This window comes from Algoriphagus sp. (assembly GCF_030694375.1).
Lineage (GTDB): Bacteria > Bacteroidota > Bacteroidia > Cytophagales > Cyclobacteriaceae > Algoriphagus.
In genome coordinates, this window is the sequence record NZ_JAUXYL010000040.1 from 173015 (window position 1) to 229679 (window position 56665).

General features: G+C 40.7%; 56 protein-coding genes (2 of these 56 cut by a window edge). 27 read left to right on the forward strand and 29 right to left on the reverse strand.

The window, feature by feature from the left end:
* Positions 1 to 992 carry the 3' portion of a NupC/NupG family nucleoside CNT transporter gene (locus tag Q8M62_RS15180; protein WP_304901591.1) on the forward strand. The gene continues 292 nt to the left of window position 1, outside the view, so 992 of the gene's 1284 nt are visible here — the last part of the coding sequence; its start codon lies off the left edge, out of view; it ends in the stop codon at positions 990 to 992.
* 113 nt (positions 993 to 1105) lie between these two features.
* Here the strand turns inward: Q8M62_RS15180 and Q8M62_RS15185 are convergent, their stop codons facing one another.
* The 4 genes from Q8M62_RS15185 to Q8M62_RS15200 form a co-directional block, all read right to left on the reverse strand.
* The gene (locus Q8M62_RS15185) at positions 1106 to 2617 is read right to left on the reverse strand and encodes a DUF4301 family protein (RefSeq protein ID WP_304901590.1); all 1512 of its coding nucleotides are present in this window, start codon (positions 2615 to 2617) and stop codon (positions 1106 to 1108) included.
* Between the two features lie 110 nt (positions 2618 to 2727).
* The gene (locus tag Q8M62_RS15190; protein ID WP_304901589.1) at positions 2728 to 3483 is read right to left on the reverse strand and encodes a LytTR family DNA-binding domain-containing protein; all 756 of its coding nucleotides are present in this window, start codon (positions 3481 to 3483) and stop codon (positions 2728 to 2730) included.
* Positions 3480 to 5300: a sensor histidine kinase gene (locus Q8M62_RS15195; protein ID WP_304901588.1), complete on the reverse strand. Its 1821-nt coding sequence runs from the start codon at positions 5298 to 5300 to the stop codon at positions 3480 to 3482. Before Q8M62_RS15195 ends, Q8M62_RS15190 begins: the two co-directional genes overlap by 4 nt.
* A 2-nt stretch (positions 5301 to 5302) precedes the next feature.
* A complete protein-coding gene (locus Q8M62_RS15200; RefSeq protein WP_304901587.1) occupies positions 5303 to 6490 on the reverse strand; it encodes a histidine kinase in 1188 nt (395 codons plus the stop codon).
* A 384-nt stretch (positions 6491 to 6874) separates the two neighbouring features.
* On the opposite strand from Q8M62_RS15200, the gene Q8M62_RS15205 reads away from it, so the two are divergent.
* Positions 6875 to 7834 (forward strand): hypothetical protein, encoded by a 960-nt coding sequence (locus Q8M62_RS15205; RefSeq protein ID WP_304901586.1) that lies wholly within the window; start codon positions 6875 to 6877, stop codon positions 7832 to 7834.
* A gap of 30 nt (positions 7835 to 7864) precedes the next feature.
* On the opposite strand, the gene Q8M62_RS15210 is transcribed toward Q8M62_RS15205, so the two are convergent.
* Genes Q8M62_RS15210 through Q8M62_RS15225 form a run of 4 tightly spaced genes read right to left on the reverse strand, consistent with a single transcriptional unit; the run spans position 7865 to position 10476 of the window.
* The gene (locus Q8M62_RS15210; RefSeq protein WP_304901585.1) at positions 7865 to 8734 is read right to left on the reverse strand and encodes a biotin-dependent carboxyltransferase family protein; all 870 of its coding nucleotides are present in this window, start codon (positions 8732 to 8734) and stop codon (positions 7865 to 7867) included.
* The gene (gene pxpB / locus Q8M62_RS15215; protein ID WP_304901584.1) at positions 8731 to 9426 is read right to left on the reverse strand and encodes a 5-oxoprolinase subunit PxpB; all 696 of its coding nucleotides are present in this window, start codon (positions 9424 to 9426) and stop codon (positions 8731 to 8733) included. Before pxpB ends, Q8M62_RS15210 begins: the two co-directional genes overlap by 4 nt.
* Positions 9417 to 10139: a LamB/YcsF family protein gene (locus Q8M62_RS15220; protein ID WP_304901583.1), complete on the reverse strand. Its 723-nt coding sequence runs from the start codon at positions 10137 to 10139 to the stop codon at positions 9417 to 9419. Before Q8M62_RS15220 ends, pxpB begins: the two co-directional genes overlap by 10 nt.
* A gap of 43 nt (positions 10140 to 10182) precedes the next feature.
* Positions 10183 to 10476 carry a hypothetical protein gene (locus Q8M62_RS15225; RefSeq protein ID WP_304901582.1) on the reverse strand — a complete coding sequence of 98 codons (294 nt, stop codon included), beginning with the start codon at positions 10474 to 10476 and terminating at the stop codon, positions 10183 to 10185.
* A gap of 200 nt (positions 10477 to 10676) precedes the next feature.
* On the opposite strand from Q8M62_RS15225, the gene Q8M62_RS15230 reads away from it, so the two are divergent.
* A complete protein-coding gene (locus Q8M62_RS15230; RefSeq protein WP_304901581.1) occupies positions 10677 to 11849 on the forward strand; it encodes a serine hydrolase in 1173 nt (390 codons plus the stop codon).
* A 53-nt stretch (positions 11850 to 11902) separates the two neighbouring features.
* Here Q8M62_RS15230 and Q8M62_RS15235 read toward each other — a convergent pair whose 3' ends face one another.
* Complete coding sequence (locus tag Q8M62_RS15235; RefSeq protein WP_304901580.1) at positions 11903 to 12409, reverse strand: YdeI/OmpD-associated family protein; 507 nt, start codon at positions 12407 to 12409, stop codon at positions 11903 to 11905.
* 451 nt (positions 12410 to 12860) lie between these two features.
* Between Q8M62_RS15235 and Q8M62_RS15240 the strand changes: the two genes are divergently transcribed.
* Both Q8M62_RS15240 and Q8M62_RS15245 read left to right on the forward strand, forming a co-directional pair.
* On the forward strand, positions 12861 to 13103 hold the full coding sequence (locus Q8M62_RS15240; protein WP_092729805.1) for a hypothetical protein: 243 nt from the start codon (positions 12861 to 12863) through the stop codon (positions 13101 to 13103).
* A gap of 118 nt (positions 13104 to 13221) precedes the next feature.
* Positions 13222 to 14376 carry a methionine aminotransferase gene (locus Q8M62_RS15245; protein WP_304901579.1) on the forward strand — a complete coding sequence of 385 codons (1155 nt, stop codon included), beginning with the start codon at positions 13222 to 13224 and terminating at the stop codon, positions 14374 to 14376.
* On the opposite strand, the gene Q8M62_RS15250 is transcribed toward Q8M62_RS15245, so the two are convergent.
* Complete coding sequence (locus Q8M62_RS15250) at positions 14371 to 15828, reverse strand: hybrid sensor histidine kinase/response regulator (protein ID WP_304901578.1); 1458 nt, start codon at positions 15826 to 15828, stop codon at positions 14371 to 14373. The two genes, Q8M62_RS15245 and Q8M62_RS15250, sit on opposite strands and share 6 nt — an antisense overlap.
* Positions 15829 to 16139: 311 nt before the next feature.
* On the opposite strand from Q8M62_RS15250, the gene Q8M62_RS15255 reads away from it, so the two are divergent.
* From Q8M62_RS15255 to Q8M62_RS15285, 7 genes are all read left to right on the forward strand, one after another.
* Entirely contained in the window at positions 16140 to 16292 is a 153-nt protein-coding gene (locus Q8M62_RS15255) for a lmo0937 family membrane protein (RefSeq protein ID WP_304901577.1), read from the forward strand.
* A 43-nt stretch (positions 16293 to 16335) separates the two neighbouring features.
* Entirely contained in the window at positions 16336 to 16509 is a 174-nt protein-coding gene (locus Q8M62_RS15260) for a hypothetical protein (RefSeq protein ID WP_304901576.1), read from the forward strand.
* Positions 16510 to 16743: 234 nt separating this feature from the next.
* A complete protein-coding gene (locus Q8M62_RS15265) occupies positions 16744 to 17151 on the forward strand; it encodes a response regulator (protein WP_304901575.1) in 408 nt (135 codons plus the stop codon).
* A complete protein-coding gene (locus Q8M62_RS15270) occupies positions 17129 to 18547 on the forward strand; it encodes a sigma-54 dependent transcriptional regulator (RefSeq protein ID WP_304901574.1) in 1419 nt (472 codons plus the stop codon). Before Q8M62_RS15265 ends, Q8M62_RS15270 begins: the two co-directional genes overlap by 23 nt.
* A 227-nt stretch (positions 18548 to 18774) precedes the next feature.
* On the forward strand, positions 18775 to 19269 hold the full coding sequence (locus tag Q8M62_RS15275) for a hypothetical protein (RefSeq protein ID WP_304901573.1): 495 nt from the start codon (positions 18775 to 18777) through the stop codon (positions 19267 to 19269).
* Between the two features lie 162 nt (positions 19270 to 19431).
* Positions 19432 to 20301 carry a sulfite exporter TauE/SafE family protein gene (locus tag Q8M62_RS15280; protein WP_304901572.1) on the forward strand — a complete coding sequence of 290 codons (870 nt, stop codon included), beginning with the start codon at positions 19432 to 19434 and terminating at the stop codon, positions 20299 to 20301.
* A 38-nt stretch (positions 20302 to 20339) separates the two neighbouring features.
* Positions 20340 to 21197, forward strand: coding sequence for a DUF1684 domain-containing protein (locus tag Q8M62_RS15285; protein ID WP_304901643.1), 858 nt, complete (start codon positions 20340 to 20342; stop codon positions 21195 to 21197).
* A 73-nt stretch (positions 21198 to 21270) separates the two neighbouring features.
* Here Q8M62_RS15285 and Q8M62_RS15290 read toward each other — a convergent pair whose 3' ends face one another.
* Complete coding sequence (locus tag Q8M62_RS15290) at positions 21271 to 22299, reverse strand: sugar phosphate isomerase/epimerase (protein WP_304901571.1); 1029 nt, start codon at positions 22297 to 22299, stop codon at positions 21271 to 21273.
* Between the two features lie 241 nt (positions 22300 to 22540).
* Between Q8M62_RS15290 and Q8M62_RS15295 the strand changes: the two genes are divergently transcribed.
* From Q8M62_RS15295 to Q8M62_RS15305, 3 genes are all read left to right on the forward strand, one after another.
* Positions 22541 to 23407: a TraB/GumN family protein gene (locus Q8M62_RS15295; protein ID WP_304901570.1), complete on the forward strand. Its 867-nt coding sequence runs from the start codon at positions 22541 to 22543 to the stop codon at positions 23405 to 23407.
* Positions 23408 to 23634: 227 nt separating this feature from the next.
* Entirely contained in the window at positions 23635 to 24495 is an 861-nt protein-coding gene (locus Q8M62_RS15300; protein ID WP_304901569.1) for a sensor histidine kinase, read from the forward strand.
* A 2-nt stretch (positions 24496 to 24497) separates the two neighbouring features.
* Positions 24498 to 25217: a LytTR family DNA-binding domain-containing protein gene (locus tag Q8M62_RS15305; protein WP_304901568.1), complete on the forward strand. Its 720-nt coding sequence runs from the start codon at positions 24498 to 24500 to the stop codon at positions 25215 to 25217.
* A gap of 112 nt (positions 25218 to 25329) precedes the next feature.
* On the opposite strand, the gene ggt is transcribed toward Q8M62_RS15305, so the two are convergent.
* The 3 genes from ggt to Q8M62_RS15320 are packed head-to-tail and all read right to left on the reverse strand — an operon-like array spanning position 25330 to position 29764.
* Complete coding sequence (gene ggt / locus Q8M62_RS15310; RefSeq protein ID WP_304901567.1) at positions 25330 to 27030, reverse strand: gamma-glutamyltransferase; 1701 nt, start codon at positions 27028 to 27030, stop codon at positions 25330 to 25332.
* Entirely contained in the window at positions 27027 to 29402 is a 2376-nt protein-coding gene (locus Q8M62_RS15315) for a prolyl oligopeptidase family serine peptidase (protein WP_304901566.1), read from the reverse strand. The genes ggt and Q8M62_RS15315 overlap by 4 nt, the downstream gene beginning before the upstream one ends.
* A 26-nt stretch (positions 29403 to 29428) precedes the next feature.
* Positions 29429 to 29764, reverse strand: a complete 336-nt coding sequence (locus tag Q8M62_RS15320; protein ID WP_304901565.1) for an Hpt domain-containing protein — start codon at positions 29762 to 29764, stop codon at positions 29429 to 29431.
* Positions 29765 to 29931: 167 nt separating this feature from the next.
* On the opposite strand from Q8M62_RS15320, the gene Q8M62_RS15325 reads away from it, so the two are divergent.
* From Q8M62_RS15325 to Q8M62_RS15335, 3 genes are read left to right on the forward strand one after another with little or no spacing between them, the layout of a single operon-like run.
* Positions 29932 to 30090, forward strand: coding sequence for a hypothetical protein (locus Q8M62_RS15325; RefSeq protein WP_175454208.1), 159 nt, complete (start codon positions 29932 to 29934; stop codon positions 30088 to 30090).
* Positions 30087 to 30545: a DUF2452 domain-containing protein gene (locus Q8M62_RS15330; RefSeq protein ID WP_304901564.1), complete on the forward strand. Its 459-nt coding sequence runs from the start codon at positions 30087 to 30089 to the stop codon at positions 30543 to 30545. Before Q8M62_RS15325 ends, Q8M62_RS15330 begins: the two co-directional genes overlap by 4 nt.
* A gap of 2 nt (positions 30546 to 30547) precedes the next feature.
* Complete coding sequence (locus Q8M62_RS15335; protein ID WP_304901563.1) at positions 30548 to 31192, forward strand: hypothetical protein; 645 nt, start codon at positions 30548 to 30550, stop codon at positions 31190 to 31192.
* 102 nt (positions 31193 to 31294) lie between these two features.
* On the opposite strand, the gene Q8M62_RS15340 is transcribed toward Q8M62_RS15335, so the two are convergent.
* Positions 31295 to 31912, reverse strand: coding sequence for a deoxynucleoside kinase (locus tag Q8M62_RS15340; RefSeq protein ID WP_304901562.1), 618 nt, complete (start codon positions 31910 to 31912; stop codon positions 31295 to 31297).
* An 18-nt stretch (positions 31913 to 31930) separates the two neighbouring features.
* Positions 31931 to 32821, reverse strand: coding sequence for a 3-hydroxybutyryl-CoA dehydrogenase (locus tag Q8M62_RS15345; protein WP_304901561.1), 891 nt, complete (start codon positions 32819 to 32821; stop codon positions 31931 to 31933).
* 295 nt (positions 32822 to 33116) lie between these two features.
* Between Q8M62_RS15345 and Q8M62_RS15350 the strand changes: the two genes are divergently transcribed.
* A complete protein-coding gene (locus tag Q8M62_RS15350) occupies positions 33117 to 33950 on the forward strand; it encodes a S1 RNA-binding domain-containing protein (protein ID WP_304901560.1) in 834 nt (277 codons plus the stop codon).
* Here the strand turns inward: Q8M62_RS15350 and Q8M62_RS15355 are convergent.
* Positions 33947 to 34306: an arsenate reductase family protein gene (locus Q8M62_RS15355; RefSeq protein WP_092729823.1), complete on the reverse strand. Its 360-nt coding sequence runs from the start codon at positions 34304 to 34306 to the stop codon at positions 33947 to 33949. The genes Q8M62_RS15350 and Q8M62_RS15355 overlap by 4 nt on opposite strands.
* A gap of 70 nt (positions 34307 to 34376) precedes the next feature.
* Here Q8M62_RS15355 and Q8M62_RS15360 point away from each other — a divergent pair, with 70 nt between their 5' ends.
* Together Q8M62_RS15360 and Q8M62_RS15365 are read left to right on the forward strand one after the other, a co-directional pair.
* A complete protein-coding gene (locus Q8M62_RS15360; RefSeq protein WP_304901559.1) occupies positions 34377 to 34871 on the forward strand; it encodes a YkgJ family cysteine cluster protein in 495 nt (164 codons plus the stop codon).
* Positions 34872 to 34915: 44 nt separating this feature from the next.
* The gene (locus Q8M62_RS15365; RefSeq protein ID WP_304901558.1) at positions 34916 to 35848 is read left to right on the forward strand and encodes an ROK family protein; all 933 of its coding nucleotides are present in this window, start codon (positions 34916 to 34918) and stop codon (positions 35846 to 35848) included.
* Here Q8M62_RS15365 and Q8M62_RS15370 read toward each other — a convergent pair.
* Positions 35829 to 36215 (reverse strand): hypothetical protein, encoded by a 387-nt coding sequence (locus tag Q8M62_RS15370; protein WP_304901557.1) that lies wholly within the window; start codon positions 36213 to 36215, stop codon positions 35829 to 35831. The two genes, Q8M62_RS15365 and Q8M62_RS15370, sit on opposite strands and share 20 nt — an antisense overlap.
* Before the next feature lie 227 nt (positions 36216 to 36442).
* Between Q8M62_RS15370 and Q8M62_RS15375 the strand changes: the two genes are divergently transcribed.
* The 4 genes from Q8M62_RS15375 (at position 36443) to Q8M62_RS15390 (ending at position 42279) form a co-directional block, all read left to right on the forward strand.
* A complete protein-coding gene (locus Q8M62_RS15375) occupies positions 36443 to 36940 on the forward strand; it encodes a DNA topoisomerase IV (RefSeq protein WP_092729827.1) in 498 nt (165 codons plus the stop codon).
* Between the two features lie 6 nt (positions 36941 to 36946).
* On the forward strand, positions 36947 to 38857 hold the full coding sequence (locus Q8M62_RS15380; protein WP_304901556.1) for a DNA topoisomerase IV subunit B: 1911 nt from the start codon (positions 36947 to 36949) through the stop codon (positions 38855 to 38857).
* Between the two features lie 65 nt (positions 38858 to 38922).
* The gene (locus tag Q8M62_RS15385; RefSeq protein ID WP_304901555.1) at positions 38923 to 41550 is read left to right on the forward strand and encodes a DNA gyrase/topoisomerase IV subunit A; all 2628 of its coding nucleotides are present in this window, start codon (positions 38923 to 38925) and stop codon (positions 41548 to 41550) included.
* Between the two features lie 18 nt (positions 41551 to 41568).
* Positions 41569 to 42279, forward strand: coding sequence for an RNA methyltransferase (locus Q8M62_RS15390; protein WP_304901554.1), 711 nt, complete (start codon positions 41569 to 41571; stop codon positions 42277 to 42279).
* Between the two features lie 3 nt (positions 42280 to 42282).
* Here Q8M62_RS15390 and Q8M62_RS15395 read toward each other — a convergent pair whose 3' ends face one another.
* Positions 42283 to 42888 carry a hypothetical protein gene (locus Q8M62_RS15395; RefSeq protein ID WP_304901553.1) on the reverse strand — a complete coding sequence of 202 codons (606 nt, stop codon included), beginning with the start codon at positions 42886 to 42888 and terminating at the stop codon, positions 42283 to 42285.
* Positions 42889 to 43028: 140 nt separating this feature from the next.
* Here Q8M62_RS15395 and Q8M62_RS15400 point away from each other — a divergent pair, with 140 nt between their 5' ends.
* Positions 43029 to 44594, forward strand: a complete 1566-nt coding sequence (locus Q8M62_RS15400) for a hypothetical protein (RefSeq protein WP_304901552.1) — start codon at positions 43029 to 43031, stop codon at positions 44592 to 44594.
* Between the two features lie 115 nt (positions 44595 to 44709).
* Here the strand turns inward: Q8M62_RS15400 and Q8M62_RS15405 are convergent, their stop codons facing one another.
* Both Q8M62_RS15405 and pckA read right to left on the reverse strand, forming a co-directional pair.
* Positions 44710 to 45147: a peptidylprolyl isomerase gene (locus Q8M62_RS15405; RefSeq protein ID WP_304901551.1), complete on the reverse strand. Its 438-nt coding sequence runs from the start codon at positions 45145 to 45147 to the stop codon at positions 44710 to 44712.
* A 411-nt stretch (positions 45148 to 45558) separates the two neighbouring features.
* The gene (gene pckA / locus Q8M62_RS15410) at positions 45559 to 47160 is read right to left on the reverse strand and encodes a phosphoenolpyruvate carboxykinase (ATP) (RefSeq protein ID WP_304901550.1); all 1602 of its coding nucleotides are present in this window, start codon (positions 47158 to 47160) and stop codon (positions 45559 to 45561) included.
* Positions 47161 to 47504: 344 nt separating this feature from the next.
* On the opposite strand from pckA, the gene Q8M62_RS15415 reads away from it, so the two are divergent.
* Positions 47505 to 49007, forward strand: coding sequence for a peptide MFS transporter (locus tag Q8M62_RS15415; protein WP_371134673.1), 1503 nt, complete (start codon positions 47505 to 47507; stop codon positions 49005 to 49007).
* Between the two features lie 508 nt (positions 49008 to 49515).
* Here Q8M62_RS15415 and Q8M62_RS15420 read toward each other — a convergent pair.
* The 8 genes from Q8M62_RS15420 to Q8M62_RS15455 all read right to left on the reverse strand — a co-directional run.
* Positions 49516 to 52491 carry a TonB-dependent receptor gene (locus Q8M62_RS15420; RefSeq protein WP_304901548.1) on the reverse strand — a complete coding sequence of 992 codons (2976 nt, stop codon included), beginning with the start codon at positions 52489 to 52491 and terminating at the stop codon, positions 49516 to 49518.
* A 322-nt stretch (positions 52492 to 52813) separates the two neighbouring features.
* A complete protein-coding gene (gene gldC / locus Q8M62_RS15425; RefSeq protein ID WP_304901547.1) occupies positions 52814 to 53155 on the reverse strand; it encodes a gliding motility protein GldC in 342 nt (113 codons plus the stop codon).
* Positions 53156 to 53212: 57 nt separating this feature from the next.
* Positions 53213 to 53872, reverse strand: a complete 660-nt coding sequence (locus Q8M62_RS15430) for a CoA transferase subunit B (protein WP_304901546.1) — start codon at positions 53870 to 53872, stop codon at positions 53213 to 53215.
* A gap of 3 nt (positions 53873 to 53875) precedes the next feature.
* The gene (locus tag Q8M62_RS15435; RefSeq protein ID WP_304901545.1) at positions 53876 to 54571 is read right to left on the reverse strand and encodes a CoA transferase subunit A; all 696 of its coding nucleotides are present in this window, start codon (positions 54569 to 54571) and stop codon (positions 53876 to 53878) included.
* Between the two features lie 13 nt (positions 54572 to 54584).
* Positions 54585 to 55508: a bifunctional riboflavin kinase/FAD synthetase gene (locus Q8M62_RS15440; protein WP_304901544.1), complete on the reverse strand. Its 924-nt coding sequence runs from the start codon at positions 55506 to 55508 to the stop codon at positions 54585 to 54587.
* Positions 55495 to 56178 carry a tRNA pseudouridine(55) synthase TruB gene (gene truB, locus Q8M62_RS15445; RefSeq protein WP_304901543.1) on the reverse strand — a complete coding sequence of 228 codons (684 nt, stop codon included), beginning with the start codon at positions 56176 to 56178 and terminating at the stop codon, positions 55495 to 55497. Before truB ends, Q8M62_RS15440 begins: the two co-directional genes overlap by 14 nt.
* A gap of 48 nt (positions 56179 to 56226) precedes the next feature.
* On the reverse strand, positions 56227 to 56436 hold the full coding sequence (locus tag Q8M62_RS15450) for a DUF3098 domain-containing protein (protein WP_092729841.1): 210 nt from the start codon (positions 56434 to 56436) through the stop codon (positions 56227 to 56229).
* 2 nt (positions 56437 to 56438) lie between these two features.
* Positions 56439 to 56665 carry the final stretch of an ABC transporter permease gene (locus tag Q8M62_RS15455; protein WP_304901542.1) on the reverse strand. The gene runs 664 nt beyond the window's last position, so only the last 227 of its 891 coding nucleotides appear in the window; its start codon lies off the right edge, out of view; the stop codon is at positions 56439 to 56441.

The following is a 56665-nucleotide window of genomic DNA, read 5'->3' on the forward strand; positions in this document are numbered from 1 at the left end:
TCATATTCTTTTCCACGGTTTCTTCAGGATTGTACTACCTCGGAATATTGCAAAAAATTGTTTTCGGTATTGCTTGGGTCATGGCCCGAACCATGAGGCTCTCTGGTCCCGAATCACTTTCAGCTGCCGGTAATATATTTCTCGGACAAACAGAAGCCCCACTTTTAGTGAGGCCATTTATTCCAACTATGAGCAAGTCGGAATTGATGTGTCTCATGACTGGAGGAATGGCAACCATAGCTGGAGGTGTCTTGGCTGGATATGTGGCTTTTCTTGGAGGAGAAAGTCTGGAGGAGCAAAGTAAATTTGCAGCATACCTGCTCGGAGCAAGTATTATGAATGCGCCTGCTGCGATTGTATTATCAAAGATTTTTATTCCTGAAACTGAAAAAGAAATCAAACAGGATAAGCTTGAAGTGAACGAAGAAGCAATGGGGGTCAATTTGATTGATGCAATGTCTATCGGCGCTGCTGAAGGCTTAAAACTTGCTCTAAATGTAGGAGGGATGCTACTTGCATTCATTGCTGTAATTGCGGCTGTCAATTTTGGTCTTAGTGGACTGATTGGGGAGTACACCGGATTAAATTCATTTGTAGAAAGCTCCACGAATGGGCAATTCAAGGGGTTTTCGCTCGAATATATCTTTGGTCAGATGTTCCGGGTTTTCGCTTGGGTAATTGGCGTAGATTGGGTGGATACCTTGCAGGTTGGCAGTCTTTTGGGTCAGAAAACCGTGATCAACGAATTTGTCGCTTACTTGAGTTTGGCAGATATGAAAGAAGCCGGAACCTTAAGCACCAAGTCTGTGGTGATCGCAACATATGCACTTTGTGGTTTTTCAAATTTTAGCTCGATTGCAATCCAATTGGGTGGAATCTCCATTATTGCACCAAATCAGCAGGGCAACCTAAGTCGCTTAGGATTTAAGTCTTTGGCGGCGGCATCCTTGGCATGCCTAATGACTGCAACCATTGCAGGAATGCTATTTTAAAGGCCTTAATAAAAATCAAACAAGCCCGATTTTCATCAAAATCGGGCTTTTTTGTTTAGTGCACTATTGTGACGGTTTTGACCCTAAAACTTGGTGTTAGCTTCTATAGTTTACTATTGGTGCTCGTCCCGCAGCAGGTCATTTACGGTCTTTACAGGATTGAAAGTGATCAATGGAACTTCAACAAAAAGGGTATTCCAGCCCGCCATCGCCCCATTCCAAAGTCCCGGAAGTTCCAGTGCTTTAAGATCTCGACCGCTTTTCGATTTTTCTGTGATAAAGCCCGTCTGCATGTCTCTGAATTTCAAAAGATCGAATGAATGACCTTTGTAATCTTTGGTTCCGCATACCAAATCAACAGGATTGAAATGAGTGGAAGCGCTAAAATGTTTTTTTGAATTAGGGTCATTTAAGTCAATTTGAGCTGTTTCAAGGATTTGAAGTGATAGTGAGCCATCCTCTTCCTCAATCCAAAACGGACCACCTCCGGGTTCTCCTGTGTTTTTCACCATTCCGCATACCCGAATCGGACGGTTAAGTTTTCCTTTCAAAAAGCCTGCAACTTCTTCTAATGATCCGGAGGAGATTGGAGCAGGAATTTTACCCCCCAAATCCGCATTGTACACTTGGGCAGCAAAGCCTACACTTTCGTGATCAATAGCCAAATCCAGTCCCCTTAATGCTTCAAAGACTTTTTCCTGCACTTCCAAAAGTATACCTGCTATCGCCATTTTGAAGGTTTTGGTAGGCTCTTTCAATCGGTCAGGAACCACATTGTCGATGTTTTTGATGAAAATCAGATCGGCATTGATGTCATTTAGATTTTCCAACAAAGCCCCGTGACCGGCAGGCCGGAATAGTAAATTTCTGTCTTCTTCCTCGAATGGTTCATTTTCCATCGTCACAGCAATTGTATCAGTGGACTTCTTTTGCTGAGAATAGGTGACTTCAAACTCCACACCGCTGGAGGCCTTTAATCCGGGAAGTACCTTGCCGATTTCGGTTTTAAATTTCTCCTCATGCTCAGGTGAAACTGTAAAATGAATTTTGACTGTGTTGCCTTTGCCAATTCCGTACTGTAAACCTTCTACTAAATGCTCCTGTGCAGGAGTTCTGTTTTCAGAAGGATACGCATGAAATCGCAATAGTCCTTTTGGTAAATTACCGTAACCCAGGCCTTCATCAGAAAGTAACTCGTTGACGATGCTTTTATAATCTTTGGCATCGAGGCAAGATTGAAGACTGTTTCCTTTTGACTTTAAGGAATCATCCAAATCTGTAAAAAAAGCAAATTTGGAAAGATTCGAAATGAATTTTTGGACAAAACTGCTTTTGGAAAGGTCGCCATCACTTTCAAGAAATGAGAACAAATCCTTAAACATTCTGGATGCCGCACCCGATGCCGGCACAAATTTCACCACATCAATTTTTGAAGCTTTTTCAGGGTAGGTTTGGCTGAAATGAGCCAATTCCGATTCGGAAAGGACTTTGATGCCATCTACCGGGGTGGCTGGAGCAGTTATTTTCAAAAATGGAAATCCGTTTTTGAAATTTTCAATTTGTTGGACGACAATATCAGGATTCATGCCCTGTGCCAGCACTTTATCTTTGAGGCCTGTATTCATGGTTTTATGGGTTATAAAAGTTGCAAATGTAAGATAACAGGCTTCTGGGCTTAGCTCAAATTCGCCTTGCTATTTTTCAAAAAAAACTTAGAGAATCAATCCCCAATTCCTTAAAATCCCATTCTTTTCAAAAACTCCTCCCGTTTTCCGGGAGAAATACTGACCTGCTTGTCGTTGTTCATCAAAATGTAACCACCCTCCGCCCTTACAAATTTTTTCACCTCCCCAAGATTTATCAAAAAGCTATTGTGAACACGCATGAAATTGCTGTCCTGAAGCATGTTTTCGTATTCTTTTAGGTTTTTGCTTACAACCAGTTTTCTTCTATCAGTCAAATGGAAGTCGGTATAAGAGCCATTTGCTTCGCAAAATAATATTTCCTTTGTTGGAATGAATTCAATTCCTTCAGCAGTCGAAAGACAGATTTTTCGATTTTCTTTCGTTCCGTCTTTAATGTTACTTAAAAGATTTTCGAGTAGAATTTTCCGGTTTTCGGATTCCCTTAGTTTTTTGGCTTTTTGAACTGAAATGATCAGCTCTTCCAGATCGATTGGTTTCAGCAAATAGTCGATTGAACTGAACTTGATTGCTTTGATCGCATAGTGCTCAAAAGCTGTAGTAAAAATCAAATGGAAATCAAGATGTTGAACTTTTTGAAGGACCTCAAAACCTGTCCCTGTTTGCAATTCGATATCCATAAAAACCAAGTCTGGGCGCTGTTGGGAGATTTTTTCCACCGCCTCGGTGACATTTGAAGCGGTGTCCAAGACCTCAACTTCAGGGCAATATTCTTGCAAAAAACTCCTCAAAGTTTCCCTGCTGTGATATTCATCTTCAACGATGATTACATTTAGTTTAGGACTCATTGTTTTGGCAGTTTAATGGAGATTTTTGTTCCTTCATCCAGGTCTTCGATAATAATTTGAGGTTGATTACCAATTTCATTTACCATCTTAAGGCGTTCTTCAGTGAGAGTCATCCCCCGTGAAGGTCGATGAATGTTACCCTTTGCAGCAGCAGAAGCATTTCTTCCGATTCCATTGTCTTCTACTTCGCAAAGAATATGGGTCCTTTTGTCAAAAAAACGAATCCAAACCTTACGGTCCCCAAACTGTTTGGGCATCAGACCATGTTTGATTGCATTTTCCACGAAAGGCTGCACAATCAGCATCGGAACTTCCTGGTAGTTTAATTCTGAGTTTTTAGGGAAATCAATTTCATAAGAAAAGCTGTGATCAAATCTTAGCGATTCGAGATCAAGGTAGACTCGAAGAAGTTCGACTTCTTTTTCCAATGTCACATGTATATCAATGGAGTTTTCTAAAATCTGCCTCACAAATTTGCTGAATTTGGAGAGGTAAGAGAGGGCAGCATCTTTTTGGCCGCTGTTGATCAAATGCTGAATTGAACTTAGGCTGTTGAATATAAAATGGGGATTGATTTGTGCACGTAGCGCACCCAATTTGGTCTGAAAAGCATCTTTTTCAGCTGATTGCTTTTCTTGGCTTATGGTTTTGATTTTGTAAGAAAGCCCAAGCGCAAAAATGGTGCTTTCTATGGCCGAACCTGCAATCATGTAATCTAATTTTAGGAAAAACATGGTCATCAATGCACCTGATGTGAAGATCAAGGTACCGGCAATGACAAAGTATTTGAGTTTTGTAGGGTAGAAAAACCAGAGATAGATAACTCCGAATAAAGCAAAACCAGCCATGAAATAGCGTTGTACGTCCATCAATTGAGATTGAAATAGACTGTAAGGATTGAAAAATATGATAATTGAGTTGATCAATACCATCCCCATTAGCATCAGCGCTATTCCTTTGACAAGGTGGTCAAATGTGGGAGTTACTCGGGGAAATTCCAGAAAATATCGGATAAACAACAGATAAAAAAGATTGATCAGCAACTGAGAGACAGTGGTCAGCCAAAAGTAAAACCATGGAAAGTCAAACCCGAAATAATACGCAAGATTTGGGCTGATTCGAGAATAATAGATTAGTTGAAATAATAGAAAGGCCCCATAATAAATGAATTGATACTCCTTGACATAAATGAAGAGGATCAGATTAAATATCATCAAAACGGCTGCTACACCTAAAAAGAAATAGGCCAGTACCTGAACTTTGAAGGAGTTTGGACCTATATAACCCGCCAAAAGATTATGTGCTTCTGGAGTAGAAAAGGCAAAAATCTTTTTATCCAAATCAGGGGTACCTCTTAAGTATCTAGACTTGATAAAGAGCTTAGTGCTGTCAAAAAGATCAGAAACTGATATTGGAACATAATGAAGATTCTGATGTTTGCTTCGCTTCAGGTCATTCTCAGCCATCAGTGTCAGGTTGAGTTCTTTAATTTTTCCTGAAGAGAATAGGTACAATTGACTAATCTCCACACCTCCGGGATAAAAATAGATCGTGTCAGCCTGATTAATAATTTTCGAATGAGCTGAAAAATCGACTTCAAACCAGTATTCATAATTTCGGTGAGCAATACCAGGAGGCTCCTTTTGATTAAATAGTCCATTTGAGGATAGGTCTAAAATGGAATCAATGTTGGCTGGATTTTCTAGCCGTAGAACCCTAGGGACCAGAGTCACCTGGTAACTTGCTGATAAGTCTTGAGCAAATGCAGTTGTCGCCAGGAGGAAAAAATGGAATAGTAAAAAATTAGTGATCTTCATTATTATGCAAGATTTGGAAACCGGATATGAACAGCTTTACACTCATCTATTTCATCAGGACAAGTTTGCAAGCCCACTTTACTTGTAATCTCAAAGGGCCTGATTTCATTCAAAAGTGAAATATAATCTTGCCAAGACGTGATTGATTTGAAGTAATCGGAATCAATGTCTTGTCCTTTTGCCTTTACCTTGTTGTTTATCAGTACCTTAAGATCTACTTTTTCTTTCTCAAGTGAAAATTCAATTTGGATTCCCAGGTTTCCGTCTGAAAGGTGAATTTGCTCTTCCAATAAATTCTCAATGAGACTTTGGACGATAATGGAAGGGATTTTAGCCTGAGGATACTCCATTAGGCCTTTGCTGATTACGTTGTATCGAAGTTTTTCTCCATACCTCAAGCTTTGAAGCTGCAGGTACCAATCGATCATCTGGATCTCCTCTGAAACCAAAACTGAATCTTTCTGAAGTTGTAAAAGAAAATATCTGAGCAGTTTGCCGAAAATGCTCAAGAAGCGCAAAGAGGATCGCTTATCCTCTGTGAGAATGTAATGTTGAATCGCATTAAGTGAGTTAAATACAAAATGAGGACTCAACTGAGCCGAAATTGCCTCAATTTGAAGCCGAGCTGCTTTTTGCTGAATCTTCCATCGCTCAAATTGCTCAGCTTTTGCCTTTTTTTCGGCTCGGATTCGAGCAATTTGTCCAGCGTAGATAGACGCTACAGAAAGCAGGATTCGTACGTGTTGTGTTGTGAAAAAGTCAATTTCGGAGTTTTCACTGTCGATCACACCGATCACCTTCCCTTCCAGAAGAATTGGTACGGTGATTTCTGAAAGTCTAAACTGATCATCTTTAATATAAGCAGGTTCTTTTCTTGTGTCTGGGACAATCAAAGGGAGACCCGTTTGCGCAACTTTCCCAGTTACACCTTTCCCCACCGGGATCTTGATCGCATTCAACAGTTGGTTTCCTTCAGGGTTTTTGGGGCCTAAGGCTGCCTTTTGAACCAAATACTCTCCAGACTCATCCAGGAGATAAACCACTGCATCCTCGAAACCTAAAATTGAAATGCAGTTTCTTACCATATCCCAAAGAATCTCCTCCTCAGATTCCATCGAAAACATGGAGGAGGAAAAGTGAAATAGAATCTCTTCGATTTCATTGGGTTGAATGGTCTTCATCAAATTCATTTTCAGCGAATTTAAGATACAGCTTTTGACGCTTTTTGATTAAGGCAGCGGACTGAATAGTTTGAAAGCTACCAATCAGTAAGTCCTAAATTCCATTCAATTGACAGATTGGGTTTTTCGGTTGATGAAATAAAATTTTGAATAGATAAGTCCAAAAGACATGCGAAAAATCAGTTTACAACGATAATTCAAGCTTTTCTAGTTAGAAAAAATAAAAGTAGAATTCCATCAATTGAAACTGTCCATTGGTGAATTCTTCGCTATCAAGGATGTATAGCTCCGGTAAGTTTGAATCAGTAAAAGGGAAAATCCCTGAAATGAAACAAATTCAAATCTTATTACATCATGAAAAGGAACAGGTTAGTTTTATTATCTGGTATTATAATGCTTATAAATGCATGTGATCCAGTTCTTCAGGAGGATGCAAATCATCTGAACGAAGAATTGACAATAGGGGGAAATGATCTGAATGCAAGGAAAGGATACGATCTGAAAATCAACCAAAAAATGTTTCAGATCTACGGTCTTACTGAGCTTGCCTACGATGATTTGGGTAGTGAGGAGGCAATTCAGGAAGCCAAGCTTTTTGTCAGAAAACAGGGAAGAGAAGAATTTATCGAAGAAATGATCAGAAAATCCGTCAAAAAGTATGATAACATTATCTTAAAACGCGGAGTGTTTTTAAGTCCGGAAGCCAGGAGAAATCATGCAAGAATGGCTGAAGGGGAGCATGAGATTGAATATGATATTCTTGCTGGATTTGATGCCGCTGCTTTTGATGTATTCATCAAAATTCCGGATATACCCGGTGAGTCTGGGGATAAAAAATACGAGTTGGTAAAGACTTTTCGGGGACCGGGAAATTCCGGAAACTGCATTTTTCCGCTCTGCGGTGGTTGGTCCGTGAATAAACCTCAAGTGATGGATATTAGTGATTTCATAGGGACCTTAATTCCAAGGTATGGCCTAGATCCCGTGACATTGGGTGAAGCAGTCAATCAACTGGAGATCAATTCAGGTATTGATCCCGTGGCGATCGGATTGCTTTTGCCTGCTGTTCAAAAATTTAGAGATGAAACTGCGGGAAGTTCACGAAAAGCCGAGGATTTTGCTTTGAAATTATTGCAAACTCTTGATCTGGAAGATCCGGAAAATTGGATTGATTTTCTCCAGGCAGGAGGAATTGGAGCTTTGGATAAATTTATTTTCAGGGCCTTTGATATTGGTGAGGATTTGGACTGGGCGGTAATTCAGCTTAATCGAGCCAAGTATGAAATGGAAATGTTCTACCTATGGGAGACCTTTTGGGAAGAAAACCAAGCCGATCCTACTACTGGCAGATGAAGCCAAGAAAGACTAAAAAAGCTCTGAAAATCAGAGCTTTTTTAGTCTAAATTTAATCCTGTCACCAGCTCTTTTTTGAGCTAAAATCCATTGACTTTCCTCATCCAATTGAAGAATACGCGGATAGCCTCCTGTGACTTGTGCATCTTTCAGAAGGATTATTAATTTTCCTCCTGAGGTGAGCTGAACTGTTCCCGGGAATACTGGATTAGTAGGGAGTTCGGGCAGATCATTTTCCAAAAGCTCCAAAAGCTGCGCACCCATACGGTTAGATTGTTGAGAAATGCGAAAGGTTTGGCCTATGAGTTTTTCCCGGAGGTTTTCTTTGAGCAGGTGGAAATCAGGACCTGGATAGGCAAATACTTCTTCTTCCCTGTACCATTCTGTGGGCCATTTGGCCTTGGCATTGAAGACAGGAGAAGCCTCAGAATCCATAAAATATTGGATTTTGGTTCCTTTATGTAAAATAGAATCTTCTGTCAATCCCTTGTATTGGCTCCTCGAACCCAGGATTTTTGGCGATTTGAATCCGTATTTAATTCCAATATAAACTATTGAGCCACTCAGAAAAGCCCCTATTTCCAGTAGATCCTTGGATTGTATTGCTATCAGATTTGATTTTTCAATTAGTTGATCATTCAGTCTGACAATTGCTTCTGCTCCTGCGATAGCTATGCAGGTTGGAGAATCAAATTGAATCTGAAAACCGGGCTGAGAAACTTCAAGAACAGCGTCATTCACTTCATTTTGAAGAATATGATTAATCCAGGCAAATGACTTCATATCCAGTGCACCGGATAGCGGGATACCGAAATTTGCCTGACCTCTGCGTCCCAAATCTTGGATAGATGAACCCGGACCTGTCTTCAAGACTGTTGCTATGGCCATTTCTTTGCTCATCTTTTTCTTGGGTATGGAGGTGAGGCCAGCATTTTTTCCATATGGTCTGAATCGATGGGTTCAAATTTTAATTGATCCCCCGGGGATGCCCATACTGGAGGGCTCTTTTTGACATCAAATAATTCAACCGGAGTTTGTCCGATGATGTGCCATCCCCCGGGACTTGCCTGCGGATAAATCCCGGTTTGCCTTCCGCCGATAGCCACAGAACCAGGTTCTACTAATCGGTCCGGAACAGATTTTCGAGGTGTATGAAGTTGCTCTGGTAGTCCATTCAAGTATGGAAATCCTGGTAAAAATCCGAAAAAATGTAGCCTGTAAACGGCAGAAGAATGGAGTTCAATGAGTTCATTCACTCTGATTCGATGCGATACCGCCAAGGATCCAAGATCCGGTCCATAATCAAATCCATAACAAACCGGAATTTCCCAAATTTGAGACGAAAGGGTTTTGGGTTTGATTTTGAATTTTTGAAACTGCTTCTGAAAAGTAGATTGAGCTTCGGAGGTTCTCCAAATAATACTGACTGCCGTAAATCCCTGTCGAGCCTCCAATACATGCTCTTTCCATTCTTTTTCCAAGAACTCCATCCATCCCAATTGCTTGGAAAGCAAGAAATCATCCGGTTTTACATCCCATTTAAGTTCTCCTGCAGTAGGACTGATGACAATATAATGAGCGGTTAATTCCAAAATTGTTCGCGGATAAAAGGTAAAAATCCCATAATTCCCGGATTATCTCCGTGAAAGCAGATGGTGTCGGCTTGAACAGGAAGTAATTTACCGGTATAAGTCCGGATTTTTGAATCCTTGAAAAAGGAGATTAGGTGTTGAAATACCTGATTCTGCTGAGTAAGAAGGGAATTATTCAGTGAGCGATTGACCAGTTTGAAATTATCCTGATAAGCTCGATCTCCGAAAATTTCTCTTTTGACGGGTAAGTTTTTTTTTATGGCCATCTTTTCGATTTCTGAATATGGAGGAACAAAAAGGGGTGTTTTTGGAAATTCCTGAATTAAAAAATTAATCAAAACCTTCGCCAAGGCCTTATTTTGAGCAGCATCATTGTATAAAGCACCGTGAAATTTGATATGATCGAGCTCAATATTTTCTTCTTTGGCAACCTCCTGGAATAATGTAATCTGATTTCGAAGACTTTCGATGAGTTCTTCAGGATAAATTGACATTGACTTTCTGCCAAAGTTTTCTTGATCTGGGTAGGAGGGATGAGCACCTGCTTTTTTTCCAAATTTCTTTACCAATTTCAATGTTGCTCTGATTGATTCACGATTTCCGAAATGTCCTCCGCAAGCAATACTTGCCAGATCGATCAGCGGAATAATAGCAGCTTCATTTGGTATTCCCTCTCCAAGGTCACAGTTGATGGTGTAATAGGGTTGGGGCATGAGTTCGGAAAAGGTGAAAGCGTTTGACTTTTAATTTTAGGATTTATGGCCTTGGTAGAATTTCCACCCAAGTTCCTCGCTGGGGATCTACCACAACTTTGACCGGCCCCAGTGCCGAGTCATTAGTTTGAAAAATAACCAAATAGTAGCCATCGACCCAAGCTGCTACCTCGGCATCTTTCCAATCCCCAACCACGGTAGCTTTGACATCCGAAGGCAAGGCATTATATGCAATCTCTCGATATACATCAAGTGGGTCTTCATCACCTTCCAATTTGCAAGAAAATGAAATTGAAAAGAGAACGACTAGTAGTAGAATGGCGGATAGATTTTTCATGTTTTAACTGATTTAATAAAAGGACGCAGCTTGAAGCTGCATGTTACTTATTGCCTCCAATTATTTGCAAACTTTGTTAGTAAGGACATCGAATTTAACTCATTTTGGTTATTCGTCAATTCAAAAACCCAATTTGTCAATTGGTAGGAATAAGTCCATTTTGGTGTACATAGCTTTGATCGTACTTAACTTAAAAAGCTATGAAAATCAATTGTTTGAAGTCGGCCTTCTTGCTGTTTATATCGCTGTCTGTATTGCTTTCAGGATGTGAACTTGCTCCATTTGTTCCACAACCAAACGGTTTGGATAAAATTAATTCTAATGAAAAAAAATTCGATATTGATAAGTTTGAAGCAAACTTAGTTGAAGGATTGGGAAATCAGTGGGTGGGATATTCTTATGTAATTAACCAAAATGGACGCATGGTCCATTCGGGAGTTTTCGGGAGTTGGAAAGTAGGCAGGAGTGTTGCGCCAGCCGACTTAAATTCCTCACTTTATCTGGCTAGCGTCGGCAAGACGATTACGGCTGTGTCTGTAATCATTGCAATGAGAGAGTTTGGTTCAGGGCTTAATTCTATGCTCAATTTCCCAATTGGGCCATACCTTCCTGTTCAATTAAATGCCAGTCCACAAGTCAACAGCCTTCGCTTTAGGGATTTGTTAACGCACCGTTCGGGTTTTGCCCAGAACATGAATTTGAGTTTTGCCAATATGAAAGTCTTGGCTGGTTCTAACACTGTAGCATCAAATAGTCCCTATGTATATTCAAATGTAAATTTTTCACTTTTGAAATACGCGGTATTCAGACTTGCGGGACAAAATCTTAACGGGATTCTAGATGAAACTGAACAGGAAAATAAAGTAAACTCTTTTTTTATGAGTTACCTCAAAACCAGAATTTTTGATCCAGCAGGAATCACAAGTCAGTCAACAGTGAGTGATGATGTCTTGTATTACCTCATGGGAGACGGTGCAGGTGTAGCGGGATGGTCCTTTGGAGACTTGAGAGCTCGGTTAGGAAGTGGAGGAATTTATATGAACACCATGGATTTAGCCAGATTTCAGGCCTTTTTAAACAATTCAGAAACGCTCCTGACTACCCAAGAACGAGCAGCAATGTATGTCAATTATCTAGGCTGGGCCGATGTAAATCCACAAACTAACCCAATTGTAGGCTCACAAGGTACCTATTATAGCAAGCAGGGGAGTTTTCAAAATAATACCGGACAAGGGGTCCGAACAATCATTATAACTTACCCCAAAAATAAAGTTGAGGCTGTATTCATGGCTAATACCCGGGGTGGGAATCTGGACAACACGAATGGACTTAATCTCGTGTTCAGAAATGCCTACGACAATGCTTGGGATTAAAAATTAGGTAATTATAATAGTCCATCAAGCGCTGACTGTCAGTGCTTGATGGATTATAAATTATTATAATACTTGATCAAAGTATTCAGCTGTTTGAAGTCCAGATTCCCTTTAGCAAGTTTTAAGTGATGTATAATGGCTAAAGATTTTTTCATTCTGGATTCCGGATTCTTCACTTTAGTCACAAGGAATATGAGACTTCTTTGTTTGCCTGGAGTAAGCTTTCGGAAGTAGTCATTGCCTTCTTCTTCTTGATCCAAAAGTACTTGTAACTCTTCCGGAACATCGTGACCAAATTCGCTAAGATCCCGCTCAATTCTGACAGGGATTGAATGATACTCGTCCAATTCAAGTTTTTTGCGCAATTCCTGATTAACCAGAACATACCAATATTCCTTTGATTTTAGCAAAGCCATGTGATAAGGACCATTATTTTTGATCCAAATGAGAACTCGTCTATGGCTGACGTCCATCATTTGATCGGCAATTCCAATTGGTACAGGAATGTGAAAATGCCAATGATTAAAATCGAATTTACCCATCTTACCAATGAACTCCATAGCCAATTAAATATCAATCAGTTAAAATAATTTTGAGAAGGAACAGTGCTTTTTGGGAATTTACATCAATCATTTCTTGGGTATTTGTCTTCTTTGTTATAATCTACCCACTTTGGGGTAAAGTGGCAACATGTTTCAACGATTGCTATTTTTTCAATAGCCCAAAATGGAATAGAAACGGCTAAGAGCCCCCTTCAAAAGCATTTTTTCCGGTTTTGTGTTTTACAGGCATGAGCTTTGAACTTGAGTCATGGATAAAGTACTTGGAAAAAAAGTTTAATCGTTTTTATCTTGAAATTTTCGAGAAAAATAAAACCTAAAACATTTGGATCCGTGGACTCAATGAGAGTAATAGATTATGTTTTGAGTCTTTTTACGTAATGAAGCAGGACTTTAAATTTATTTTCTATCAGATCTCAAATAAATTATTTAACCACAAAATACCACTACGATGAAAAAATCAAATGTTTCAATGTCTCTATGGATAGCAGGTTTAGTTTCTGGAGTTGTCGCAGGATACTACCTCTACCAAAACAGAGAAAAATTAGGCCCACAAAAAGATAAAATTGTGAAGCTATTGGGCGATTTGCAGAAAGCAAGTGAGCAAATTGGCAAAAAATTAAAAGAAGCTGGTATTGATGGCCTGGAAAAAGGCAAAAAAGTATTGGACAAGTCTACTGCAGAGTTTAATTAATTTTAAACTGAAGCATTCAAGTCAAAAGCTGTGGAGAAATCCGCAGCTTTTTTCTTTTGTGGCAAATCCCAAAAAATTGTTTTCTTGTCAGTCTGATTCTTACAAGAATAATTTGGCTATGTCACTTCGCTCCAAGCTTCCTCATATCGGTACTACAATTTTTACGGTGATGTCTCAAATGGCATCAGAAGAAAGAGCAATCAACCTTTCTCAGGGTTTTCCGGGATTTGGTGCTGATCCAGTCTTATTGGATTTGGTCGGGAAATATACACGGGAAGGATTCAACCAATATGCTCCTATGGCTGGAATTCCAAGTCTACGGAAAATACTCTCCGAAAAAACGCAACTGACCCAAGGTTATTTCCCTGATCCTGATCGTGAAGTCACTATTGTTTCAGGGGCGACGGAGGCTATTTTTTCGGCGGTCTCTGCTATCGTCAGAGGAGGAGATGAGGTGATCATTCTCGAACCCGCCTACGACAGCTACGAACCTGCAATTCTTCTCAATGGAGGAATTCCAGTTTATGTCCCTTTAAATTCCACGGATTTCTCTGTGGATTGGGAGCAGGTGAAAAATGCTATTTCTTCTAAAACGAGGGCAATTTTAGTTAATTCACCTCATAATCCCAGCGGGTTTGTTTGGGCTGAAAATGATCTGAATACCTTGGCGAATTTGATTCGGGATCGTGAAATTTATGTGGTAAGTGATGAGGTGTATGAGCACATTACTTTTGACGATAAGCGGCATTTTTCTTTGGGAGCCCATCCGGAGCTTAACCAAAAAACATTTGTATGCGGCTCATTTGGGAAGACTTTTCACGTCACCGGCTGGAAAATCGGTTATTGTATAGCACCTCCTACTCTTACCGAGGAGTTCCGGAAAATCCACCAATATGTCACATTTAGTACAGTGACACCGATTCAATATGCCTTTGCTGAATACCTTGAAGTGCCCGATCGCTATTTGTCTATCCCCAGTTTTTATCAAGGAAAACGGGATTTTTTTGCAAAGGGGCTAAAGGAAACTTTATTTGAAGTGATTCCGAGCCATGGAAGTTTTTTTCAGCTTGTATCTTATGGTCATCTCTCCAAAATCTCTGACAGAGAGCTGGCAGAAAAAATGACAAGAAAACTCAAAGTAGCCTGTATTCCTGTATCAGTTTTTTACAGCGATAAAAAAGACGATAAAATCATTCGATTTTGCTTTGCAAAAACTAATGAGGACTTGTCTAAGGGTATAGAAAGGTTACAAAACCTTCGCAGTATTTTATGAAATTGGAGCGTCTTCTGAGAGATTTAGCCTGATTACGAAACAAGTACCTTTGCCAACCTCTGATTTCACCCGAATGGTACCCCCGTGACTGAAAATAATGTTTTGCGTATTGGTTAGTCCCAATCCGGATCCCCCGATTTTATCCGTGAAAAAAGGCTCAAAAATCCGCTCCAGGTTTTCTTGGGCAATTCCAGCACCATTATCCAGTATTTCCACCTGACATTGATGGCCTCTTAGAATAGTCTTAATGATAAGTTTCCCATTTTTATCCTCCATAGATTCAATTGCGTTTACTAAAATATTACTAAAAGCAATTTTTATTTTCTCAGCGTCAAGGGGTAGGAGACAGTCTTCATCCTTGTATTGTTTGATGACTTTAATTCCTTTCAATTCAATCCGGTTGACTTGATCCAAAGCTTCATCCAAGAGGTCTTCGATAGAATGATTTTGAATGTTTAATTCTGAAAAACGGGTACTGTCCAAGAGTTGGGAAACCAAGTGATTGATTCGATCACAATTTCTTCGGATAACCTCGATCAGGTCTCCACTTTCAGCCAATGTTTCTTTCGAAAGTTCTAATTGAAGTTGGTCAGCAGAAAGGACTATGGTGGTTAGCGGGTTTTTGACTTCATGAGCCAAAAGACGGGCAATCCTTCCCGTTGAGGAGAATTTTTTAAGATTAAGTGCTTCTTCAGCTTGAGTTTTGATCGCGCTTAGGTCTTTGATCAAAACCTGAAATTGATTATCGTCTTGTTTGGCTATACTTATTATCGTGTTTATAACAGCGTTATCATCTGTCATGATAACCGTTTCTATTTCAAAGGATTCTGTCTTTTTTTCCAGGTTTTTGAGAAGTTTTTGCTTAGCACTGTCCTCAAAAATCAAATCGCTGAAAAAACATTCTTTTTCGGAAGAATTTTCATGTGGATTTATGCCAAATTTATTAACGAACATGGGGTTTGCTTCGAGGATTTTACTTTTCCCGTCAATTAGGATAAAAGGATCAGCCGCCATTTCAAAAATAGATCGAAACTTTTTGCACGTTTGCTCCAGAGACTCAAATAGTTTTGAGTCACGAATGGCAAACTGCAGTCTCCTCTCGAAGGTATTTGCATCATATTTTCCCCGAACCAAATAATCCGCAACCCCTAGGTTGAGCACTTCCTTGTCGATGGTTTCAGAATCCAATCCTGAAAGCATTATCAGAGGAGCATGCTTTCGTAATGCCTTTATTTCTTTGATCAGATTAAGCTGATCGTCCTTACCTGGATTATATCCTACCAGAAATACAGTGTAGGAGTCTTTAATTTTGACCAGTGCGTCATCGATGGACTGTGCCGTTTCTAGGACGTATTTATTCTTTTTGGCGGTCTTTAATATGGTAGAGACCAGCTTTTGTTCTTCCTGATCATCGTCGACATATAATATCCGAATGACTTCTTTTTCTACCATTGTTTTTGGAATCGAAATTATTTGTAGGGTGTGTAATTGAGATTAATAGTTTGTGTTCTTTAAAACTTTTAAAGTTCAATCAAAAAATACACTCGAGCAGAAAGATCGCATGATAAATCGGTAAATGCAATTTCCCCAAATCGGGCATTATTCTACTCTTTTTTTCTCAGTATTATTAGATAATAGATAAATAATAAAAGTGTAAACGTTTGTTTTATTGGCTCTTGGCAGATTACAATCATTTTATTTTTTAGGCACAGGGATTGGGTTATTTGATTTAAATAAACTTTCAACCAAAACTTAAAATTAAAATGAACAATTTACTGTACATCATTGCCGTAATCTTAGTTATAGGATGGCTTATTGGAGTATTCGCTTACAGTGCTACTGGCATCATCCACGTTCTCTTGGTCATTGCAATCATTGCGATCTTATTCAAGGTAATAGGTGGACGGTCCTTTTAAATTTAACATTTGTTCATAAAGATAAATTTGGAATAAATCGTTCATGAAAATCAAAGGAAATCGCAAAATGGAAACAGGATCGATTTTGGAAGTTATCCTTAAACTTTCAGGGAAATCCAACCAATCTAAAACCCGCGAAATTTACCTTTGGGATAATGCTGAGTCTTTCAAAGGCAATACCAAAGAAGCGATCATGAATGATATAGAGAATTCTTAATTTATTTATTACAAATTTTAAACACTTAATCTGCATATAATTTCTATCCCTGTAGCGGTTTTTTAGGATGAATAATGTTTGATTATTTGATTGTCAATAAAGTAAGTGGTTTGGGGATTTTAAAAAGGTGTAATCTCAGGTTACACCTTTTTCGTAAAATGTATGTTGTCAATATGGGCGCATATTAATCATTAGAGTGCGTTGACTTTTTCAACACATCTAGAATTAACAAATATGAAAAAGCATGTTATCTTGGTAGTTGACGATGAGAAAGAGATTAGAAATTTGTTTTTTCGATATTTGGGAAAGAAGGGATACATCGTTCATTTGGCAGGTTCAATTGAAGAAGAAAAAAGAGTTTTGGAAAAAGTAATTCCAGATCTTATTTTCTTAGATATTAACCTCCCTGATGGCAATGGACTCGATGAATTACGGAGGTTGAAACCCTACAAGGAGGGGTGCAAAGTGATAATGATGAGTGCATTTGATCATATGGAAGAGCAAAAAGATGCCTTTGATTCTTTTGCAATTGATTTCTTGAGTAAGCCATTTAGTCTTTCAAGACTTAATCAAGTCTTAGAATCTCGATTTAACCCTTTAATTATACCCAAAAAAGATAATGGCCCACATATTAGTAATTGATGATAATCTGGATATATGCCAGCTTTTGGACCGTTTTCTGACCAAAAAAGGGCATAACGTTCAGACTACCATATCAGGGAAAACCGGTTTGGATTACATCAAAAAGATGCAGTATGATCTGATCTTTTGTGATTTCAAACTCCGTGAAATGGACGGTAGGGAGATATTGCAGAAAGTTAAAGAAGTATCCCCAAGCACACAGGTGGTAATCATCACCGGTTATGCAGATGTCAAGATTGCTGTTGAAGTAATTAAAAATGGAGCCTTTGATTACATAACCAAGCCTCTAATCCCGGATGAAATTTTATTGCTTATTGACCGATGCATGTTGGCTAAAAAGGAAAGCCATTCTTATTCTGTCAATTTTTTGAAACCGAATGAAATGGGTAATTCTTCGAATTCCTCTACTAATCTTCCAAAGGACAACTACCTCCGCGGAATAGGCAAAGAATCTCGAAAGCTCTATAAGGAAGTTCAACTAGTCGCTCCGACCAATCTAAGTGTGGTGATTTATGGAGAGAGTGGTGCCGGAAAGGAAAATATTGCAAAAATCATCCATGAACAAAGTTCAAGGGCGGGGAAACCTTTTATTGCGATCGATTGTGGTGCTTTAACCAAAGAACTTGCTGGCAGTGAGCTTTGGGGCCATGAAAAAGGAGCTTTTACCGGCGCACATTCTGACAAAGCGGGTCAATTTGAACTGGCAGATGGCGGTACGATATTTTTGGATGAAATTTCAAATTTGTCTTACGAAATTCAAGTGGGGTTGCTTAGACTGGTGCAGGAAAGAAAACTCAGAAGAATTGGAGCGAGTAAAGACAGGTCAATCGATGTTAGAATTTTGGTTGCGTCTAATGAAGACCTCCGCAAATCAGTTCAGGAAGGTAAATTCCGGGAAGACTTATTTTTTCGATTCAATGAATTCAGTATTACTGTTCCTCCTTTAAGGGAGCGGAAAGATGATATTGCTGCTTTTTCCAAGCACTTTCTGGAATTAGCCAATGAGGAATTAAATAAGGATTTGGTGGGTTTTGACCCGGATGTATTAGATGTATTTTTGAATTATGACTGGCCAGGAAATCTCAGGGAAATGAGAAATGTAATCCGAAGGGCAATCTTATTGTCAAATGGCAGAACTATTAGTCTTTCCGGATTGCCACCGGAGGTGGTTTACTTCAGAAAATTCAATTTCAAAGAGTTGGACGAAGAGGATCCTCAGTTGGAAACAGTTAGAAATGATTCGTATTCCAGTCTAAAAAATGCAGCTGCCGGAGCGGAAGCAGCCATCTTGCGGAAAGTGCTTGAAGAAGTTAAGTACAATCGAACCAAAGCCGCACAGCGCTTAGGTATAGATCGAAAAACTCTTTTCAACAAAATGAAGCAATATGATTTATGATATTTTCAGCCTTGAATTTTAGAAGGAACTTACTCCAATTGGGCGATTTTTCCCCAAACTTCTAGAATTGAATTATCCTTTACCGTGCTGTCTTCTGAATTTTAAATTCAAAAAATACTCTTAAAAGGCGTTTAATCGCCTTTTTTTTATGATCTGCCAATCTTTGGCTTCTCTCAGTTCATAGGCACGGGATTTGGAAAGTTTGATGTAATCTAATTTTGTTTGAGATGAATAATAGTACAAAACTTAGTTTAGAACTGATTCCTGCTTCTGAAAAAAACAGGGAAAGGCTAGATACGCCTACTTTTTCGGTTTTGCTTTTTGATTTTAAAATTTTCCAAAAAGAGGTATCACAGTTTTACTCCATTTACCAGGGGCCTGATTACTTTGATTTTTTAAAAAGACTGTCTGAACTTCGGTTTCAGGTCAATTCCATTGTGGAAGAGCTGGAAATTCACTTTAATGATTTGAATAAAATACCATATAAATCCTTGAACAACTCATTTGAATTTACCCTCGAAAAAGGTCATGTAATGGTAAGTACTGATGCTGAAAGAATCTCCAATGTAGTAGCTGGTTTAGGAAATTTGATTCAATCAAGTCGTAAAGCTGCATTGGAGGCTTTTAGAGAAGAAAACTTTATAATAGAATCGATGTTAAGTGGCTTCGCCAAAGAAATGGAAAGAAGCAAATGGATCTTCTATATGTATTCAAAATATTAATGAAAGGGTGATAAAGTTAAAGAACTGTGGAAATTCCACAGTTTTTTTTTGTCGTATTGAAGCCAATTCTCAAATAATACCTATATACCCTACCAAATTGGTAGGTTAATAACTTTTTGTTTTTAATTTTGGAATTCAAACCTATTATCAAATTGACTTCCGATGGAAAAACTCATCCTACGTCTCCGAAATGAGCCTTTTTGGAGTATGTTTTTCGCCTTTGCGGCAATGATTTTTGTATTGATGGTTACCCAGACGCTGACACAATCAATCAAAAGCTGGGAACTGGATACAGAGATGTTTTTATGGTTTTTGCTTGTTGGATTTGTTGCACAGAGCATAGACGGTGCCTTGGGAATGGCGTATGGTGTCAGTTGCAATTCCATTTTGCTAGGAATTGGAATTCCACCTGCCTCCGCCTCCGCTTGGGTTCATTTTGCTCAAGTCTTTACCAGTTTAGCCTCTGGTATTTCTCATTGGAAAATGGGAAATGTAGACTGGAAATTAGCCAAAAGGCTTTTAATTCCGGGAGTGATCGGGTCTGTTATTGGAGCCTTTTTATTATCCAATGTTGACGGAGATTTAGTGAAGCCGATCATTGCTGTTTACCTATTCGTGATGGGTATCGTGATCTTGCGAAAGGTCAGAAAAAAGCACGCCCCAAAATTCAACAGGGAAAGCAGAAGTCTTCCGGTCTTAGCAACAGGAGGAGGATTTGCTGATGCTATCGGCGGCGGCGGCTGGGGACCAATTGTCAACAGTACTTTACTCAGTAAAGGAAAAATCGCCCGCTATGCTATCGGAACTGGGAATTTTGTCGAGTTCTTTGTGTCTCTGGCAAGTGCCTCTACGTTTTTGTTTTTTGTCAAAGAATTAAGTCTTGCTCCGGTTTTGGGCTTGATATTAGGCGGAATTATCGCTGCACCATTTGCCGCCTATATTTGTAAATTGATCAAACCTAAATATCTGATGATTGCAGTGGGGATTTTGATTATTCTATTAAGTATCAGGACATTTTATCTTGCTCTTTGATGATTGCCAAGTATTTCAAATTCTTTGAGTTGAAGCCAGTGCAACTGGTTACCCTATTCCTTTTCCTGAGTTGGAGCGCATCAGCTCAGAATCCTGATTTTGAAGCATGGAAAATTAATCGGGAAAAGGAGCTTCTTGCTGAAGATGGCTGGTTAAATCTTGCTGGATTGTTTTGGATTACTGAAACGAATTCATTTTTGAATCGGCAGGGAAAGGATAGCTTGATTCTTTCCAATCAAGCATCCAATCAAACAATTGGTACATTTCAACTAGTAAACGATTCAATATGGTTTTTTTTCAACCCGAAAGTCATCAAAAGAAATAAGATTCAGCGACCCGGATTCCAGCTTCAATTTCCAGAGAAAGCCTACGGATCCGGCGCAGTTTATTATGACCGTTGGAAATGGACGGTTATCAATAGGGGAGGAGAATATGCTATGCGATTGCGCGACTTGAAACATCCCGCTTTATCCAAATTTCAACCGCTTCTATATTTTGACTATGATTCAGGTTTTGCTGTTGAAGCTTTTTTTATACCAAAATTTAACGAAACGATTAATATACCAAATGTACTGGGTCAAGTCATTGAATGGAAAGTGATGGGTTTGTTGCGATTTGAAATTGAAGGTAAGAGCCATGAATTAACAGCTTTGGATGATGCAGGAAAGCTTTTTGTGATTTTTTCCGATCTGACAAATGAATCGGAAACCTATCCAACAGGAAGGTATCTTTATGTGGATTACCCCGATCAAGGTGGCATTACCCGAGTTGATTTTAATTTCTCGTATAATCCTCCTTGCGCTTTTACGGCATTTGCTACCTGTCCTATTCCTCCTAAAGTGAACCGACTGGAAATCGATATTCAAGCAGGTGAAAAGTATCCGGATAATCACTGATTCAAAAAAGTCTGTTGGGATCAACTCCCAACAGACTTTCCGGAAAAACTTGCTTTTTGCTTATTCTAGGCTTTTAGGCCAAGGCTTTTCGGCAAAACTCCACACATTTCTGAACTTCCTTTACAGCATCTGATCCTTCCGGAACTTGGTATTCCAGTTCGATAGTTGCAGGGAATTTGTACTTGTTTTTTTGCATCAATTTAAGCAGATCACCAATAGGTGTATCGCCTGTACCCCAAGGTAAGTTTCCTTTTCCATTGGCCGGAGTTTGACGGTCTTTGGTATGCATGCTGTAGATGCGGGCATGATGCTTTTCAATCAGGGGAATTAAATCTGTGTGGCCTGCCGCGATGTAATGGCCTGCATCCAAGTTCAAGCCGTTCATTTTGCTTTGCGTCAGCGCTGTATCCCAAAAAGTGAAAGTCTCTTGCTCGTGGCCATGATATCCCACGCCCATTTTGTGTAATTCGCCGAGCTTTCCAAGTCGTAGCGTGTGTGCATCGTCGGACGGATGCTCCAAGGTGACATGTGTTGCTCCTAAGGCTTTGGCAGCTTTCATTCCGTAAGCGATGTCAGCATCCGTATTATTTTGGCCAAAGGCATTTGGCTTGAAAGCATAGATCGAGACTCCTGCGTCCTTGTACATTTTCCGAACCTGCTCGAATTTCTTCATATCGACACTTGATCTCCATGCAGCTACGACTTTGTTGTAATCTTGAGCTTGGACCTGCATTTCTGCCAATTCTTTGGTTTCGTCGGCAGTCAAAGCTTCACCGCGTCGCTGCTTTCCGCCCAATTGGAACATCCGCGCTCTGTTCATTGGGGAAGCTGGCATTCCTGCAAAGCTCTCAGCTGGATCACCCATGAGTTCAATGGAACTCAGACCACTGTCTACCACATATTTCAAGGTGGCTTCAGCACTTTGATCCGGCATGGATCTGAAAGAATAAGTGATGCATCCGATTGTCACCCCGTTTATGACTGAATTCGGCTTGTTGAGGGATTTTATAATTGAGGGAGCGCCTTGTAGCCAAGAAGGGGCCATCGCGAGTCCTGCGATTCCAAGGGCAGATTTTTGGAGGAATTTTCTTCTATTGTTCATGGTTTTATTGGGTTTGATAGAGATTAGAATCAAAGTATGACATTTAATCGGGATTCTTTTTTGTTTTGACTTAAGTCGTTTTACTGAGGTTTATTTGGTAGAAATTCAGTTTGAGCGTTAGTTATTATTTTTAGAATAGGAGTCATCTTCATTTATCGATAAATTCCTGCATTGATGGATTAAGAGCGAGACCCATCGATTTTTCATTTTTATTTTTGATCATCATATTAACCTGTGAGCTATGAAATCTATAATTTTTAAGAAAATCGTCCTTGCCATTTTATTGGTGGTTCATTTTGTAGGAAGTGTGAATGGGCAGGATAGTTCCCTGCTTTGGAAAGTCAGTGGAAATGGGTTGGAGAAGGAATCTTACCTTTTTGGAACTATTCATATCATCTGCAAATCGGATTTTTTGATGGATGATCGGATTATCAAGGCCTTTGAAAGTGCTGAACAGCTTTTTCTGGAACTTGATATGAGTGATCCGCAGCTTCAGCTCAAAATGCAACAAGTTTCTATCAATCCTGGGATGAAAAACATCAAAGCCGAAATGGATGAATCAGCGGCATCTGCTCTTGACGCGTTTCTTTTGAAAAATTACGGAGCAGGTTTAGCGCAACTTGGGATATTAAAACCCTTTGTCTTAAGTTCCATGGTGATGCTAAAAGCCCTTCCTTGTACAGAAATTGAAAGCTATGAAGGTTATTTTACTTCCCGGGCAGGAGAGGCCGAAATGCCAATTGTGGGATTGGAAACGGTCGAGTTTCAGGTGGGAATTTTTGATCAGATTCCTCGGGACTTACAATTGAAAGAACTTATGAAATTGGTTACTGAGGAAGGGTCCCAACAAGAGTTTCAAATCATGATATCAGCCTATCTGGCTGAAGATATCCTTGCACTCGACCAAGCGATGACTAATAGCGGTATGATGGCTGACTATCGCAGTATATTGCTTGAGGAAAGAAATAAAAATTGGGTGCCTCAAATGGAAGAAGCTATGAAAGCCAAATCAATTTTCATGGCTGTGGGAGCAGGCCACTTGGGAGGGGATTTTGGTGTGATTTCCTTACTTCGTAAAGCAGGTTATTCGGTAGAACCAATCCATTAATTAGCCGGGAATTTACCTCCCAAACTTAAATGAATAAGAATAAACCCAATTCCCTTTCCAAATCAAAAATTTACTGGCTGCTCCAAATCATAGGCTGGAGCTCTATTATTTTCATAGAGACCATCAATTATACTTTTTTCATAATTGGTGAATTCAGATGGGAATATTTCCAACAGTTTTTTCTTTATTCTTTTGTAGGTCTCTTAGCTTCCCACCTCTATAAAACTATGTTTATAAAGCTTGAGGTATTTGGCAAGCCTTTATCAAGGATATGGTTTCGAGCATTTTTTGATGTGATGATGATTACTTTGGTGATGGTTGTTTTACTCTATTCGCCCTACTTAGTCGAGGATTTTGGGACTATCAGGAAGAGTGAATTCTGGATCGGGTTCTTTGGACAAATTATGAATTTGGGTAGATACGTCATCGTTTGGATTATAATTTACTACCTCTATCACATTCTGAAAAAGAATTCGGAAATCACAGAACAAAAGCTTCTTCTGGAAAATGTGGCCAAGTCTGCTGAATTGGAATTGCTCAAAAACCAACTTAATCCACACTTCTTGTTTAATGCACTGAACAGCATCAAAGCCTTGGTTTTGATCGATCAGGAGAAAGCCCGCGATGCAATCATCAAGCTCTCAGAGCTTCTTCGCTTCACGCTGAATTATGAAAAAGCCCCACTGATTGCACTCAATGAAGAAATCAATGAGGTGGTCAAATATCTGGAGCTTGAGCAGATCCGTTTTGGGAGGCGATTGGATGTGCACATTTCCCTGCAAGAGGAAACCCTGGATGTCAAAGTGCCTCCCGCAATGGTGTTGACTTTGGCCGAAAATGCAATCAAGCATGGCATCACCCAAATCCCTGATGGGGGTGGAATCTGGATCGAAAGCAAACTAAGAGGAAATACGCTGACCATTGAAATTATTAATTCGGGGCAATTGAAGGATACATTTTATTTGGGTATTGGTCTGAAAAACCTTCAAATGAGATTGCAAAACCTATTTTCTGATAAGGCAACTTTTTACCTTGATGCCTTGTCAGATTCTAAAGTCGTCGCTAGAATTACTTACCCTATTCTTTAAAAATGAAAAAACGTGTCTATTTGGTTGATGATGAGTTGCTCGCCTTGGAGGAATTGAAAGTCTTACTGCTACCTTATGAAGATCTTGAAATAGTGGGATTTTCAGATCGGGTGGAGCAGGCGATTTTGGATTGTAATTCGCTCAAGCCGGACCTTATTTTTCTGGATATCAATATGCCTGGCAAAGACGGTTTTGAGTTTCTCCAAAGCTTGGAAGAAGTCAAAGAGGTAATTTTTGTAACTGCTTACGATCAGTATGCAATCAAAGCTTTTGAGGTTAATGCCCTTGATTACCTTTTAAAGCCGCTTAATCCGAAGCGTCTGACAGAAGCTATCCAAAGGTTTGGCAGCAAATTCCAAGCTGTGGAAAATCAGGTAGAGGAAAGGCTCAGTGCGGATAAGAAGATTTTCATCAAAGACGGTGAAAAGTGCCATTTCGTGCCGATTTCGAAGATTTACCTGCTCGAAAGTGTCGGGAATTATGTCCGGGTTTTCTATGAAAATCAACAGCCATTGCTTCATAAATCCCTGACTTATTTGGAGCAAAAACTACCAGAGGACCTCTTTTTCAGAGCTAATCGCCAATTTATGTTCAATCTCGACTTTATCAGTCAGATCGAACCCTACTTCAACAGTACACTATTAATAGTGATGAAATCAGGTCATAAAATCGACCTCAGTCAACGACAAAGCGCGAAGTTTCGGGAGATTACTGGGGTGTAGGGGCTTGTAAAGTTTTGTAAGTGGTTACTCGTTATCAGTGAGTGGTTAGTTTTAAGTAGAAAAAAAAAACAAAGACCACTTACTTTTCACTTCTTACCACTTCCAAATATCCCTAAAACCCTACCGCTTTATCATCACCTCTCGGATCCGCACCGCCTTCTAGTTTTCCATCAGGTAGGACGAGAATCGCATCTACTTTTCCGATGATAGGGCTGTTGTTTTCATTGATCAAATAACCTCTTGATTTGAGTATTGTGATCAAAGTGGGGTCAAAGGAATCAGGCTCAAAATTTACCAAATCCGGCAGCCACTGATGATGAAAGCGAGGGGCTTCCACAGCTTCCTGCATACCCATTCCAAATTCGGAGACGTTGAGTATTGTCTGAAGCACTGAGGTGATAATGGTCGAACCACCTGGAGTTCCTACCACCATCCAAAGTTTACCGTCTTTTTCAACAATCGTAGGTGTCATGGAGCTCAACATCCGCTTTCCCGGATCGATGCTGTTTGCCTCGGCCCCGATCAGTCCAAACATGTTCGGAGTCCCGGGTTTGGCACTGAAATCATCCATTTCATTGTTCATGAAAAAACCCAATTCGTCGATGTAAACCTTGGATCCGTAGCCTCCATTGAGGGTGGTGGTGACTGAAACAGCGTTTCCTTCCGCATCCACAATGGAGTAATGCGTTGTTTCCATACTTTCCGAAAATACAATTTCTCCCCGTGCAATGTCGGATGACTTGGTGGCTTTTTCCATGCTGAATGACTCCATTCTTGACTTTAAATAGTCGCTGTCAAGTAATTGATCAACAGGTATAGTTACAAAGTCCGGATCGCCCAAATAAAAATTCCGATCCGCATAGGCTCTTCGTTCGGCTTCTACCAATACCTGGATATACTCAGCGGTATTGTGACCAAAGTTTTTTAAATCAAACGGTTCGATCATTCTAAAAATCTGGGCCAAAGTCATTCCACCCGAGCTTGGAGGTGCCATGGAAATGACTTTTATGTTTCGATATGGGAAAACCAAAGGATCTCTCCATTTTGCTTCATAGGATGCTAAATCTTCTTCTGAAATGATTCCTCCTTTAGCTATAATATGTTTTGAAAGTATTTTTGCGGTTTCCCCTTTGTAGAATTCATCGCGTCCGTTTTTGGCGATTCGCTCCAATGTAGCAGCCAAAACGGGGATTTTAAGTGTATCGCCGCTAGTAATTTCACGATTGAAGAAAGTCTCTGCACCGTTCACTTCCACAAACTGAGCTCTTGCACGCTGTAATCTTTCAGCTTGACGAGCTGTGACCACAAATCCATTTTTCGCCAGATCGATCACGGGTTGAAGGATTTCTGCAGGGCTTAGTTTTCCAAACTTTGCCTGCGCTTCAAAGATCCCGGCAATTGTTCCCGGAACACCCGAAGCTAAAGCACCTTTGGTACTCAAGTCAGAAAGGAACTCCCCGTTTTTGTCCAGGTACATATCCTTGGTGGCCAGTAATGGCGCTTTTTCCCGATAATCAATCGATCCAACTGTACCATCCGCCATCCGATAAACCATAAATCCTCCACCGCCGAGATTCCCTGCAAAAGGAAAAGTGACCGCTAGGGCCATCTCGGTAGCCATCATGGCATCAAAGGCATTTCCGCCTTTTTTGAGGATTTCCGCTCCAATTTTAGAGGCTTCTTCCCGTGCTGAAACTACCATTGCCTTTTCAGCTACTAATCCCCGTTTGATCTCAGAGGCTGCCTTTTCCTTTCCGCAGGAAAAAAGCAATACAGCAATCAGGAGAAATAAGAATGAATTCCTCGATATCATGGTTTTTCTTCAAGAAGAGTGGTGTTGAATAATTTTAAAATCCTTTTGTATTCATCTGCCCATGAACTCGGCTCGACAAATCCATGATCCTCGACCGGATAAAGGGCCATTTCCCAATTGTCTTTTCCCAGTTCAATCAGACGCTGCGAAAGCCGAACCACGTCCTGAAAGTGAACATTGGTATCTACCATACCATGTGCGATCAAGAGATGTCCTTGGAGGCCTTCTGCAAAATAAATAGGAGAGGAGCGGCGGTAAGCAATCGGATCTTCTTCAGGAGTATTGAGAATATTGGCTGTGTAGCCGTGATTGTAATGTGCCCAATCGGTCACAGATCGGAGGGCCGCACCCGAAGTGAAAATATCCCCATGATTGAATAAGGCCATCAAGGTGATGAATCCCCCATAACTGCCCCCATAGATTCCTATTTTGCCAGATTCCACACCGTGTTTTGCCATCAGGAATTTGGCTCCATCCACTTGATCGGACAGGTCTTTTCCACCCATGTGACGGTAGATTCCCGTGCGCCAATCCCGCCCATATCCTGCAGAAGCGCGGTAATCGATATCCAAAACGGTATAGCCTAAATCAGTAAGGAGATTGTGGAACATATACTCCCGGAAATAGGTACTCCACCATTTGTGGACGTTTTGAAGGTATCCTGCACCATGGACAAAGATTACTGCCGCACCGTTTTTCTTAGCCGGATCAGGGAGATACAGCCTCGCCGGAACTTTTGCTCCATCTGCTGCATCAAATCTAATCAGCTGGGGATCTCGCCAATTGTAGGCCTTAAATTCTTGACTTTGACCTGAAGTCAATTGCTGTGGTTTAGCACCAACCTTATTTTCTTGGACATAAAGTTCTGCAGGCTTATTGCTGTAAGAATAGATAATGGCCAGTTTTTTCTCGTCCGGAGAAAGTACTACTTCATTGTTTCCGGTCATAGAAGTCAGCTTTTCCATACTTCCACCCATCACCGGCATTCGATAAAAATGTCTTTCTCCAGGATCCACTTCTGAAGTGGTCATATACCAAAACTTTTTGTCCTTCGAGAGAAAAGGGTCAAAGACCTCGTATGAACCGGATGTTAGGGCTTTTTTCTCTCCACTTGCCACATTCAACAAGTACAGATGCGAATAACCGGTAGCTTCGGATTGAAAGTAAATGTGCTGATTGTCTGGCAACCAACCGAAAGTACCTCCTCCAAAACCCCCACCTACACCAGGCCCACCTATCCAAGCTTCATCACGCTGACGATCCAAGGTCTTGAGTTCTCCGGTTTTCAGATTCAATTCGGTAATCCATCGGTCTTTGTTGTCGAAGGCTCGGACTTGGATGATTGCCCTTTTTCCATCAGGAGAAAAAACAGGGCCCGAAAGCGTAACACTGCGTTCCTTTTCTTCCCTGATTTTTTCAGGATAATCAGTGACATAGTCGGGTAAATCCTTTATTCCCGGCAGATTAGAAATTGTCACGAAATAGACTGTATCTCGGGTTAGATCGTAGATTCCGATATCAACTTTGGATGGACTGTTACCTACTTTTGATCGGGAATTTAGATTCTCGGTAAATCCTGAAGCGTCAACATAATTCGGAACTGCAGTGTTTTTATTGGAAGCAGGCGTGAATACGGAAAATGTCGCAAATTTCTCGTCCGGTGATAGCTGAAGATTGGAGAGATTTTTTCCCTGCGTGAAATAGACATATTCGCTATTGGATGATTCGCGGATAGATTCCCGGTAGGCACGTGATTTTGCCAGAGCTTCTTTTCTTTCCCTCACTACGCCAAGAAGGTTCAGGTTTTCAGCTTCTAAAAAACCGGGTTTACTTTCTGAGGCACTTCCAGTGTTCGTGGATTTGGAGCCATTTGAAATAGATGTGGCTTTGGAAACTGTTTTAGAAGTACGGTCATAAACGTAAATATTTCCACCTGCATTGAATGAAATTCTGTTTTCATTTGCCAGAAAACCAAGGTTGGAAATCGGTTCAAACCACTCGATTAATTGGGATTCAGTTTTCTTCTTATGGTCTTCAAGTATGATTGAATTTCCTTTTCGATAGATTCTTAAACTTTGATCAGCATTAAAGGCGGATTGAGGTTTTGTCAGGGTTTTTTCTTCGATCCATTTCACTTTAGAAAGTTGATTGGCCTTACTCAAGTCAATCTTATAGAGTGAATCTGCAGGATCTTTTTCAATATTGTATTTGAAAAATATTTTGTTTCCGTCTTCACTCCAAAAATGCGAGGAGGGGAAAGTTCCCATCCATTTGGGATCGCGCATGATGTAATCGACTGAAAGGGGAGATTGGGCCGTTGCTTCCGCTAATAGGAAAAGCAAAACAGGCAGGAGAAGTAGTTTCCGCTGCATTGGAAGTTTATATATGGGTTTAATTTTCAGTTAATTGCCGAAACGAATATATTCAATTCGGTCTCGATGAGCTGGATCTGCTCCTGAAGTGAGTCATTCAAGGGTGCCGAATTTTCCAGATTTGATTCAATTTCCTCAAGGGTTTTTCTGGTTTTAATCGCACCGATATAACTCATGCTTGGCTTAGCTTTGTGGCATCGTTTTTTGATAGTAGCAAAGTCACCTTCCTCGTAAAATGTGCCTAATTCCTTTAAATCTTTGATATTGGTATCAATGATAATTTGGATCATTTGACGGATCATCTCCGGATCATCATCCCCAAAATACTGATAAATGGACTGTTCACTGATAATTTGATACATATACGGGTGAAAAAGGATGTGAACGAATAAAAATTCTGTTAAGAATCCAAGCCATAATTTAAAAACATTTTTTAAATAGTCTCATTTCCTTTTTATGAGTTTTATTTTTGAGTGATGAAAACAACTCAGCCCTTAAATTTGTCTTCGACATAGAGTAAAAGAAATCCATGAGTAAGAATAAAAAAATCTTCCTTGCCCTGTTTGTTATTTTCATGCTGATCATGCTCTGGATCGGTTATGATATTTCACAGCGTACCACCTTTCCGGGTTCTAAAGGCAACCTGAAAGAACGGATCTCGACAGAGGTAGAAACCGAAAAAAAATGACCGGAAAAAAAATAGATGTAGATAAGCTCGATTTAGAGCGCATGAAAGAGAAAATCACCGAAACGCCGGGAATTCTTCCTTATGCGCATCACTCAGGTAGTGCTATAATCAAACCTGAAGACAAGGGGAAAATAACCGGTCGTGCTGTAGCCGCCATGCATAGTCAAACTGATATGCAAATGGCTCAAATCTATGATCAGATGCGCCTATTGGCTGATCAAGCTAAGAAAATCCAATCAAGAATTGAAGTTTCAGAGCGAATCTATCAGGCATCCATTGCCTTCGAACCGCTGATCAACCATCGCTATTTTTTATATCAAAAAGCGGACGGCTCTGACTTTATGAGTATGATTGGGCCGGAGGAATGGGGAAGAAAAAAAGATTGGGCTGCTTTTGTAGCCGAAATCAAACTTCTTGCGGATCATACCTGGGAGATTCTTAGAGAAAATAGTTAACGATGGAACATCTAATGTCACGTCAGCTCGATCTAATTCTTAAGGAAGCTGGTGCGGATTACCATTGGCTATTTGAGTTGGAAACCAACCCTAAATTCCTTGATCAAAAGGCTAAAGCCTGGCTAAACGAAATTTTTAATGAAATGGGAGGCACGGGGAGTTTTCCCTTGCTGGAAAAACTCAAATTTGATTTCAAAATTGGCAGATACTTGATCCTTTGGGATGATGAGCTACATTTCAACCGCTACCGTCTTGGAACTTTTCGCTCAGAGATGTATTCGGAATGGACCTTTCCTTTTGCGGAAGGACATCGGAGACTTTGCAGGACTTTCGAAAAAGAATGTCTAAAAGCTGGTTTGCAGCAGCGAGTTTGGAATGGTCCCCCTGTTGCAAAAAATGTATTTGGTGAGGCTTCGGAGTCAGGCGATTTCAGTGGAAACGGATCTACAGGTTGGAAACTGACAGCATACAATGATGCCCAATATGACCTGCAGATCCGGCTACATGGGTATAAGTTGATTCGACTTTCCCCTTATGAAACCTTGATGACGGGTGGTTCACTCAAGCGATTGGATCAATTGCTCATTAATCCTAAGGAAGAACAGCGGCAGATGCTATATAATTGGCTGATGCGGAAAGTAGGGTAGTAGTAGGGGTAACAAGTATTAAGGCACTAGTAACTAGACTTGAGAGGCAAAAGGTCAAATTTGTGAATGGTAAAAAGAAAGTTGTGAGGGGTAGCGAGAAAATTATGCAAATAAGCCAAAGATCTCCCGTTCGATTTTTTCTACGATAAAGGAAAAATCCTCCGGACGCTCCACAAAGTCCAGATCATTCACATCCACAATCAGGAGTTTTCCTTCTTTATAACCGGCAATCCAGTCTTCGTAATGTGAATTTAGATTTTTCAGGTAATCGATCCGCATTGCAGTCTCATAGCTTCTGCCGCGCTTTTCGATCTGGCCAACAAGCTTTGGGATATCTGCTTTCAAATAAATCAGAAGATCAGGAGCCTTGACATGTGTGATCATGGAATCAAATAAGGTCTTGTAATTCCAGTAATCCCGCTCAGTTAAAAGCTTGCTTTTATACAGGTTTGCTGCAAAAATGTAGGCATCCTCGTAGATGGTTCGATCCTGAATCGTGGATTGAGAATTTTCCTGAATTTTTCGGATTTGGTTATAACGGGAATTGAGGAAATAAACCTGCAAGTGAAAAGCCCAGCGCTTCATGTCTTCATAGAAATCCGGCAGGTATGGATTCTGGTCAACTGCTTCAAATTCCGCCCTCCATCCGTAGTGCTTTGCGAGTTTTTCTGTCAGCGTGGTTTTACCGCTTCCTATATTTCCTGATACAGCTAAATGCATGTCTTTCTGCTTAATTAATTATTTGAAAAATCTGGGAGCTACTACCAACTCCTTGCTTCCGACGGTGTACTGATAGAAGCCTTCACCCGTTTTCACGCCTTTGAACCCTGCCTCAACCATGTTCACCAAAAGCGGACATGGAGCATATTTTGGATTACCGAAGCCTTCGTGAAGTACTTTTAAAATTGACAGGCAAACATCCAATCCGATAAAATCAGCCAACTGAAGCGGACCCATCGGATGCGCCATTCCCAGTTTCATGACCGTATCGATCTCTGCCACTCCTGCCACACCTTCAAAAAGGCTGTAAATGGCCTCATTGATCATAGGCATCAAAATCCGATTTGCTACAAATCCCGGATAGTCATTGACTTCTACGGGATCTTTGGAAAGATTTCGGGAGAGATTCATCACCGTTTTAGTTACCTCATCGGAAGTTGCGTACCCGCGAATCACTTCCACCAACTTCATCACCGGCACGGGATTCATAAAGTGCATTCCAATTACCTGAGTAGGACGTTTGGTCACTGCTGCGATTTTGGTAATCGAAATGGAAGAAGTATTGGATGCGAGTATGGCTTTGGGAGGAGAAAATTGATCCAATTGACGGAAAATATCCAACTTGAGGGTCATATTTTCAGTAGCAGCTTCCACGACCAAGTCTGCCTGCTTTACACCATCCTCCAAACTGGTAAAAGTCGAAATTCGAGAAAGGGAAGCGTCTTTTTCCTCCTGTGAAATCGCGCCTTTTGCTAACTGACGATCCATATTTTTAGAGATGGTAGTCAGGGCCTTTTCCAGAAATTCAGATTTGATATCGATAAGGGAAACTTCATATCCATGCTGCGCAAAAATGTGGGCGATTCCATTTCCCATGGTGCCGGAACCAACGACTGAGATTGATTTCATAAGACTTTGATTACAAGTGTTAAACGTTATGATTTGGGTTTATTTTGGCTTTAGGACTTATTCTACAGCCCTCAAAACTAAGTCTAAGCAGGTCCATATCCAATTCAAACCCGTGCTTTTGCGACTTTGTTTGTCAGAGAAAAGCACAGCGTCGAATGTATTAATCGCTACCTTTGAACTATGAAATCGAGGAGGAGACCATTGACAAAGTCTATTGAATATCTTCTGGCTCAGATTCCTGCAGATCTCCCGATAGTGATCGGGCGTATGGCCTCAAAAAATCAATTATACTAATATGAAGGAACTTGGTCTGATCAACAAGTTGAAAATAAATCGATTCACAGACTTCGGTGCGTATTTGGCGCTCAGTGATGGAGGAGAGGTACTTTTGCCAAAAGGATACCTTACCGGAGAGGAGAAAGAAGGGGATGTAGTTGAAGTATTTGTTTATACAGACAGTGAAGATAGACCCGTGGCCGTTACACAAAAGCCATTGGCACTGTTAGATGATTTTGCAGTTTTGGAGGCCAAGGAGGTGACAAAGTTTGGGGCTTTTATGGATTGGGGTTTGCCAAAGGATCTTTTTGTGCCCAATGGAGAGATGGCCAAAAATATGGAGATCGGTCAAAAATATTTGATTCGGGTTTGTGTAGATTTTAAAAGCACTCGTTTGATTGGGGTCAGTAAATACCGGGATTTTATAAATCCAGCTCCTCAGGATTTCGAACCTGGAAATGAGGTAGAAGGATTGATATTTGAAAAAACCGATCTTGGATACAAGGTGCTCATTGATGACCAATACGAAGGGCTTATTTTCTCAAATGAAGTATTTCAGCCTCTTGAGATAGGTTCGACTCGAAAGCTTTGGATAAAAAAGCGTCGTGATGATGGAAGGTTGGATCTTCAGGTTTTGCCTGTTGGAAGGGTTAAGTACGATGAAGGATCTGAAAAAATCCTCTCTATTTTAGAAGAAAAGGGCTTTTTGCCCCTGCATGATAAATCTGATCCTGCAGAAATTCAAGCCATCCTGGGCATGTCAAAAAAGCATTTCAAGCAATGCATAGGACAACTATTTAAAGCTCGGCAAATAGTGATTGGTCCAGATGGAATTTCAGTGAGCAGGGACTAATCCAATTTGAGAATATCGCTGGGTGTTCTGCATAAGATTGCCTTGTTTTTGAAAATGGCAATCGGAGATTTGATCAAGTGAGGAAACTTTGAAAGAATGGTCAACCAACCTTCATCGTCCCAATTTTTGCCAGCAATATGAAGCTGGTAGTCTGGATGGGCACGGTTTAGAAGGTCCTTAGGTCGTAAATTCAGCATGGTGAGAATCTGATCCCACTGCGTGGCTGTGATTTTTTCTTTCATTACGTCAATTTCATTGACAAATTTTGTCAAGGTTTTTGCGTAAGCCTTAGTTTGCTTATCAATGATTTGAGAAGGACTATGGTAGAAATACAGTTCTGATGGATGGACTCTCATAGCTTTTTTGATTAGTTTCTATTTAAGTTAGTGAATATTACAATAAATTGAAAATCAAATATTTGTAAAATTGAAAGTAGACCTTGAAAAATTTTCCAGAGAGAGTAAATCTGATTTTTTAGGCAACAAAAAGCTTAAAGAAAAGCTCAAAAACACCAAACCAAAAAATCTTGATTCAATCTTCCTTCAACATCATGAGGATGCCTTCAACGAAATCAATTGTCTAGACTGCGCAAATTGTTGTAAAACCACAAGTCCGATATTTATTCAGACTGATATAGATCGGCTTGCCAAAGTTTTCAGGATGAAAAGCAGCCAATTTATTGACGAATACCTGCATCGGGATGAGGAAAGTGATTATGTGTTAAATACTTCCCCTTGTCCTTTTTTAGGTTCTGATAATAAGTGTCTTGTCTATGAAGATCGTCCCAAGGCCTGCCGTGAATACCCACATACAAATAGGAAAAACATGCTCGGTATTTTGGACCTATCCTTGAAAAATACCTTGGTATGTCCTGCTGTTTTCAAAATTTTTTACGAGATCGGCAAAGATTATAGGAAGTAAACTGTTTCTTTTGCTTTTTTAACAATCAAACCTATAATTAAACTATGAGCAAGCAGGATTCTCTTTTTTTGGGAGTAGATGTCGGAGGCACGCACCTGAAGATTGGACTGGTAGATCGAGAAGGCAATATGCTTGACTTCCAAAAAGAAGACACGACCCCATACAGAGATCATCCAGATGGCTTTGGAAAGTGTTTTATTGAAGGATTAGGGAAGTATTTAAAAAAATATCCAGAGGTCGAGAAAGTTGGAATTGGCTTACCCGGCATGATCTCAAAAGATAGAACTACACCTCTTGAAATCCCCGCAATTCCGAATCTAAATGGATTTCCATTGAAGTCAGGATTGCTGGAAAAATATCCAAAGCATGAATTTTATATGGAAAATGATGCTGCAGCTGCGGCCATCGGTGAATTCTACTACGGTAAGGGTGATGTTGCTGAAAATTTTCTTTTCATCACCATGGGTACCGGTATCGGAAGTGCTTTGATTTTGGAAGGACAAGTATTTAAAGGCTCAAGAGGGAATGCCCTCGAAATGGGTCACATGCTTTCCCGAGGAAATGCCGGATTGGAAACCTTGGTAGGTAGAAACGGAATTCTTCGCATTATGGATAATCTCATTTCAGCATACCCTGAAAAGGCCGGAGAATTGATAGGCAAAGAACTCGGAACGCATCTATTGGTGGATACAGCCAAAACCGGAAATGAGGTTTCCCTAATGGTATTTAAGGAAGTCGCTCAAATTCTCAGTGAGTCAATCGTCTCTACAGTCCGAATTTTGGATGTGACGGATGTCTATTTTGGAGGAGGAATATCCGCCGGACTGGAGTTTATGATGCCTACGATCGAGTATAACACGCGAAAGTTTTTGACACCCTATTACGTCAAGGACTTAAAACTCAAGAAAGCTACGCTGGAAAATAATGCAGGTACACTAGGTGCTGCAGCTCTTTGTTTTATGGGTTCAGGGTTGTGACCGTCACCTCAGACACTTTGCTGATTGCATTCATCCGAAAAAGAACTCGTAAGGGTTCTTTTTCAATTTCCACTCCTTCACAATCACCGCTAGGCTCAAGAAAGTAAAAGAAAAAGCTTTGGCTTTTATCGACCAACTCCACTCTATCGGGTCTTCCAAATGTTTTGATCAAGGCCTGGTTGTCTGCTCCCAAAAAATTGTTTTTTATTGCTTGAAACTCCTCTAGCTCCTGCATGCGAAGACCTTTACACCCATACCGGTCAGATTTCCAGTTTTCAAGATTGATTTTTCCTGCATCAACAGGTCCACTACAGGAAAAAACGGAAAGTACTAGGGTAATTCCGACAAGGAAATATAATTTTTGCATAAGGCTAAGAATTTGTCTGTAAAGATGGGAGCAAAAACCGAGGCTTTCGCAAAATCAGTCAAGGGATTAATTTATCAAACCAAAGGATTTTTTGACAGCGCGTTGAATTTCACGAGATTAAAAAATATCAGCATGTAACTGTCAGAATTATCACTTTATTGAACACTCGATAAGCCCATTCTGTTTATTCAAATCGGTTATATTAGCGCCATAAATCACTAAAACATATGTATTACAGATTTGGAAAAGCATTCTACTTTCTTAGTATTTTGCTTTTCATCTTTATTCTCTTGTATTTCTACTCTGCACTTTCTGAGACCATTGGACTGAGTATCGATGAAAATGGACAGATTAGCAAAACTTGGGAAAAAGGAACGTTTTTCTACGCCATGATTGCAGCATTTGTGATTTTCAACGGAATCGTTCTTTATCCGCCCAAATCCCTTGAAACGAAATCAAATAAAAAGCTTCATCGGATTTTCCCGATCGGAGATCCATACCGGGATTATTTTCTGACTTGGTTTTATTCTTTTGGTGGAGTGCTCAATTTCAGCTTGGCGCTTTTGGTGTTTTTTGTTCATTCAATTAACAATCAGAATGAAATTTCAACCAGTAAATTTTCATTTTTTTTCTACATGATGCCCGCATTCTTGGTAGTTTGGGTCATTGGATTATTTGTCCTGCTGATCGGGAAATTTAAGCAGGTTCAAAAAGGAGTTTTATAAAGCAATATGGCAGAACCAGTAAACTATACAGAAGACAGTATCAAATCTCTGGACTGGCGGGAGCATATCCGCCTTCGTCCGGGAATGTATATCGGAAAATTGGGCGACGGAAGTGCTCAGGATGATGGTATTTACGTATTGGTGAAAGAAATCCTGGATAACTCCATCGATGAACACATGATGGGGAATGGAAGGAATATTGACGTCAAAATTTCCGAACACAAAGTGGAGATCAGGGATTACGGCCGGGGTATTCCTTTGGGAAAAGTGATCGACTGTGTATCCAAAATCAATACGGGAGGAAAATATGATTCAGGGGCCTTTCAAAAATCAGTTGGTCTGAATGGAGTAGGTACCAAAGCTGTAAATGCACTCTCAGACTTTTTCCGTGTTCAGTCCTTCCGCGACGGACAATCCAAGATGGCTGAATTTGAGAAAGGAATATTGGTCAATGATCCTCCGATTGGACCCTCATCTGAACGAAACGGTACTAGAGTCATTTTTTCTCCGGATGCTTCAATTTTCAAAAACTATCACTTTATACCCGAATATCTTGAAAATCAGATCTGGAATTACGCCTATCTGAATGCCGGTTTGACTATTAATTTTAACGGGAAAAAGTTTTTCTCTGATAGGGGACTTTATGATCTGCTTTCCAATAAAATAGACGAGGAAAGTATTCGGTATCCTATCATTCATCTTAAAGGAACTGATATCGAAGTGGCAATTACGCACTCAGGATCCTATGGAGAAGAGTATTATTCATTTGTCAATGGGCAATATACGACGCAGGGAGGGACTCACCTCGCTGCATTTCGAGAGGCGATAGTCAAGACTATTCGTGAATTTTATAAGAAGGATTATGACTCCTCTGATATTCGTCAATCCGTAGTAGCAGCTATTGCCGTCCGTGTTCAGGAGCCCGTTTTTGAATCCCAAACCAAAACAAAGCTCGGTTCTCAGAGTATTGGTGCGGATGGACCGACCCTTCGGACTTTTGTCAATGATTTCATGAAAACTGAGCTGGACAACTACCTGCACAAAAACCCGGGCGTAGCCGATGCGCTATTGAAGCGCATTTTGCAATCCGAAAGAGAGCGAAAGGAAATTTCCGGAATTAAAAAATTGGCAAACGAGCGGGCTAAAAAAGCAAATCTTCATAACAAAAAGCTACGCGACTGTCGGGTTCATTATGACGATCCCAAAGCAAGCGAGGACGTGAAAAACAACTCGATGCTCTTCATTACTGAAGGGGATTCGGCCTCCGGTTCGATAACAAAATCCAGAGATGTTCAGACTCAAGCGGTTTTTTCCCTTCGTGGCAAGCCACTCAATTGCTTTGGGATGACCAAGAAGGTGGTCTACGAAAACGAGGAATTCAACCTTTTGCAGCATGCGCTGAATATTGAAGATGGGATCGAGAATCTCAGATATCGAAAGATTGTGATCGCTACTGACGCAGACGTGGACGGGATGCACATTCGCTTGCTCATCATGACTTATTTCTTGCAGTTTTTTCCGGATTTGGTGAAAAACGGTCACTTATTTATTCTCGATACTCCACTGTTCAGAGTGAGAAACAAGAAGGAAACGATCTATTGCTATTCCGATGAAGAGCGGCAGCGAGCAATCCATAAATTGGGGAGCAAGCCTGAAATCACTCGATTTAAGGGTTTGGGAGAAATTTCTCCTGAAGAGTTTGGAACGTTCATCGGTGAAAATATCCGTCTCGATCCGATTATTTTGAATAAAGAGACCAAGATTTCTGACTTGCTGACCTTCTATATGGGTAAAAACACTCCCGATCGGCAGATTTTCATCATCGATAATCTGAAAATTGAAAAGGATCTGGCTTTGGATGACCCAAGAAAAGCAGAGGAAGAGGAAATTGAAGTAGCCTTACGGAATACATTCTGATTTTTTGGATTAAAAAAGATCTTATAGGTCAAAACCTAATTTTGGCTTCCTAAATCATTTAGAAAATGAGTGACGAAAAAAATACGATAGATGGGGCTGACGACAGTCTGCACACATCCGTGCCGATCACAGGCATGTATAAGGAGTGGTTTTTGGATTACGCCTCGTATGTAATTCTTGAGCGCGCAGTTCCTGCGATTGAAGATGGTCTGAAGCCTGTTCAACGTAGGATCTTGCATGCCATGAAGGAGATGGATGATGGGCGATTTAATAAGGTTGCCAATATCATCGGTCAGTCCATGCAGTATCACCCCCATGGAGATCAGTCTATCGGAGACGCGATGGTTAATCTTGGTCAAAAGGAGCTTCTCATTGAGACTCAGGGTAACTGGGGTGACATCAGGACAGGGGATGGGGCCGCAGCTGCTCGTTATATCGAAGCGAGACTTTCGAAATTTGCGCTTGATGTGGTGTTTAATCCTCAGACTACGGAGTGGCAACTTTCCTATGATGGAAGGAAGCGGGAGCCAGTCACTTTACCTGTAAAATTCCCGCTGCTTCTAGCTCAGGGAGTTGAAGGAATTGCGGTGGGCCTTTCTACCAAAATCCTACCTCACAACTTCATTGAACTGATTGAAGCTTCCATTGAAATCTTAAAAGGAAACAAATCAAACGTTCTCCCTGACTTCATCACGGGAGGTCTGGCGGACTTTTCCGAATATAACGAAGGGCATCGAGGAGGAAAGGTAAAGGTTAGAGCCCGGATCGAAGAAGAGGATAGTAAGACCTTGGCAATCAGAGAGATTCCCTATGGAACCACGACCGACTCATTGATTGATTCAATACTCAAAGCCAATGACAAAGGCAAAATCAAAATCAAAAAAGTTGTCGATAACACGGCAAAAGATGTAGAGATACAGATTCAATTGGCGCCCGGAGTATCGCCGGATGTGACCATTGATGCACTCTATGCTTTTACGGATTGTGAGATTTCTATTTCACCAAATGCCTGCGTCATTATTGAGGATAAGCCTGTTTTCCTTACGGTAAACAGAATCTTGGAATACAATACGCAGCAAACCAAAGAGCTTCTTAAGCGGGAGTTGGAAATCCGAAGAGGGGAATTGTTGGAGCGATTGCTTTTTTCCTCCCTGGAAAAAATCTTCATTGAAAACAGAATCTATCGAGATATTGAGGAGTGTACCACTTGGGATGCTGTTTTGGAAGCTATCGATAGAGGATTGGATCCTTATAAACCTGATTTTTACAGAGAAATCACACAGGACGACCTGATCCGGTTGACGGAAATTAAAATCAAGCGAATCTCCAAATTCGATGCCTTCAAGGCTGATGAGTTGATGAAGCGCTTACAGGAAGAACTGAAAGAGGTCAATCATCACCTGAGGCATTTGACAGAATACTCCATCAAATATTATCAAAACCTACTGGACAAGTACGGTAAAGGGCGGGAGCGAAAGACTGAAATCCGAGCTTTGGATACGATCGAAGCCACAGTTGTTGCTGCCAACAATGCCAAACTCTATGTAAACAGAGTAGATGGATTTGTAGGTTATGGATTGAAAAAAGACGAATTCATTTGTGATTGTTCAGATCTGGATGATGTGATCGTACTTCGTCGCGATGGTAAATTCATGGTTTCCAAAATTCAGGAAAAAGGATTTATGGGAAAGGACATTCTGTACGTCGGTGTCTTTCGCAAGAATGACGACCGGATGACCTATAATCTCATTTACCTCGATGGAGGGTCTGGTCGTGCGATGATCAAAAGATTTCAGATCGGCGGGATCACCCGTGACAAAGAATATGATCTAACCAAGGGGACAAAGGGAACAAAAGTCCTCTATCTCACCGCCAATCCAAATGGAGAGGCCGAACTGGTTACCGTATACCTCACTCAAGGTGCCAAAGCCAGAGTGAAAGTGTTTGATTTTGATTTTGCTGAAATAGAAATCAAAGGAAGGGGAGCGGGTGGAAATATTCTGACACGTTACCCTGTTCGCAAAATTCAGCTTAAAATGGAAGGAAAGTCCACTTTGGGTGGAATCAATGTGTTCTATGATACGGTTGTTGGCCGATTGAATACGGACCAAAGAGGCAAACTGATCGGTAATTTCCTTGGCGATGATAAGATCATTGTCTTTTACAAAAATGGGGAATATGAGCTGACTAGTTTTGAGCTGACCAATCGCTACGAACCGAAAGATGTCGTGTTGATTGAAAAGTTTGACATTAAGAAAGTTATTTCGGCCATTTACTATGATGGTGGCATCAAAACCTATTTCGTGAAGCGTTTTTTGATCGAAACGACTACGATCAACAAGCGATTCAACTTCATTACCGATCACAAGCAATCCTATCTGAAAGTCGTTTCTACGGCAAGTCAACCGCAAATTTCGGTCACTTTATCCAAAGGAAAAGAGGACGAAGTAATGGAATATGATTTGGACATGTTGATCGATGTGAAAGGCTGGAAGGCGATAGGAAACAAGCTGAGCACCTATCCTGTAAAGGAGATTTCGCTCATTCACTCTGAAAAGGCAACTGCCGAAAATGTGGAAGAAAGTGAGGAATTAGCCGAGGAAATTGAAGATACTAGTCAAGAGTTGGAGATCGGAAGTAAAATTGACCTTACGCCAAAAAAAGACGAAGACGAACAATTGGGGCTGTTTTGATGGCTCCATTTTTTTGCAATGAGGATAACAAACGAAGAAATAACATTTGACCAGGACCTTTTGGATTATTTGGGCCGATTCATTACCGAGCACAAAAAGGGGGTGATAGAACAAGTTTTGTCCAAAAGGACAAAATACCTTACAGTCGTCTTAGAGGATATTTTCAAACCTCATAATGCCAGTGCCGTGATTCGTACCTGCGACTGTTTTGGTCTCCAGGACATCCATGTGATCGAAAAGACCAATCAGTACAAGGTCAACCCATTCGTGACTCGTGGTGCCTCGCAATGGGTAGATTTACACAAGTACTTTCAGGCGGGTAAAAACGCTGTCGAGACATGTTTTGATACCCTTCGGAAAAATGGATACAAGATTTATGGCACTAGTCCTGCATCCACGTCTATTTCGATTTATGATCTGCAACCAACAGAAAAACTGGCCTTGGTATTCGGAAATGAACACGAGGGAATTTCAGAAGATGTAAAGGCCAAAGCTGATGGGCTTGTACATATCCCGATGCTGGGATTTACGGACAGTTACAATATTTCAGTAGCTGCTTCCATTTTTTTATATGATTTGGTAAAAAAAGCCGACTCCCTTAATATCCCGGATTTCTATCTTTCAGAGGAGGAAAAAAATATGCTTAGAATGAAATGGTATCGATCCATTGTGAAAAATTCTGAAATTCATGAAAAGGTTTTTCGTAAAAATCTTCAGGATAATTTATGATTATTACTTTTTAAAAAGCTCTGAAAAAGGCTTTCTAGGCTGATTTTGAGCTGCTTTTTTTGCTTTTTGACGTTGCTTTTGTTTCTTCTTTTGCTCCTTGCTTTTCACAAGGACAGTTCGTGCTGAGATTCCTATCTGACCGCGATAAAACTCAGACCTTCCCGCTAGATTGATATTCGGCTTGTAATCCAATGAAAGGACTGCATTGGCTACGGTTAATTCTATCCCTCCAATCAGATCCACTCCGACCGTAGCGTTGCCAAAAGTATGGTCGACTTGCATTGTTTCATCATTTTTGATGAAGCTTTCCTCTCTGCCAAATGCCATTCCACCTCCGTAGTAATAGTTAAACCGCTTGGAAATAATTGGGCTGTGTTTTTTTGCCAAAACGGAAAGGGTCGTATTCCTGCTGAAATCCGACTGTAAGATACCTTCCACCGTCACCCGATCCACAATTCGCTGCTGCACGGTCAATCCCACCGTCCTGCTAAGTTGAGAGTTGCCTAGGCGAACTCCCGCAGCAGTTCCATACCGTTGGGCCAACAGTGGCGATGCGGTTAGTACAAAAAAGAAAATCAGAGCGGATAATACCTTGTAGGATTGAATCATACACAATTGGATAGAGCAAACTACCTTTTCAATATCTATTCCAAATTTGGGTTTAGTCAAAATGAATTGAATAAATAGCTTTTTTAATGAAAAAGACGGATTTTAAACTCCTATTAAAAACCACCAAAATGAGTTGATGCATGAAGAAATTTCTTTTAGGACTCCTGATTTTTATAGGCCTTGTGATTTTGGGAATTTGGCTTTATTCTTTGTACCAATTTAGGGATAGGCATCCGGGCTATTCCGTAGATATTCAATTAAAATCCTCACAAAATGAAATACTGGCAGGGTTTGCCAAAGTGGATATATCTCCCAAAAATTTTGAAACATGGATAGATGCAAATGGGGACTCCAGATACAATCCTGAGGATGGAGATTCATTTGAAGATACCAATGGAAATGGAGTTTTTGATGCAGTCTGGCTAGCTGGTTTTCACAATTCCAGACCTGCTCAAGGTATTCTGGATCCTCTCTGGGCAAGGGCAATGGTACTGGATGGAGGTGATGTGAAAATAGCCCTTTGCGTCATTGATATGATTGGCTTCGGTAATGATGAAGTGATAGCCACAAGAAAACTGATAGCCGAAACCAATCCTTGGTTGGATTATGTCATAATTGCCAGCACACATGTGCACTCATCTCCGGATTTGATAGGACAATGGGGTCCATCTGACTACAAAAGAGGTGTGAATCCGGCGTACTTGAATCAAGTTCAAGTCGGAATTCGTGATGCAATAGATGAAGCTTCAAAATCACTTCGTCCGGCTGTTTTTCGCTTTGCGGAAGAAAATGAAAAGCTTAAGCCATTGGTAGGAGATACAAGAGCTCCGTTGGTTTTCGATGCTTCACTGAAGTTGATGCAAGTCATGGATGCAGTAAGCGGAGAAACATTAGGCACGCTGATGAATTGGGGAAATCATCCGGAAACTCTCTGGTCAGATAATATTCAAATCAGCTCGGACTTCCCCGATCCATGGCGAAATATGGTGGAAAGCGGGATTTCAGTGGGAGATTCGGTTTTATTGGAAGGAGTAGGGGGAGTGGCGATTTTCCTAAATGGTGCAGTGGGAGGTCTTATGACCACACATCCGGATATGTCAGTAGTAGATCCTTATTCAGGTGATTCGTTTGAAAAACAGAGTCCTGAGAAAATGATAGCTCAAGGAAGAGCTTTGGCTAAGATTACATTGGAAACATTGAGAGATACGATATGGATACCCGAGTCCAAACTAAATATTTCCCTGAGGGCCAAATCAATTAATTTGAAAATGGACAATCAATTATTTCATTTAGCAGCTTTTATTGGTCTTTTTGACCGAGGCTTCACTTCCTGGAAACATATTCGTTCTGAGGTTTCAGCATGGAGTATTGGATCAGCGACATTTGTCCATGTACCGGGAGAATTATATCCCGAGATTCTTCACGGGGGAATTGAATCTCCCCAAGGGGCTGATTTTGGAATAGGTCCTGTAGAAATCCCCGCTATCCAAACTCAAATCCCCGGACGATTCAAGTTTTTGGGAGGTCTCTCCAATGATATGATCGGATATATTGTACCTAAAAGTCAATGGGACGTAACTCCTCCCTATACGTATGATTATACCAATAGACCTTATGGTGAAATCAACTCTTTAGGACCCGAGACAGCTCCGAAAATTCATGCAGCAGTTTTAAAAATTCTCTCAGAGTTGGGTGTCCAAAAATGAAAAGAGGCTGATTCTTTATTAAGAACAGCCTCTAAAGTTCAAGTAAATGGCTAGAGCCTACATACAAAATGATAGGCTTATCACATTATAAATACAGCTCTACAAAGCGTTGGCCTTATGCTTCAGTGACAACGATTTTTTCAATTTTATCGCCAGGTTTGATGGCGTCGATTACATCAAGTCCTTCAATTACTTTACCGAAGCAGGTATGGTTTCGATCAAGGTGGGCAGTGTTGGTACGACTGTGGCAGATAAAAAACTGCGAACCGCCGGTGTTTCTTCCTGCATGTGCCATGGAAAGTACGCCACGGTCATGGTATTGATTTTCTCCATCCAGTTCACATTTGATTTTATAACCAGGTCCACCTGCTCCATTTCCGATAGGGCAACCTCCCTGAATTACAAAATTCGGGATTACACGGTGAAAAGTTAGTCCATCATAGAAGCCTTTATTAGAGAGGTCAATAAAGTTTTGTACAGCGATGGGAGCGTCTTTTTCATAAAACTCAACTTTCATTGTTCCCTTTTCTGTAATAATTTCTGCTGTTTTCATGTGTTTATATTTTGTTTTTTAATTGCCACATGCCCGCCTGTAGTCGGACAGGGAATCTCGCTTGGTCGATAATCATCCCAGTGTGTGACTTTTTAGTCATGCCTGTCTGCCTCAGGCAGGCCTGCTTGTGGCAGACAAGCTCGATTTCATCTGTTTATAATTTGTTTTTTAAAAGGCTACATGCCCGCCTGTAGTCGGACAGGGAATCTTCGCTTGAGGGATAATCATTCCTCTGTGTGACACCGCAGGGTCATGCCTGTCTGCCTCAGGCAGGCTCGATTTCATCAATTTAAAATTCTGTTTTTAAGATTAAAAGGTGAAAAGATTTTAGAGTTGCAAAAATAGGATTTTGACTCTGTTTATTATCAATTAAAAAAGAAAAGGAGTGAAATTCACTCCTTTTTATTTGTTTTAGACCACTGGGGCACCTTTTAAAATGTCCTCGTCCGCAAAATCTTTGAATTTTTCAAAATTTTTGATAAATGCTTTTGCAAGATTTTGGGCAGTCTTATCATATTCCTCAGGGTTTTCCCAAGTATTTCTTGGATTAAGAACTTCAAAAGGGACATTCGGGCACAACTCCGGAACCATGAATCCAAAAATGGGGTCCTTTTTGAAAGGCGCAAATTCTAGGCTTCCTTCCAAGGCAGCGGTGATCATCGCGCGGGTGTGTGAAAGCTTCATTCGAGAGCCAATTCCATAAGGGCCTCCGGTCCATCCGGTGTTGATCAGCCAGACATTCACTTCATGCTTTTCCATCTTTTCCCCAAATAACTTTGCGTATTCAGTAGGATGTAAGGGAAGGAATGCCGCTCCAAAACAAGCCGAAAAGGTTAATTTTGGTTCTGTAACGCCCATTTCTGTTCCTGCTACCTTCGCTGTGTAGCCTGAGATAAAATGGTACATCGCCTGACTACTATTCAATTTTGAAATTGGAGGAATCACTCCAAAAGCGTCGGCTGTTAGAAAGAAGATATTTTTGGGAATTCCGGCAATTGAAGGATTCAAAGAATTTGGTATAAAATGAATCGGATAAGCTGTTCGAGTGTTTTCTGTAATTGATTTATTGGTATAATCCACCTCGCGAGTTCCTGGTATGAAGCGTGTATTTTCAACGATTGCTCCAAATTTGATTGCATCAAAGATTTCAGGCTCCTTTTTACGAGTTAGGTCAATAACCTTTGCATAACAGCCTCCTTCAAAATTAAAAACCGTATCCGCTGTCCAGCCATGCTCATCATCACCGATGAGTTGTCTTTTTGGATCGGCAGAAAGTGTAGTTTTACCTGTTCCAGAAAGACCAAAAAAGATTGCGGTGTCCCCATCCTTGCCCAAATTTGCGGAGCAATGCATAGAGAGCACATTTTTTTCATGAGGTAAAATAAAATTCAAAACAGAAAAGATTCCCTTTTTCATTTCACCTGCATAAGCTGTCCCACCGATTAATATCATTCTTTTGGATAGATTCAGAATGGCGAAATTTGGGTTTTTGGTACCATCTTGCTCTGGGTCAGCCTGGAAATCCGGCGCACAAATGACAGTAAAATCTGATTTGAAAGCTTTGAGATCCTCTTTTTCAGGTCGAAGGAACATGTTGTAGCAAAACAGGTTATGCCATGCCAGGGTATTGATCACTTTTAGGTTCAACTGGTACTCAGGATCAGCTCCTGCGCGGGCGTACCTGACGAAGAGATCTTTGATGGAAAGGTGATTCTTAACCTTCTCCAGCAAATTGTCAAACTTCTCTTCATCAAAGGGGATATTGATTTCACCCCACCAAACTGAATCTTTTGTTTTTTCATCCAAAACAATAAACCTGTCTAAAGGAGAGCGACCGGTGAATTTTCCGGTGTCAGCCATCAATGCACCGGTAGAAGTAAGAAAGGCTTCCCTTCTGCTCAATGCATGCTCCACTAGTTCAGCTGGAGTAAGATTGTTGAAAACTTTTCCCCTAGTGTCCACATCGGGCTGGGGATAGGAAGAAATTGAGGAAGTCAGAACCAAGTCCTGCATAAATATTTGGGTTTACAAACTGAAAATTGTCTCCCCAAAATTAGGTAAGTAATTTCAAATTAAAATCAAAAAAACGTCAAAATTTCGCATTTCAATCGATTACGAAGAAAAATCAGAAGATTATTTGACCAAAATCTCCTTTCTTTTTTATATCCATATAAGAAAGGGTTTAAATCCAAGGAAAAATGGAGTTTCTGAATGCGGAAAGGTTAAAGTTTTGGAAACAAGAAGCAAAAAAGTTTATCATTGTAGTTCTGATATCCATCTAAAAAAAATCATTCTTGGAAAAACAACTTACTTCTGAATTTTCGGGTCCTACTGCTTTTGGGCACCCAAAGGGGCTCATGACTTTGTTCTTCACAGAGATGTGGGAGCGCTTTAGTTATTACGGGATGCGGGCTCTACTCATCTTGTTTATGACCAAAGCCATCATAGATGGAGGTTTGGGATTTGATGATAAAACTGCCGGAGCAGTCTATGGACTTTATACTATGGGTGTTTACCTGTTAGCTTTGCCGGGGGGATGGTTGGCAGATCGACTTTTTGGTTTGAAAAAATCCGTTTGGTATGGTGGAATCATCATTGCCATTGGACATTTTATGATGGCACTTCCCGGAGTTGAATCTTGGATTAATGGTGCTGTCGTGGGACCAAAAGACTCCTTGAGTACTTTGGACACCACTTCCTTCTTTTTAGGATTGATTCTAATCGTGTTGGGTACGGGATTATTGAAGCCAAATATCAGTTCAATTGTAGGGCAACTCTATCCGGCGGGAAGCTCGAAGCGGGATGCTGGATTCTCGATTTTTTACATGGGTATTAATCTTGGGGGATTTATCGCTCCAATTGCTTGCAGTACAGTTGCTGAGTATGATATGCATATGGGTTTTGGATTGGCAGGATTGGGGATGGTATTCGGATTGATTCAATATAAACTAACCGGAAGTTCTTTGGATGGGTATGGTGAAGCGCCAATAGTCAAGTCAATCGAGGAAGTTTCGGCTCAGAAAAAACTTAGGACCATTACATCAGTAATTGGATTGGTAGGTGCGGTGCTTATTGCCATATTGTTTACAGGAGTGATTCCCATAAATGCTCCATCCATTGCCGGTGCCTCCGGGACTGTTATTGCAATTGTGGCATTTGGATATTTGGGTTACGTGATTTTCTTTGGGGGTCTGGAGAAATCAGATAAAAACAAGGTAGGTGTTATTGCCATATTGTTTCTTTTTTCAGCGATGTTCTGGTCAGGGTTTGAGCAGGCAGGATCCACCTTAAACCTCTTTGCGGAGCGTTTTACCGATCGCACTATTTTGGGTTGGGATATTCCTACAGGTTATTTCCAGTCGATCAACTCCCTGTTTATTATCATTTTCGCACCGTTTTTCGCAGCCTTGTGGGTTTGGTTGGGAAGAAAAAACCTGGAACCAAGTTCACCGCTGAAATTCACCTTTGGACTGCTGCTTTTGGGGATAGGTTTTTTTGTAATGTACTTTGCTACTAAGATAGCGGCCTCGGGAGACTTGGCAGCGCCGAGTTGGCTGATCATTACTTACCTGTTGCACACATTCGGTGAATTGAGTTTATCCCCTGTCGGGCTTTCTTTGGTCACAAAACTGGCACCAAGAGGATATGGCGGACAGATGATGGGAATTTGGTTCCTTTCTGTTGCTTTGGGGAATCTATTTGCAGGACTGATTGCCGGAGAGGCGAGCGGTGGTTCTGAAGAAGGACTTGCAGCTATGCCGGATCAATTTATGATGATTGTATACACTGTCATGGGTTCAGCTTTGGCTTTATTTCTATTGACTCCTATGTTGAGGAAAATGATGGGAAAGGTTCATTGATAACCACTGCTTAGGAACAACAAAAGAACCTGTCTATGGCAGGTTTTTTTATGAATTTCATTCATTTTTTCAGAAATCTTACCCAAAAAAAAGACTCAGGTAGACCTCCCAAAAGGGAGATTCTCACAGATTCATTTTGTGACCTTCTTACTGTTTTTCTTTGGTTGGATTGGGCGAATTAACTAAAGTGATTAATGTTCTATCATTCTAGGCGCTGAAGCCCGAAATACCTGAACTCAATGTATTCTTTCTTAACTCATTTGATATGATTTAGGTGATTTGGTTATGAAGAATTCAAACTGATTTTTGAATAGGGGACAAGCATAAGCCGAGATACCCTATCCTTTTTCATGAAATTTAAGTCCATTCAGGTGCCGTAATCTTGGGCTAAGTTTTTTTTCTGGAAATGATACTAGGATGCCAATAGCCAAAAATAGTTTGGGGATGCATGAAAAAAAGCCATCTGAAGTTTTCCAGATGGCTTTTAGGTATTTAAAATCGCGTAAGTTTAATTTAGGAATTCGTCAAAAGTCAAACTGACATAATACATCGTTCCAACGGTAGGGTTACCCCAAGCCTGGCGATACCCATTTGAATTAAACAGGTTGCTGCCTCCCACTTTTAGAATGGACTTAAGGCTTTTCAGCTTGTAGCTAAACTGGGCATCGAAAGTCCCAAATGCTGGCATAACAGATAACTGTTGTGAAGAAACTGCAGGCGCAACAAAAGAAGATTGCCATACAAATTCACCCTGCCATCTGTAAGAGAACGCAAAACCTACGTTTTTCACTACCTCTCTGTTGGCAAAATTAAGAACATAGCGGTATTCAGGAGTATTGAAAGAAGGCTGGAATCCAGTTTCTGCCAATTCATCCAGATTTGAAAGCGTGTTGAAAGACACGTTTCCACCAACTGAGTAATTCTTGGGAAGCTTATAATCCGCTCCTAAAGCCCATCCCCACGACTCAATAATTTCCTTTCTATTAACTGGCATTGAATACACATTTCGGGTATTTGCACTTAGGAGATTTAAACCCAGATCACTTGCGGGATTTCCCGCCTGTGGATTTCTATCCTGAATTAAGACTTGACCACCGATGAAGTTTTCAAACCTGTTGAAATAAGCATAAGTATCGATTAACAATCGATTACCCCACAGTCCTTTGTATCCAATTTCGAGAGATTTAACTCTTTCAGGCTGGAAACTAGTTAGTTTCTCTTCAACTAATAAGCCCTGATTGTTTGTTGCTGCAATTACCGGTACGAGTTGGGCTGCCAATGGAGCGATTCTTTCTGGAGTAGGAGTTATTCCCTGACTCTGTAAGATCTGAATAGCACGTTGTACTGCTGCATCTCTTACCGCTTGAGTACCTGCATCCCTTAAAACTGCACCGCCAAAATTTGTAACCGTGGCCAAAGAGTAAACTGGGTTTTGGCTAAAGTTATAACGGTCTCTGAATAATGGAAGCCCACCGATCAATCTTGCCTGAGGCGTAACCAAATCGATGTATTGGTCTTGCGTAGTTGGGATCCTAAAGCCTGTTTGGTAGGAAGCTCTGAAATTATGATTGCCTGCGGTATATACCCCGGAAACTCTCGGGGACCACTGTCCATCAAAATTTTCATTTTTATCGTAACGAACCGATGCTGTCAATTTAAACTTATCATTGAATAGCTTTTTAGATCCCTGCGCATATCCTCCATATTCAGCAATAGAAAACTCAGAACCAGCTTCATCAAGCGCAAAGAGTGTTCCTTCGGAGTTCAGTTGATAGCTTCTATAGTTTGCTCCGATCACAAAATCCGCAAATTTTATATCTTTAAACTGATAGGAACCCTCCAAGTGGTAAAGGTTTGTTTTATCCACAAACTGAGATCCAATTCTTCTTGGTGCAGTTAAGAATTGACCAGGAATCGGAGTGGAAGTGGTGTTATTTCTAGCCTGATTAAACTCAGGTGAACCTGGGGTAAAACGCCCTTGATCTGCTGCGCCACGTGCAAAAGTATGTGCGACTTGATCCGTTGCACCTGTCAATTTTTGCTGTGCGAATGCTCCTACGTACTGGCCAAACCAAACTTCTGATGGCTTCCAAGCCTCATTAATTGCATTAGCTGCAATGCCTACTGCAAATGCATCTCCGGAACGTTCCTGAGTGGTGTAGGCACGAACATACCAATTTGAACCTCTCAATTCTGCTTTGTACTGCCCAATATTAAAGTTTGCGATTGAATATCTGTCAGCACCGGTATAAACAGTCGTACCAAAGCCATAATTACCTTGAATGATGGCTTCTACTCGGTCATTTAATCTCCAATGAAGCGCAGCATTTAATTTTAGAGATTTGGTGCCATAATCTGCAAGGTCCCTTTCGGCATATCCAGTTCTAGACACTTGAGTTTGTGGGATTATACCTAGGGCTGCCTGAGGTAATAGTCCCGCCTGAACCAATGACTGTGCTACAGAAAACATATTTTGAGAACTTTCATCTCCATAGATATTTACTCCATTGTAGCCAGGATTATTAGTTCGTGAGCCATTTTCGATGGTTGAACCGTTCAACAATGACTGATCTCTGAAATCATTTGCCTGCCAATCATCAGCTGATAAATAGGCTAAATTAACTTTGAAGGCAACTTTATTACTAAATGCTTTTGCATATCGTGCACTGAAATCATAAAAACCGGTGGAGGCGGTACTACGACTTCCTTCGTTCATAATTCCAGTCTTAACATTTGCTGATAAGCCCTGATACTGAAATGGATTTTTCGAATTCATAAATAGAATCCCGTTGATTGCATTTGGGCCATACAGTGCAGAAGAAGCGCCAGGAAGTAATTCCACACTCTCCAAATCAAGCTCAGAAATACCGGCAATGTTACCGACAGAGAAATTTAATCCCGGAGCCTGATTGTCCATTCCATCAATCATTTGAACTGTCCTTACGTTACCATTTGCATTAAAGCCTCTGGTGTTAAAAGACTTGAAAGTGAGGGATTGAGTACTCATTTCCACACCTTTCAGGTTATTCAAAGCATCATAAAAACTTGCCTGTGGGACTTCTCTGATCGCAATGATGTCCATTTTCTCTACTGAGACTGGAGATTGCATGATACTTTCCTCAACTCTTGAAGCGGAAATAGTTATTTCCTGTCCCATAATGGAAGACTCAGCTAGGGCAATGGTCAGATTGCTAACTCCTCCGGTAATTTCTACTTCTTGGGAAGTGAATCCTACCATTGAAAATATCAATGTAAAAGGTGGTTGCTGCGCGACGTTGAGTGTGAACTTCCCGGAAAGGTCGGTGATCGTACCAATCACTTTTCCTTTGACAAGGATATTTACCCCAACCAAAGTCTCTTTGGTGCCTGCATCAGTCACCGTTCCAGAGATAGTCGTCTGGGCAAAGGCGACACTGGTTCCAAAGGAAACCAGAAGCATGAGTGTAAACACTCCCCCCCAGATCTTTCTTGTAAAATTTCTCATAGGCTATTTTGTGTAATTATTTTGGTGAATAAGAATTGGGTTTATTAGCTCCCTATTTGTTCGAAATTTATAGTAAAAATCGAATTTTCAATCTTTAGTGATTTAAAAAGACCAGTAATTCTTTGTCGAAAAAATTACTCGAAAATGGAAACTGGGTGAGTTTTTGAATAGAATTAGAAATTTTTGGGAGGTAATATTATAAATACTGAAGCTATCGTTCCATTTTATTAAAAATTCCAAAAAACATTTTTTTTGATTCTGGTTTTTAACAAAAAAAAAAGACCTGATTTTCATCAAGCCTTTTATAGTTTTTTGATCTAGATCAAGCCTTTTTTTTGTTCTCCTCATTCACATGGCGCACCAATCGATCACACAACTCTTTTATTTCTTCTGAGATATACTCATCCCCGGTACTGTTTAATATTGTTTGAGCCATTCCTCCAAGTATATCAATATAGAATCGTTTCATTTCTACTACAGACATTTCCTCTGTCCAAAGATCAATTCGTAGTGTCGCATGATTTAAGTTGTCCCAAACATTCACGCTGATGCTTTTGGTAGATTCCAAGCCTTCTCCCTCTTTATCTGAGGCATCCCACTGAATGTTCTTTGGGAGATTATGTTCGTCCAGTTCGATCTGGAATTTGATTTCAGATTTTTTCATTGTGTCAAAATTTAACGGGAAACCAGCGATTTGTATTGCTAGTTCCCTGAGATGTAATTATTCGAAAGTCATTTCAGGAATTTCTCCTTCAATAATCAGCTTTCCTCCAGTTTTAGCTTGAATTTCTTCTACCGAAACACCCGGTGCTCTTTCCTTTAGGATAAAACCACCTTCGGGAGAAACTTCTAATACTGCCAAGTCAGAGACAATTTTTTTCACACATCTAATTCCGGTAATTGGCAGTGAACATTCCGGAAGAAGCTTGGACTGCCCGTCCTTGGAGCAATGTTGCATGGCCACAATGATGTTTTTTGCAGATGCCACCAGATCCATCGCACCACCCATTCCCTTGACCATTTTGCCGGGGATTTTCCAGTTGGCAATATCACCGTTTTCAGAAACTTCCATCGCACCCAAGATTGTCAAATGGACATGCCCACCTCTGATCATTGCAAATGACTCTGCCGAATTGAAGAGTGCCGATCCCGGAACCATCGTGATCGTTTGCTTTCCTGCATTGATCAGATCCGGGTCCACTTTATCGGCAGTGGGGAAGGGGCCAATTCCCAAAAGTCCATTTTCTGATTGAAGGACAACGTCCAGATCTTTTGGGATGTAATTGGCTACCAAGGTTGGTATTCCTATTCCCAAATTGATGTATTGCCCATTTTTAACCTCTTTGGCTATTCTTTTTGCGATTTGTTCTTTAGTCAGCATGGCTTATTGGGTTACAGTTCGTTGCTCGATTCGCTTCTCGTAGTTTTCTCCTTGAAAAATCCGCTGAACATAAATTCCCGGCGTATGAATTTGATTAGGGTCCAATTCACCCGGTTGTACCAATTCTTCAACCTCGGCAATACAAATCTTACCGGCTGCTGCCATCATCGGATTGAAATTCCGTGCGGTTCCTTTGAAAATCAAATTACCGGAGGTATCACCCTTCCATGCTTTTACGATGGAAAAATCAGCCCTCAGCCAACGCTCCATTAAATAAAGTTTCCCTTCAAACTCACGAATTTCTTTTCCTTCTGCCACTTCTGTTCCTACTCCGGCAGGGGTAAAAAACGCAGGGATTCCCGCTCCACCGGCTCGAACCCGCTCTGCTAGCGTACCTTGAGGTATTAAATCGACCTCTAATTCTCCACTTAGCAGTTGTCGTTCAAATTCTGCGTTTTCTCCGACATAACTGGAAATCATTTTTTTGACCATTCGCTTTTTTAGCAAAAGTCCGATTCCAAAATCATCAACTCCGGCATTGTTGGAGACAATCGTAAGCCCTGATATATTTTTTGCTAAAAGTGCTTGGATGCAATTTTCGGGTATTCCGCTGAGTCCGAAACCTCCCATCATCAGCATACAGTTGCCGGGGATATCTGCGACGGCTTCCATCGCATTTTTCACAGTCTTGTTTATCATATCGAATTTGGGTTTATAGTATAGATCTAGCCAACTTTTGATCCAAGACCAGCTGATTTTTTAATGCTTCCAGGTTTTCAAATTTTTGTTCTTCCCGCAGAAATTCACGGAAGTAAATCGTAATCTGCCTATCGTACAGGTCTCCCTGAAAATCAAATAAATTGGCTTCCACTGTTTTTTTGGTGCCATCCACCGTTGGGCGATTGCCGATATTGAGCATAGCCTTGTAATATGATCCGTCCACAGCCGCCTCAACGGCATAAACGCCGTCTTTTGGGATAAGTTTGTAATCGTTGGGGATATGAATGTTGGCTGTGGGAAACCCTATTGAGCGACCGATTTGTTGTCCTTTAATTACAATTCCATTCAATTCATAGGGTCTACCCAGGCAATTTGTAGCGGTAGTTACATCGCCAAGCTCCAGCGCTTTTCTGATTTTTGTACTTGATACACCAATCTCTTCTACATCCTGACGAGGGATTTCCTCCAGTTCAAATCCAAATGCCGAGCTGTTGGCCTTTAAGTATTCGAAGCTCCCTTCCCGGTTTTTACCAAAGCGGTGATCATAGCCGATTACCAGTTTCTTGGTTTCAATGGATTCGATAAGGACTTTTTTGATAAACTCCTCTGAACTCATTTGCGAAAACTCCTGAGTAAATGGAATGGTGATCAAATGATCTATTCCAAATTGACGAAGAAGTTTGGTCTTCTCCTCAAAGGTGCTGAGAAGTCTCAGATTATGTTCCTCCGGATAAAGTACGAGTCGGGGATGAGGCCAAAAAGTGATAAGTACCGTTTCTCCCTGAAGGGTTCTGGCAATTTCCCGGATTCGATTTAAAATTTTCTGATGCCCAAGATGAACGCCGTCAAACGTCCCTGAAGTTACAACGGCATTCCTGACGGGAGTGAAGCCTGCAAGCCCTTCATAGATTTTCATTGGAGCGCGCTTTGATTTGTTCTACCAATTCTGGCAAATTATGAGCATCTGTAACCAAAAAGTCACCGATTCGAGTTCGTCTCAATGAATTCATATAAGCCCCTACACCCAAAATCTCTCCAAGATCACGAGCCAAGCTCCTGATATAGGTGCCTTTGGAACAAGATATCCGAAAATCGATTCGATCTCCCTGAAAGCTGGTAATTTCAAATTCGCGCACTTGCACTGGTCTGGCTTCCATTTTTACTTCGATGCCCTTTCGGGCCGACTCATACACACGCTTTCCATCCACTTTGATTGCTGAGTGCATAGGTGGAATCTGTAAAATATCCCCCGTTAATTGTGCTGCAGCAGCTTTTACCATTTCCAAAGTCACATGTGCTGGATCGGCGACTGGAATAATAGGTTTTTCAAGATCAAAAGATTCTGTTGTCGCTCCTATTATAAAGGACCCAGTGTATTCCTTTTCCTGACCCATGTAGGTCTCAATTTGCTTAGTCTGCTTGCCTGCACATACGATCAACAATCCAGTGGCTAAGGGGTCTAGCGTGCCGGCATGGCCGACTTTTTTGATACGAAGGGCATTTCTTACTTTTTTCACGACGTCAAACGAAGTCCATTCAAATGGTTTGTCTATCAGAAATACTTCTCCGTAAGCTTCTTGCTGCATGTTTTTAAATTAAACAACTCTCCAAGAGAGCATTGAAAAAGGGTGATTTTAGCTCTTTTCGGATTTTGCGAAAATCGCATAAAACTCAAAGATAAAGCCTGACAAAACCACAATAGGGCCAATGGTCAAGCCAAGAACACCATTACCGTGTGGCTGCCCATCCAGACCCATGATGATAAAGCCAAGTACAATAAGTCCAAGTCCTATCAACATGAGTTGATAATTTTTCTTGGAAAATGGAAAAGGGGTGTTGCTCATGATCAATATAATTCGTCCAAGGACATGTTTAAGTATTTGTTTACAGCTCGCAAGGTGCTAAAAACCGAAAGAATTCCACCCACTACTATCAAAACTCCGAATAAGGTCAGCAGCATCGCCTGGTTTTGGAGCATTGCAAAGCCTTCGATGTTGGCTTTGGTATATTGCACCAACCCAAAAAGAATAAGTGATGCAACTGCCCCAGCTATCATTCCAAAGAGTAAGGCTC

What these genes read in the sequence shown, in the direction of transcription:
- Q8M62_RS15405 (WP_304901551.1), bottom strand. Translation starts at nt 45,147, where the DNA reads ATGAAAACAGCAGAAATTATTACAGAAAAGGGAACAATGAAAGTTGAG.
- Q8M62_RS15245 (WP_304901579.1), top strand. Translation starts at nt 13,222, where the DNA reads ATGTCACTTCGCTCCAAGCTTCCTCATATCGGTACTACAATTTTTACG.
- Q8M62_RS15305 (WP_304901568.1), top strand. Translation starts at nt 24,498, where the DNA reads ATGAAAAAACGTGTCTATTTGGTTGATGATGAGTTGCTCGCCTTGGAG.
- Q8M62_RS15190 (WP_304901589.1), bottom strand. Translation starts at nt 3,483, where the DNA reads ATGAGTCCTAAACTAAATGTAATCATCGTTGAAGATGAATATCACAGC.
- pckA (WP_304901550.1), bottom strand. Translation starts at nt 47,160, where the DNA reads ATGCAGGACTTGGTTCTGACTTCCTCAATTTCTTCCTATCCCCAGCCC.
- Q8M62_RS15225 (WP_304901582.1), bottom strand. Translation starts at nt 10,476, where the DNA reads ATGAAAAATCTATCCGCCATTCTACTACTAGTCGTTCTCTTTTCAATT.
- Q8M62_RS15450 (WP_092729841.1), bottom strand. Translation starts at nt 56,436, where the DNA reads ATGAGCAACACCCCTTTTCCATTTTCCAAGAAAAATTATCAACTCATG.
- Q8M62_RS15375 (WP_092729827.1), top strand. Translation starts at nt 36,443, where the DNA reads ATGTATTACAGATTTGGAAAAGCATTCTACTTTCTTAGTATTTTGCTT.
- Q8M62_RS15350 (WP_304901560.1), top strand. Translation starts at nt 33,117, where the DNA reads ATGAAGGAACTTGGTCTGATCAACAAGTTGAAAATAAATCGATTCACA.
- Q8M62_RS15255 (WP_304901577.1), top strand. Translation starts at nt 16,140, where the DNA reads ATGAACAATTTACTGTACATCATTGCCGTAATCTTAGTTATAGGATGG.
- Q8M62_RS15300 (WP_304901569.1), top strand. Translation starts at nt 23,635, where the DNA reads ATGTTTATAAAGCTTGAGGTATTTGGCAAGCCTTTATCAAGGATATGG.
- Q8M62_RS15205 (WP_304901586.1), top strand. Translation starts at nt 6,875, where the DNA reads ATGCTTATAAATGCATGTGATCCAGTTCTTCAGGAGGATGCAAATCAT.
- Q8M62_RS15295 (WP_304901570.1), top strand. Translation starts at nt 22,541, where the DNA reads ATGAAATCTATAATTTTTAAGAAAATCGTCCTTGCCATTTTATTGGTG.
- Q8M62_RS15385 (WP_304901555.1), top strand. Translation starts at nt 38,923, where the DNA reads ATGAGTGACGAAAAAAATACGATAGATGGGGCTGACGACAGTCTGCAC.
- Q8M62_RS15270 (WP_304901574.1), top strand. Translation starts at nt 17,129, where the DNA reads ATGGCCCACATATTAGTAATTGATGATAATCTGGATATATGCCAGCTT.
- Q8M62_RS15275 (WP_304901573.1), top strand. Translation starts at nt 18,775, where the DNA reads ATGAATAATAGTACAAAACTTAGTTTAGAACTGATTCCTGCTTCTGAA.
- Q8M62_RS15260 (WP_304901576.1), top strand. Translation starts at nt 16,336, where the DNA reads ATGAAAATCAAAGGAAATCGCAAAATGGAAACAGGATCGATTTTGGAA.
- Q8M62_RS15365 (WP_304901558.1), top strand. Translation starts at nt 34,916, where the DNA reads ATGAGCAAGCAGGATTCTCTTTTTTTGGGAGTAGATGTCGGAGGCACG.
- Q8M62_RS15265 (WP_304901575.1), top strand. Translation starts at nt 16,744, where the DNA reads ATGAAAAAGCATGTTATCTTGGTAGTTGACGATGAGAAAGAGATTAGA.
- Q8M62_RS15185 (WP_304901590.1), bottom strand. Translation starts at nt 2,617, where the DNA reads ATGAATACAGGCCTCAAAGATAAAGTGCTGGCACAGGGCATGAATCCT.
- Q8M62_RS15340 (WP_304901562.1), bottom strand. Translation starts at nt 31,912, where the DNA reads ATGCATTTAGCTGTATCAGGAAATATAGGAAGCGGTAAAACCACGCTG.
- Q8M62_RS15355 (WP_092729823.1), bottom strand. Translation starts at nt 34,306, where the DNA reads ATGAGAGTCCATCCATCAGAACTGTATTTCTACCATAGTCCTTCTCAA.
- gldC (WP_304901547.1), bottom strand. Translation starts at nt 53,155, where the DNA reads ATGAAAAAATCTGAAATCAAATTCCAGATCGAACTGGACGAACATAAT.
- Q8M62_RS15315 (WP_304901566.1), bottom strand. Translation starts at nt 29,402, where the DNA reads ATGCAGCGGAAACTACTTCTCCTGCCTGTTTTGCTTTTCCTATTAGCG.
- Q8M62_RS15330 (WP_304901564.1), top strand. Translation starts at nt 30,087, where the DNA reads ATGACCGGAAAAAAAATAGATGTAGATAAGCTCGATTTAGAGCGCATG.
- Q8M62_RS15415 (WP_371134673.1), top strand. Translation starts at nt 47,505, where the DNA reads ATGACTTTGTTCTTCACAGAGATGTGGGAGCGCTTTAGTTATTACGGG.
- Q8M62_RS15200 (WP_304901587.1), bottom strand. Translation starts at nt 6,490, where the DNA reads ATGAATTTGATGAAGACCATTCAACCCAATGAAATCGAAGAGATTCTA.
- Q8M62_RS15370 (WP_304901557.1), bottom strand. Translation starts at nt 36,215, where the DNA reads ATGCAAAAATTATATTTCCTTGTCGGAATTACCCTAGTACTTTCCGTT.
- Q8M62_RS15390 (WP_304901554.1), top strand. Translation starts at nt 41,569, where the DNA reads ATGAGGATAACAAACGAAGAAATAACATTTGACCAGGACCTTTTGGAT.
- Q8M62_RS15290 (WP_304901571.1), bottom strand. Translation starts at nt 22,299, where the DNA reads ATGAACAATAGAAGAAAATTCCTCCAAAAATCTGCCCTTGGAATCGCA.
- ggt (WP_304901567.1), bottom strand. Translation starts at nt 27,030, where the DNA reads ATGATATCGAGGAATTCATTCTTATTTCTCCTGATTGCTGTATTGCTT.
- Q8M62_RS15195 (WP_304901588.1), bottom strand. Translation starts at nt 5,300, where the DNA reads ATGAAGATCACTAATTTTTTACTATTCCATTTTTTCCTCCTGGCGACA.
- Q8M62_RS15280 (WP_304901572.1), top strand. Translation starts at nt 19,432, where the DNA reads ATGGAAAAACTCATCCTACGTCTCCGAAATGAGCCTTTTTGGAGTATG.
- Q8M62_RS15210 (WP_304901585.1), bottom strand. Translation starts at nt 8,734, where the DNA reads ATGAGCAAAGAAATGGCCATAGCAACAGTCTTGAAGACAGGTCCGGGT.
- Q8M62_RS15335 (WP_304901563.1), top strand. Translation starts at nt 30,548, where the DNA reads ATGGAACATCTAATGTCACGTCAGCTCGATCTAATTCTTAAGGAAGCT.
- Q8M62_RS15395 (WP_304901553.1), bottom strand. Translation starts at nt 42,888, where the DNA reads ATGATTCAATCCTACAAGGTATTATCCGCTCTGATTTTCTTTTTTGTA.
- Q8M62_RS15235 (WP_304901580.1), bottom strand. Translation starts at nt 12,409, where the DNA reads ATGGAGTTCATTGGTAAGATGGGTAAATTCGATTTTAATCATTGGCAT.
- Q8M62_RS15400 (WP_304901552.1), top strand. Translation starts at nt 43,029, where the DNA reads ATGAAGAAATTTCTTTTAGGACTCCTGATTTTTATAGGCCTTGTGATT.
- Q8M62_RS15345 (WP_304901561.1), bottom strand. Translation starts at nt 32,821, where the DNA reads ATGAAATCAATCTCAGTCGTTGGTTCCGGCACCATGGGAAATGGAATC.
- Q8M62_RS15430 (WP_304901546.1), bottom strand. Translation starts at nt 53,872, where the DNA reads ATGCTGACTAAAGAACAAATCGCAAAAAGAATAGCCAAAGAGGTTAAA.
- Q8M62_RS15230 (WP_304901581.1), top strand. Translation starts at nt 10,677, where the DNA reads ATGAAAATCAATTGTTTGAAGTCGGCCTTCTTGCTGTTTATATCGCTG.
- Q8M62_RS15220 (WP_304901583.1), bottom strand. Translation starts at nt 10,139, where the DNA reads ATGCCCCAACCCTATTACACCATCAACTGTGACCTTGGAGAGGGAATA.
- truB (WP_304901543.1), bottom strand. Translation starts at nt 56,178, where the DNA reads ATGCAGCAAGAAGCTTACGGAGAAGTATTTCTGATAGACAAACCATTT.
- Q8M62_RS15380 (WP_304901556.1), top strand. Translation starts at nt 36,947, where the DNA reads ATGGCAGAACCAGTAAACTATACAGAAGACAGTATCAAATCTCTGGAC.
- Q8M62_RS15320 (WP_304901565.1), bottom strand. Translation starts at nt 29,764, where the DNA reads ATGTATCAAATTATCAGTGAACAGTCCATTTATCAGTATTTTGGGGAT.
- Q8M62_RS15250 (WP_304901578.1), bottom strand. Translation starts at nt 15,828, where the DNA reads ATGGTAGAAAAAGAAGTCATTCGGATATTATATGTCGACGATGATCAG.
- Q8M62_RS15440 (WP_304901544.1), bottom strand. Translation starts at nt 55,508, where the DNA reads ATGAAAATCTATGAAGGGCTTGCAGGCTTCACTCCCGTCAGGAATGCC.
- Q8M62_RS15240 (WP_092729805.1), top strand. Translation starts at nt 12,861, where the DNA reads ATGAAAAAATCAAATGTTTCAATGTCTCTATGGATAGCAGGTTTAGTT.
- Q8M62_RS15420 (WP_304901548.1), bottom strand. Translation starts at nt 52,491, where the DNA reads ATGAGAAATTTTACAAGAAAGATCTGGGGGGGAGTGTTTACACTCATG.
- Q8M62_RS15325 (WP_175454208.1), top strand. Translation starts at nt 29,932, where the DNA reads ATGAGTAAGAATAAAAAAATCTTCCTTGCCCTGTTTGTTATTTTCATG.
- Q8M62_RS15435 (WP_304901545.1), bottom strand. Translation starts at nt 54,571, where the DNA reads ATGATAAACAAGACTGTGAAAAATGCGATGGAAGCCGTCGCAGATATC.